Source organism: Paenibacillus sp. 19GGS1-52 (genome assembly GCF_022369515.1).
Taxonomy (GTDB): Bacteria; Bacillota; Bacilli; order Paenibacillales; family Paenibacillaceae; genus Paenibacillus_AQ.
Map to the genome: position 1 here is coordinate 5,766,797 of NZ_CP059724.1, position 57,671 is coordinate 5,824,467.

Annotated in this window: 54 protein-coding genes and 2 pseudogenes (2 of these 56 running past the window's edge); 32 read left to right on the forward strand and 24 right to left on the reverse strand. The window is 47.2% G+C overall.

From position 1 onward, the window contains the following. The 9 genes from H1230_RS26740 to H1230_RS26780 all read right to left on the reverse strand — a co-directional run. Window positions 1–864 carry the 5' portion of an SPFH domain-containing protein gene (locus H1230_RS26740; RefSeq protein WP_239712846.1) on the reverse strand. It extends 189 nt beyond the left edge of the window, so 864 of the gene's 1,053 nt are visible here — the first part of the coding sequence; the start codon lies at window positions 862–864; the stop codon falls past the left edge of the window. A gap of 188 nt (window positions 865–1,052) precedes the next feature. Then, window positions 1,053–4,412: an Ig-like domain-containing protein gene (locus tag H1230_RS26745; protein WP_239712847.1), complete on the reverse strand. Its 3,360-nt coding sequence runs from the start codon at window positions 4,410–4,412 to the stop codon at window positions 1,053–1,055. A 226-nt stretch (window positions 4,413–4,638) separates the two neighbouring features. After that, complete coding sequence (gene pgmB, locus H1230_RS26750; protein ID WP_239712848.1) at window positions 4,639–5,322, reverse strand: beta-phosphoglucomutase; 684 nt, start codon at window positions 5,320–5,322, stop codon at window positions 4,639–4,641. Then, complete coding sequence (locus H1230_RS26755; RefSeq protein WP_239712849.1) at window positions 5,319–6,200, reverse strand: alpha/beta hydrolase; 882 nt, start codon at window positions 6,198–6,200, stop codon at window positions 5,319–5,321. Before H1230_RS26755 ends, pgmB begins: the two co-directional genes overlap by 4 nt. A 14-nt stretch (window positions 6,201–6,214) precedes the next feature. Continuing rightward, on the reverse strand, window positions 6,215–7,918 hold the full coding sequence (locus tag H1230_RS26760) for a glycoside hydrolase family 3 protein (protein ID WP_239712850.1): 1,704 nt from the start codon (window positions 7,916–7,918) through the stop codon (window positions 6,215–6,217). A gap of 40 nt (window positions 7,919–7,958) precedes the next feature. Beyond that, window positions 7,959–8,945, reverse strand: a complete 987-nt coding sequence (locus H1230_RS26765) for an ABC transporter permease (protein WP_239712851.1) — start codon at window positions 8,943–8,945, stop codon at window positions 7,959–7,961. 48 nt (window positions 8,946–8,993) lie between these two features. Next, window positions 8,994–10,121 carry a sugar ABC transporter substrate-binding protein gene (locus tag H1230_RS26770; RefSeq protein WP_239712852.1) on the reverse strand — a complete coding sequence of 376 codons (1,128 nt, stop codon included), beginning with the start codon at window positions 10,119–10,121 and terminating at the stop codon, window positions 8,994–8,996. 32 nt (window positions 10,122–10,153) lie between these two features. Beyond that, a complete protein-coding gene (locus tag H1230_RS26775) occupies window positions 10,154–11,167 on the reverse strand; it encodes an ABC transporter permease (protein WP_239712853.1) in 1,014 nt (337 codons plus the stop codon). Between the two features lie 19 nt (window positions 11,168–11,186). After that, window positions 11,187–12,710 (reverse strand): sugar ABC transporter ATP-binding protein, encoded by a 1,524-nt coding sequence (locus H1230_RS26780; protein ID WP_239712854.1) that lies wholly within the window; start codon window positions 12,708–12,710, stop codon window positions 11,187–11,189. A 225-nt stretch (window positions 12,711–12,935) separates the two neighbouring features. Here H1230_RS26780 and H1230_RS26785 point away from each other — a divergent pair, with 225 nt between their 5' ends. Beyond that, entirely contained in the window at window positions 12,936–15,437 is a 2,502-nt protein-coding gene (locus H1230_RS26785; RefSeq protein ID WP_239712855.1) for a GH39 family glycosyl hydrolase, read from the forward strand. A gap of 102 nt (window positions 15,438–15,539) precedes the next feature. Further along, a complete protein-coding gene (locus tag H1230_RS26790; protein ID WP_239712856.1) occupies window positions 15,540–15,815 on the forward strand; it encodes a hypothetical protein in 276 nt (91 codons plus the stop codon). On the opposite strand, the gene H1230_RS26795 is transcribed toward H1230_RS26790, so the two are convergent. The 7 genes and pseudogenes from H1230_RS26795 to H1230_RS26820 all read right to left on the reverse strand — a co-directional run bounded on the left by H1230_RS26795 (window position 15,801) and on the right by H1230_RS26820 (window position 19,487). Beyond that, window positions 15,801–16,496 carry a copper homeostasis protein CutC gene (locus H1230_RS26795; protein WP_239712857.1) on the reverse strand — a complete coding sequence of 232 codons (696 nt, stop codon included), beginning with the start codon at window positions 16,494–16,496 and terminating at the stop codon, window positions 15,801–15,803. The two genes, H1230_RS26790 and H1230_RS26795, sit on opposite strands and share 15 nt — an antisense overlap. A gap of 122 nt (window positions 16,497–16,618) precedes the next feature. Then, window positions 16,619–16,696 (reverse strand): annotated as a pseudogene (locus tag H1230_RS31780) (glycosyl hydrolase family 8); the annotation flags it as partial. Window positions 16,697–16,797: 101 nt separating this feature from the next. Next, window positions 16,798–17,012: pseudogene (locus tag H1230_RS26800) on the reverse strand (carbohydrate ABC transporter permease); the annotation flags it as partial. A gap of 211 nt (window positions 17,013–17,223) precedes the next feature. Further along, complete coding sequence (locus tag H1230_RS26805) at window positions 17,224–17,676, reverse strand: NanQ anomerase/TabA/YiaL family protein (protein WP_239712858.1); 453 nt, start codon at window positions 17,674–17,676, stop codon at window positions 17,224–17,226. 211 nt (window positions 17,677–17,887) lie between these two features. Continuing rightward, a complete protein-coding gene (locus tag H1230_RS26810; protein ID WP_239712859.1) occupies window positions 17,888–18,340 on the reverse strand; it encodes an NUDIX hydrolase in 453 nt (150 codons plus the stop codon). Window positions 18,341–18,591: 251 nt separating this feature from the next. Further along, on the reverse strand, window positions 18,592–18,945 hold the full coding sequence (locus H1230_RS26815; protein ID WP_239712860.1) for a cupin: 354 nt from the start codon (window positions 18,943–18,945) through the stop codon (window positions 18,592–18,594). 44 nt (window positions 18,946–18,989) lie between these two features. Beyond that, complete coding sequence (locus H1230_RS26820) at window positions 18,990–19,487, reverse strand: NUDIX domain-containing protein (protein ID WP_239712861.1); 498 nt, start codon at window positions 19,485–19,487, stop codon at window positions 18,990–18,992. 176 nt (window positions 19,488–19,663) lie between these two features. On the opposite strand from H1230_RS26820, the gene H1230_RS26825 reads away from it, so the two are divergent. Continuing rightward, window positions 19,664–20,800 (forward strand): copper amine oxidase N-terminal domain-containing protein, encoded by a 1,137-nt coding sequence (locus H1230_RS26825; protein WP_239712862.1) that lies wholly within the window; start codon window positions 19,664–19,666, stop codon window positions 20,798–20,800. Window positions 20,801–20,909: 109 nt separating this feature from the next. Here the strand turns inward: H1230_RS26825 and H1230_RS26830 are convergent, their stop codons facing one another. From H1230_RS26830 to H1230_RS26845, 4 genes are read right to left on the reverse strand one after another with little or no spacing between them, the layout of a single operon-like run. After that, window positions 20,910–21,698: a VOC family protein gene (locus tag H1230_RS26830; RefSeq protein ID WP_239712863.1), complete on the reverse strand. Its 789-nt coding sequence runs from the start codon at window positions 21,696–21,698 to the stop codon at window positions 20,910–20,912. Next, window positions 21,695–22,510 (reverse strand): pyrroline-5-carboxylate reductase family protein, encoded by an 816-nt coding sequence (locus H1230_RS26835; protein ID WP_239712864.1) that lies wholly within the window; start codon window positions 22,508–22,510, stop codon window positions 21,695–21,697. Before H1230_RS26835 ends, H1230_RS26830 begins: the two co-directional genes overlap by 4 nt. A gap of 42 nt (window positions 22,511–22,552) precedes the next feature. Continuing rightward, window positions 22,553–23,383 (reverse strand): MetQ/NlpA family ABC transporter substrate-binding protein, encoded by an 831-nt coding sequence (locus H1230_RS26840; protein WP_345773378.1) that lies wholly within the window; start codon window positions 23,381–23,383, stop codon window positions 22,553–22,555. Next, complete coding sequence (locus H1230_RS26845; protein ID WP_239712865.1) at window positions 23,383–24,414, reverse strand: uroporphyrinogen decarboxylase family protein; 1,032 nt, start codon at window positions 24,412–24,414, stop codon at window positions 23,383–23,385. The genes H1230_RS26840 and H1230_RS26845 overlap by 1 nt, the downstream gene beginning before the upstream one ends. A 259-nt stretch (window positions 24,415–24,673) precedes the next feature. Between H1230_RS26845 and H1230_RS26850 the strand changes: the two genes are divergently transcribed. The 9 genes from H1230_RS26850 to H1230_RS26890 all read left to right on the forward strand — a co-directional run bounded on the left by H1230_RS26850 (window position 24,674) and on the right by H1230_RS26890 (window position 34,315). After that, complete coding sequence (locus H1230_RS26850; protein WP_275590988.1) at window positions 24,674–25,852, forward strand: amidohydrolase; 1,179 nt, start codon at window positions 24,674–24,676, stop codon at window positions 25,850–25,852. Window positions 25,853–25,924: 72 nt separating this feature from the next. Beyond that, entirely contained in the window at window positions 25,925–26,770 is an 846-nt protein-coding gene (locus H1230_RS26855) for an STM4015 family protein (protein ID WP_239712866.1), read from the forward strand. Then, the gene (locus H1230_RS26860; protein WP_239712867.1) at window positions 26,733–28,046 is read left to right on the forward strand and encodes an STM4014 family protein; all 1,314 of its coding nucleotides are present in this window, start codon (window positions 26,733–26,735) and stop codon (window positions 28,044–28,046) included. Before H1230_RS26855 ends, H1230_RS26860 begins: the two co-directional genes overlap by 38 nt. Further along, window positions 28,043–28,828 (forward strand): STM4013/SEN3800 family hydrolase, encoded by a 786-nt coding sequence (locus tag H1230_RS26865; RefSeq protein WP_239712868.1) that lies wholly within the window; start codon window positions 28,043–28,045, stop codon window positions 28,826–28,828. Before H1230_RS26860 ends, H1230_RS26865 begins: the two co-directional genes overlap by 4 nt. 17 nt (window positions 28,829–28,845) lie before the next feature. Next, the gene (locus H1230_RS26870; RefSeq protein ID WP_239712869.1) at window positions 28,846–30,231 is read left to right on the forward strand and encodes an STM4012 family radical SAM protein; all 1,386 of its coding nucleotides are present in this window, start codon (window positions 28,846–28,848) and stop codon (window positions 30,229–30,231) included. Then, window positions 30,228–31,097, forward strand: a complete 870-nt coding sequence (locus tag H1230_RS26875; RefSeq protein WP_239712870.1) for an STM4011 family radical SAM protein — start codon at window positions 30,228–30,230, stop codon at window positions 31,095–31,097. Before H1230_RS26870 ends, H1230_RS26875 begins: the two co-directional genes overlap by 4 nt. Continuing rightward, complete coding sequence (gene cysC, locus H1230_RS26880) at window positions 31,094–31,618, forward strand: adenylyl-sulfate kinase (protein ID WP_239712871.1); 525 nt, start codon at window positions 31,094–31,096, stop codon at window positions 31,616–31,618. Before H1230_RS26875 ends, cysC begins: the two co-directional genes overlap by 4 nt. 752 nt (window positions 31,619–32,370) lie before the next feature. Then, window positions 32,371–33,108, forward strand: a complete 738-nt coding sequence (locus H1230_RS26885) for a glycerophosphodiester phosphodiesterase (protein WP_239712872.1) — start codon at window positions 32,371–32,373, stop codon at window positions 33,106–33,108. A 4-nt stretch (window positions 33,109–33,112) separates the two neighbouring features. Further along, window positions 33,113–34,315: an SLC45 family MFS transporter gene (locus H1230_RS26890; protein ID WP_239712873.1), complete on the forward strand. Its 1,203-nt coding sequence runs from the start codon at window positions 33,113–33,115 to the stop codon at window positions 34,313–34,315. Window positions 34,316–34,336: 21 nt separating this feature from the next. On the opposite strand, the gene H1230_RS26895 is transcribed toward H1230_RS26890, so the two are convergent. Then, a complete protein-coding gene (locus tag H1230_RS26895; RefSeq protein ID WP_239712874.1) occupies window positions 34,337–35,188 on the reverse strand; it encodes a GGDEF domain-containing protein in 852 nt (283 codons plus the stop codon). Between the two features lie 181 nt (window positions 35,189–35,369). Between H1230_RS26895 and H1230_RS26900 the strand changes: the two genes are divergently transcribed. The 6 genes from H1230_RS26900 to H1230_RS26925 all read left to right on the forward strand — a co-directional run bounded on the left by H1230_RS26900 (window position 35,370) and on the right by H1230_RS26925 (window position 39,008). Further along, the gene (locus H1230_RS26900; protein ID WP_239712875.1) at window positions 35,370–35,897 is read left to right on the forward strand and encodes an SMI1/KNR4 family protein; all 528 of its coding nucleotides are present in this window, start codon (window positions 35,370–35,372) and stop codon (window positions 35,895–35,897) included. A 199-nt stretch (window positions 35,898–36,096) separates the two neighbouring features. After that, the gene (locus H1230_RS26905) at window positions 36,097–36,633 is read left to right on the forward strand and encodes an RDD family protein (RefSeq protein ID WP_239712876.1); all 537 of its coding nucleotides are present in this window, start codon (window positions 36,097–36,099) and stop codon (window positions 36,631–36,633) included. A gap of 33 nt (window positions 36,634–36,666) precedes the next feature. Further along, complete coding sequence (locus H1230_RS26910) at window positions 36,667–37,362, forward strand: hypothetical protein (protein ID WP_239712877.1); 696 nt, start codon at window positions 36,667–36,669, stop codon at window positions 37,360–37,362. 52 nt (window positions 37,363–37,414) lie between these two features. Then, a complete protein-coding gene (locus H1230_RS26915) occupies window positions 37,415–37,924 on the forward strand; it encodes a hypothetical protein (protein WP_239712878.1) in 510 nt (169 codons plus the stop codon). 31 nt (window positions 37,925–37,955) lie between these two features. Next, the gene (locus H1230_RS26920; protein WP_239712879.1) at window positions 37,956–38,489 is read left to right on the forward strand and encodes a histidine phosphatase family protein; all 534 of its coding nucleotides are present in this window, start codon (window positions 37,956–37,958) and stop codon (window positions 38,487–38,489) included. Window positions 38,490–38,540: 51 nt separating this feature from the next. Continuing rightward, window positions 38,541–39,008, forward strand: coding sequence for a DinB family protein (locus H1230_RS26925; protein ID WP_239712880.1), 468 nt, complete (start codon window positions 38,541–38,543; stop codon window positions 39,006–39,008). 384 nt (window positions 39,009–39,392) lie between these two features. On the opposite strand, the gene H1230_RS26930 is transcribed toward H1230_RS26925, so the two are convergent. The 3 genes from H1230_RS26930 to H1230_RS26940 are packed head-to-tail and all read right to left on the reverse strand — an operon-like array spanning window position 39,393 to window position 42,603. Continuing rightward, window positions 39,393–40,142: a response regulator gene (locus H1230_RS26930; protein WP_239712881.1), complete on the reverse strand. Its 750-nt coding sequence runs from the start codon at window positions 40,140–40,142 to the stop codon at window positions 39,393–39,395. Window positions 40,143–40,158: 16 nt separating this feature from the next. Further along, entirely contained in the window at window positions 40,159–42,003 is a 1,845-nt protein-coding gene (locus H1230_RS26935; protein ID WP_239712882.1) for a sensor histidine kinase, read from the reverse strand. 21 nt (window positions 42,004–42,024) lie between these two features. Further along, on the reverse strand, window positions 42,025–42,603 hold the full coding sequence (locus H1230_RS26940) for a histidine phosphatase family protein (protein WP_239712883.1): 579 nt from the start codon (window positions 42,601–42,603) through the stop codon (window positions 42,025–42,027). A 149-nt stretch (window positions 42,604–42,752) separates the two neighbouring features. Between H1230_RS26940 and H1230_RS26945 the strand changes: the two genes are divergently transcribed. The 14 genes from H1230_RS26945 to H1230_RS27010 all read left to right on the forward strand — a co-directional run. After that, window positions 42,753–43,898 (forward strand): phosphodiester glycosidase family protein, encoded by a 1,146-nt coding sequence (locus tag H1230_RS26945; protein ID WP_239712884.1) that lies wholly within the window; start codon window positions 42,753–42,755, stop codon window positions 43,896–43,898. A 4-nt stretch (window positions 43,899–43,902) separates the two neighbouring features. After that, window positions 43,903–44,601 carry a response regulator transcription factor gene (locus tag H1230_RS26950; RefSeq protein WP_239712885.1) on the forward strand — a complete coding sequence of 233 codons (699 nt, stop codon included), beginning with the start codon at window positions 43,903–43,905 and terminating at the stop codon, window positions 44,599–44,601. Then, window positions 44,598–45,626 (forward strand): sensor histidine kinase, encoded by a 1,029-nt coding sequence (locus H1230_RS26955; protein ID WP_239712886.1) that lies wholly within the window; start codon window positions 44,598–44,600, stop codon window positions 45,624–45,626. Before H1230_RS26950 ends, H1230_RS26955 begins: the two co-directional genes overlap by 4 nt. Window positions 45,627–45,771: 145 nt before the next feature. Beyond that, complete coding sequence (locus tag H1230_RS26960; RefSeq protein WP_239712887.1) at window positions 45,772–47,376, forward strand: spore germination protein; 1,605 nt, start codon at window positions 45,772–45,774, stop codon at window positions 47,374–47,376. Continuing rightward, on the forward strand, window positions 47,373–48,476 hold the full coding sequence (locus H1230_RS26965; protein ID WP_239712888.1) for a GerAB/ArcD/ProY family transporter: 1,104 nt from the start codon (window positions 47,373–47,375) through the stop codon (window positions 48,474–48,476). Before H1230_RS26960 ends, H1230_RS26965 begins: the two co-directional genes overlap by 4 nt. Further along, a complete protein-coding gene (locus H1230_RS26970; RefSeq protein ID WP_239712889.1) occupies window positions 48,473–49,714 on the forward strand; it encodes a Ger(x)C family spore germination protein in 1,242 nt (413 codons plus the stop codon). Before H1230_RS26965 ends, H1230_RS26970 begins: the two co-directional genes overlap by 4 nt. 254 nt (window positions 49,715–49,968) lie before the next feature. Beyond that, a complete protein-coding gene (locus tag H1230_RS26975) occupies window positions 49,969–51,078 on the forward strand; it encodes a GerAB/ArcD/ProY family transporter (protein WP_239712890.1) in 1,110 nt (369 codons plus the stop codon). A 217-nt stretch (window positions 51,079–51,295) separates the two neighbouring features. Next, window positions 51,296–52,066, forward strand: coding sequence for an ABC transporter ATP-binding protein (locus tag H1230_RS26980; protein ID WP_239712891.1), 771 nt, complete (start codon window positions 51,296–51,298; stop codon window positions 52,064–52,066). Continuing rightward, window positions 52,041–53,993 carry an ABC transporter permease gene (locus H1230_RS26985; protein WP_239712892.1) on the forward strand — a complete coding sequence of 651 codons (1,953 nt, stop codon included), beginning with the start codon at window positions 52,041–52,043 and terminating at the stop codon, window positions 53,991–53,993. Before H1230_RS26980 ends, H1230_RS26985 begins: the two co-directional genes overlap by 26 nt. Window positions 53,994–54,081: 88 nt before the next feature. Continuing rightward, the gene (locus H1230_RS26990; RefSeq protein WP_239712893.1) at window positions 54,082–55,038 is read left to right on the forward strand and encodes a helix-turn-helix transcriptional regulator; all 957 of its coding nucleotides are present in this window, start codon (window positions 54,082–54,084) and stop codon (window positions 55,036–55,038) included. 102 nt (window positions 55,039–55,140) lie between these two features. Continuing rightward, the gene (locus H1230_RS26995) at window positions 55,141–55,599 is read left to right on the forward strand and encodes an SRPBCC domain-containing protein (RefSeq protein ID WP_239712894.1); all 459 of its coding nucleotides are present in this window, start codon (window positions 55,141–55,143) and stop codon (window positions 55,597–55,599) included. A 269-nt stretch (window positions 55,600–55,868) separates the two neighbouring features. Beyond that, window positions 55,869–56,129 (forward strand): FeoA family protein, encoded by a 261-nt coding sequence (locus H1230_RS27000; protein ID WP_154116418.1) that lies wholly within the window; start codon window positions 55,869–55,871, stop codon window positions 56,127–56,129. Beyond that, window positions 56,126–56,863 carry a FeoB small GTPase domain-containing protein gene (locus H1230_RS27005; RefSeq protein WP_239712895.1) on the forward strand — a complete coding sequence of 246 codons (738 nt, stop codon included), beginning with the start codon at window positions 56,126–56,128 and terminating at the stop codon, window positions 56,861–56,863. Before H1230_RS27000 ends, H1230_RS27005 begins: the two co-directional genes overlap by 4 nt. Beyond that, window positions 56,841–57,671, forward strand: partial view of a nucleoside recognition domain-containing protein gene (locus tag H1230_RS27010; protein ID WP_239712896.1) — the 5' portion only. It continues 579 nt past the right edge of the window; 831 of the gene's 1,410 nt are visible here — the first part of the coding sequence; the start codon lies at window positions 56,841–56,843; its stop codon lies beyond the right edge, outside the window. Before H1230_RS27005 ends, H1230_RS27010 begins: the two co-directional genes overlap by 23 nt.

Here is a 57,671-nt window from a genome sequence, read left to right on the forward strand (position 1 = left end):
CGATACTCCCTGCAGCGAATTCATGACGGCCAGCAGCTCATAAGCCTTGGCATCTGCTTCGGCTCTTTTATTGGCAACTGTCAGCTCGATCAGCTCCTGCTTCTTCTCTTCCAGTGCGGTGTCGAAGCTCAGTTGCTCTTCCTTCATTTCATTCTGCTTCTGCTTCACCGAACGTTCAGCATCCAGCTGTGTTTCACGGATTTGCTTCTTCTTCGTTTCCACCGCAATTTCGGTGTTCAGTTCATTCTCCTTCACACGTCTTTCCTGCTGAATCGATGCATTGCGGCGTTCATATAGCGCATCATCAGCACTGCGGAGAATTTCTTCTCTGGCCTGCGCCTCCAGCGCCCGGAGTGTTTCCTTATTCGGCACAATTGCCAGAATGGACAAGCCCATCAGCTCAATTCCCAGCTTCTCGATCTCAGTACTTTTGCCAATTTCCAACGTGATGCTCTGTGCCAAACGTTCGCTCGATTGAATAGCTTCCCGCAGGGGCAATTGCTCCAGCTGCCGCTTGGTCAGCACCTTGGCGATATTGATGACCCGTTGGGCCAGCTTGCCGGGATCGTCAGAGAGATAGGTGTTCTTTTTTAGATTGTAAGTATAATTCAGAATTTGGGTTGTTTTGCGGTAATCCACAATTCGATAGGTCAGCTGTCCCTGCACTGTAACCGTCTGGTAATCAAACGTGATTTCTTCAAACATAAAGGGAACATCAATCGAAGATACCGGTACAACGACCACGGAAGTGGTTGGGGCATAATAATTAAAAGAAAGCCCCACACCTTCACGGACAACTTTGCCATTCTTCACCTTCAGCACATAATCACTGGGTTGAAACTTCACAAATTTGAATCCGAACATGGACAAAACCTCCTTGGATGAATGGTTGACATCTGATTGATATTAACGTTTTGTTATTAACAACATGTTAACATGTATTGATGATATTATCAAGTTGTTAATAACAAACTATAAAAAAACCGCCACATCTCCTTAAGGGGAAATGTAGCGGTTACGAATGACCATCAAGTTCATCATCCAACTTTCGGTTATTTAACTGTGACTTTAACTTTGACGGTTTTGCCGCCGTATTTGACCGAGATATAGGCTGAGCCTTGTCCGTTCGCCTTAATGAGTCCATTTTTGCCTGTGGCTACTAATTCTTTGGTTGAAGACCAAAGTGCAGCTTTGGACACATCCGCCTCACTGTCGTCTTCAAAGGTAGCCGTAGCCTTAAGCTGCAGCGACTGGCCCACGGCCAGCTCCACATTGAGTTGACTGACCTCCAAATATTTGAGCACATCCACCGTCACCGGAATCTTCACGGTCTTGCCACCATACTTCGCTGTCACGTAAGACTTGCCATAAGCTACAGCCTTAACTGTACCCGCGGTGACGGTGACGATTTTATAGCTTCCGCTTTTCCATTCTGCTTTGTCCGTTACATCCTTCGTTTTGCCATCACTATATGTAATGGTTACTTTGGCTGAAGAGACATCACCGGATTTAAGTGACATGTTGGTAACAGAAGCCTCTATTTCGGATACCTGATCCACTTCAATGTCGATAGTAGTCTTTTGTCCACCATAGGATGCGGTAAGTGTGGCCTTACCTTTGAGATTCGCTGTAACGAGACCCTTCTTTACAGAAGCTATTGTTGCTTTGGAAGTGGTCCAATCGGCATCGTCCGTCACATCCGTATCTACGCCATCCGCATCGGTAGCCGTCAAAGTAATTTGCGCTTTGTCCGAGAGTGACATCGTTATCAGATGCACATCCGCATCCAGTTCGTCCACTAATCCAACATTCACTGTAATCGTCGTCTTTATTTCGCCGGATTTGGCCGTAATAATCGCCGTTCCCGTATCTACTCCGGTAATAAGCCCGTTATCAACTACGGCAACTTTCTCGTCACTGGAGCTCCACTCTACTTCATCAGTAATTGCAAGATCACTGCCATCGCTATATTGACCTGTAGCTACCGCTTGATACGTTTCATCTTCTTTGAGATCAACGCTTTTGACCTGAAGCGTCAGCTTGCTAGGTGTGCCTGACGTCACTTTGACCGTCGCTTTTTTGCCACCATAGGAAGCGGTGATTACTGCGCTGCCTGTAGCATAGGCTGTGATTTTCCCCTCAGTTGCCGCAGCGATGTCTTCATTATCCGAGCTCCACGTCGCTGTATCGGTAACATTCTGCGATGTTCCGTCGGCATAGCTCGCTATAGCTGTAATTTCCTTGCTCTGATTAATCCCGAGATTCAGCTTGCTGATCGTGAGATTCAGATGTGATGCTTTCTCAACATCTACAGTAATGGTAACTGTTTTGCCGCCGTAAACTGCGGTAACCGTAACCGAGCCTGTTTTATATCCCGTAATCAAGCCTTTGGTAACAGTAGCGATATTCTCATCGCTGGAGGTCCAGACTGCACTAGCGGTAACATTGCTGGATGCACCTTCAGTGTCTAGTGCAGTGAGCACCAGTTGCTGAGTACCGTTAATTCGCACAAATACACTATCATCGTCGACGCTCAATTTATTGCTTTTGCCTACCGAAAGATTCGAACTCACTGTCTTAGCCCCGTAGCTGGCGCTTATCGTTACATTGCCTTCTGCGTAGCTCGTAATCGATCCTTTAGTTACAAAAGCTACAGCTTCGTCACTGGAGGTCCAGGTTGCTTGAGCCGTTACATTGGAAGTAGTTCCATCTGCAAACGTTGCTGTAAGCGTCAGCGCTTTGGAAGCATTAACAGCCATATTGAGGGTTGTTTCGCTTAAGGCGAGATGTCTCGCCGTTCCTACATCCACCGTAATAGTGACAGTTGATCCATTATAGGTACCTGTAATCGTAGCCGTCCCAACGGAATAACCTGTAATCAACCCCTTGGAGACAAGCGCAATCGCCTTATCGCTAGAAGTCCAAGTTGCTAGACTTGTTACATCTGATGAGGAGCCGTTCCCTGCCACCGCAGTCAGCTTCAATTGCTGGTTACCGCCTACTTGCAGGAATACATTCTCCTGGTCAGCGATTAATTTATTCACTGCGCCGACTTCAACTTCCATCGTTGTTTCGAGCGTACCGTAGGAAGCGCTGATGGTAGCCGTGCCCGACGTTTTATAGGTCGTAACAGCTCCTTTTTTGACAAAAGCAACGATTTCATTACTAGAGGTCCAAACCGCTTGAGAAGTCACGTCCTCCGTGCTGCCATCCGCATAGGTTGCCTTCAATGTCAGGCTACTGCTGGAATTCGTGTTCAGGCTTAAGGATTCCTCACTCAGATCGAGATATCTTGCCACTGCGACATCAACTTCGACCGCTACCGATTTATCGCCGTATGTGCCTGTAATCGTAGCCGTGCCAGCGGTATAGCCGTATATTTTTCCTTTATAGACATAGGCAATACCGGAATCACTAGAGCTCCAGATGGCCGTACTTGTCACATCCTTTGTAGTGCCATCGGGATAAACCGCCTTAAGCGTAATCTGCTGCTCTTCCTCTGGCTTCAGAAACACACTTTGATCATCGACCGTCAGTTTACTAGTCTGATCAACCGTCACTTGAATCGTAGTTGTTTTGGTTCCGTATTTAGCCGTAATAACAGCAGTGCCCTGCTTGTACCCGGTAATTACTCCGCCCAGTACGTCAGCCACATTCTCATCGCTGGAAGACCATGTAGCCATACTGGTTACATTCTCCTGCGTACCATCTTGGAAAGTGGCTGTTAACACGACCTTCGAACTGTCATTCAATAGGAGAGAAACATCTATCTTGTCGGGTGTAATCCGCTTCGCCACTTCTACATTGACAGTAACTGTTACGGTTTTTTTACCATATACGCCTGTAATAGTCGCTGTGCCGGAAGAAATCCCCTTCACCTTGCCATTCACAACGGTAGCGATCGAAGCATCACTTGTGCTCCAAACCGCCTTGTCCGCCACTGTCGCATCCGTTGTATTATCCGAATAGGTTGCCGTCAGAATAACAGAATCAGTCGCTCCCTTGCGCAAGTCAAGGCTCTGCGTGTTCTGGGTTAAGGCTTTAACCTTCTTGGAGACAGTAACTGTTGCCGCTTGAGAGAATTTCGTGCCGTCTGTATATGTATACACTGCAACAATCGTTGCCGTCCCTTCTGCCTTTGCGGTTACAACTCCGTTATATACAGAGGCGACCGCCGATTTATCGCTTGACCAGTCCGCATTCACGGTAATATCACTGGAAGATGCGTCGGAAAAGACAGCTGTAGCTGTCAAAACTGCAGTGTCTTCGATAGCCAGCGCAAGCTCATTTGCGCTCAGCACAATTTTATTCACAGTAACCGTACTGCTCGCCAACGCCAAACCGCCGTTCCCAAAAATAAGAAGAATGGATAATGTCATCGTCATAAAACTTATGAAAGTGTTCCTTTTCAATCTACTACCTCCTAAATATTGATAAAAGCATGCAGCTTTCGACATCGTAGCAAGGAAACCTGAATTAATTCTGAACGGAATGCGTAGTATTGCATTGCCACCACCCCAAACAAAGAAAACAGCAGTGATCTAAGACTTCGAAAATAAAGTCTTAGACTACTGCTGTTTTATTCTGGTCCTAACTCTTTAAATTATGAGTGTAGTCATTAGCCTTGTTCCAATTACGTTAAGCTTCGGAATTCCATTGACTGAATTTGGCCAAAATTGTGATCATATCAAGATAATTCGTGGTGGGCACAAGATAGTCAGCCTGCCGGAGAGATTCTTTCGAACCGATGCCGACCGCGAACATACCCGCTCGCTTAATTGCCTCGATGCCTGCAGCTGAATCCTCAATCCCAATGCAAGCCTCATACGGGACATTAAGATAATCAGCTGCATGTATGAAGGTTTCTGGGTCCGGTTTGCCATACTTTATGTTGGCCGCATCGACAACATAGTCAAATGCGCCAGTCAACTCTAGGCGCTCCAACACGAACTGGGCGTTCCTACTCGCTGAACCAACCGCCAGCTTAATGCCCCCTATACGTAACTCCTTAATCAATGTGTCGATGCCGGGCAGAATATCGTCAGGGGAGACGGACTGGATTAACTGGGTATAATGTACATTTTTCTTAGCGGCCAACCGCTGCAGCTCTTCGGTCGGCAGCACCCGTTGTTCAGGAGCTGCTGCAATGATCCGCTCCAACGACTGCAGTCGGCTGACTCCCTTCAGTTGCTCATTCAGTTCCCTGTCAACTTCAATTCCAAGTTCTTCACCGAGCTGTTTCCAGGCCAAGAAGTGAAATTCCGCCGTATCTGTAATAACCCCATCCAAATCAAATATTACAGCTTTGGGAAAAGTACTCAATGCGAACCTACTCCTTGCCGCAGCCATTTCACACTCAGATTAAACCACTCGGAGAGATGTAAATGCTGTATCGTCTCCGGCGATTTGACCGTTTCATCACTGAGCGACATGCCGTGAGACCCTTTTTCGAACATATGCAGCTCACAAGGTACCTCATTGCAGAACAACGCCTCAGCAAGATGGAATAAGTCTGTTGGCAGGATCACCGAATCTTCATAAGTCCCCCAGATGAATGTACGAGGAAGCTCCCCATGTATATGGTGCAGCAGATTCAAAGAATCCTTCTCTACATCTGACAAATTTTCTTTGCCTTTGAGGATTTCACGGATGCTTGGCCCTCTCATATCGGGCATCAAGCCTTTCTCCATCAGTTCAATAACAAAATCAGGGGTCTTTTCCGAACGCGGCTTCAATGTAACCGCTGGATAGCCAAGTAGCAACTGATTGGGTTTGATCTGGGCAGGACTTAATCCTGTACCTCCGGTAAGAAGAGGTTGATTATAATAAACGCCCAGACTAAGTGCAAGATTTCCTCCCGCAGAGAAGCCGATAACTGAAATATTGTCCTTGTCTACAAGCCATTCCTCCGCATGTTCCCGAATGGTCGCCATCGCATGTGCCAGTTCAAACAGAGCGGTGGGAAATGGATTATCGATTTTAACCGAATAAGTAAGAACAAAAGCATGGTATCCCATTCTGGCATAAGCCAGAGCTACAGGTTCTCCTTCATTTTGGGATATGACCGTATAGCCGCCGCCAGGACAGATTACAACAGCCGGGCGCACCAATTTCTTTCGGTCAAATTCTCCATCATCCAGGATATAGGTGGTCAATGTTGCTGCTGAGTTGTCCATTAGCCGAATCGTTTGATGAATCACTGTTAATCCCCTTCCTATAATCTTGTATCCCATTTGCCGCAAAACGGATCTATAGGGCTCTTGCCTTTGAACTCCGATACTCCCATCAGCTTCTCAAGCAGCAATGGCAAGGTATAATCGTTAACTCCATAAGTATTAATATAGGTTTTGACGCGTGGAACATCGAGTAAATGGTAAGGGTTCTCTGTAGAAATAAATACTGTCGGAATGGAATTGATATAATTCGGAACATTAATACCCATTGGATTAAGCCACTCAATTCGGACAGCCGTCTGATTGGATTTGGTCGCCAGATTGCACAGATAGACAATAATATCATAGCTTTCTTTCATTTCTGTAAAAGAACTCTGCAATCCCTCGTAGACACCCGTGGGCTCAAAACGGGTTACACTAAATCCCTCGTTCTCCAGTAGAGGAATAAATGAAGCCGCCAGTCCGCTAGTCTTGCTGTAACCCAGCGCGTTGGCCTCACTTTCTATGTCGTAGAGCAAGACACGCGGAAAGCGTTCAGCTGTAATAGGAAGTACTCCGGATTCTTCCTTAACAAGGGTTATCGACTGATCCGTGATCGCTCTGGCAGTTTCCCGATGTCTTTCATGTCCCAGTACCTCCACAGCTTTATCAAGCACTGGAACATTATCCCGCTCCTGTAGCTTGAGTGAAGCCTTTAGCCCCAGAATGCGGAGAACAGCTTCATCTAGTCTGCTGGCAGAGAGCATGCCTGTCTCCAGGCCTTCCCGCATGAACTTCACATCTTCTTCCAGATTTTTGGTGAACAGGAACATATCGCAGCCGTTCTCAATCGCCCGGGGCACCAGCTCATTTCTCGGCATAGGAATATTCATCCCCGCCATCGTTGTCGCATCGGTGATAATCAGCCCATTGAAGCCGAGCCGTTCCCGAAGAAGTTCGCCGAGCAGTTCACTTGCCAACGATGCCGGCAGAATCTCCTCGTCACGAAGAGACGCATTCAGAAGCTTGGAATATTCAGGAAGGGAAATATGCCCGACCATCACTGTCTTGGCTCCTTCATCGATCAAATGGCGGTACACACTCCCAAAGCTACGATCCCATGCTTCGGGCGTCAGGGTATTCACGGAAGTCACGAGATGCTGATCTCTTTCATCCACACCGTCACCGGGAAAATGCTTGACCGATGCAGCCATTCCCTGCTCCTGGCAGCCTTTCACATAAGCGGCCCCCATCTCCATAACCGCTTGCGGATCGTTTCCGAAGGTTCGGGTATTGGTGATGGGATTACGGAAGGTATAGTCAATATCGACGACGGGAGCAAATGCATAATTTGCACCTACGCTTTGCCCTTCAACGGCGCATATTTTCCCTAACTGGTAAGCCAGTTCATTGTTTCCGGTTGCGGCAATAGCCATATTCGAACCGATTTTGGTGCCGTCCTTAGTAATCCCTTGACCGCCCGCCTCCAGATTGGCAGCAATCAGCAGCGGAATCCGCGCCGATCTCTGCAAGGTCGCTACAGTAGAGATTACATCTTCCTTAGCCATAGAACGGCACATCAAACCTCCGATACCAATCTCTTGGGCAATATGTTTCAGAAAATGCTCATCCTGCTTATAACCGACCATAAAGAACAATTGTCCGATCTTTTCCTGCACAGTCATTTGCCCTAATGTCGATTCCACCCATCTCAAATCTTCTTCGTCCAGGTAAAACGGCTTCTCTTTCAATCGGTTAATATTCACTTCTCTCACTCCAATCCTTACTGCGGTTGCGCCTCAAGATTTAGTTATGAGTACGAGTTCTAAATTCCTTAAAAAATTCACGTATTTTCTCCTGATTAGAGGTATATCCCATGAAAGCCACGATAAACACACCAAGATTTACGGTCTGCATCGAGCTATCGATGCCCAGGATGACCATGCCATAGGATAGAGCATTCATTCCCAGAGCACCGGCAAAAATACCGAGCGGAATATTCGAGAAACGCGCTAAATAAAGTCCTACTAGTACCGGTCCCATTGAAGAGAACATCAGCATGGTGGAGCTCAGATTATTGGCCGGAGACACCAATACCGTGGAGGCATTGATGACAGCGGCCACTCCAAGCAATACACCAACTACCAAATAAGTCATCATAATATTCTTTTTCTCTTTAACTCCCCTATTGACCGCCTGACGAGGATTTGCGGCAAGCGAACGCGTATCATAGCCGAATTTAGTCCGGCCCAGCAGGAGATAGAATAGTACCATAATGACTGCCAGCACGATATAGATCCACGGTGCCCGGGCAAATACCGTCAGTTGGGAATGCATGTACAGCTGTGTCCCAGATCCGCCGTAAACGACACCAGAAAGTGCTTCATACACCATCACCACACCGAGTGAAAGAATAATGGTCGGAACCCTTATCGCCAGATACAGAACACCCTCCAGCAGGCTAAGAACAATTGCAATTCCCACCGTCAGCAGCAGCAGCGTCAGCGGTCCCGCGTCCATATTAATGGCCAGATTGCAGCCGATGATGCCTGACAGAATAATGATAATCCCTGGAGCGAAATCCCAACGTGCTCCCGACAAGGGCAGTGCGATGGCATAGGCAATAATCGTGGACAGTACACTGCTTCTGATGATTCTGTCAAATGCACCTGATGTAGCATAGCCCGACCGATCCATCAAGAAGCTTACCAGCAGAATAATTACATATACCATTACAGGGAACGAAAAAGTTTTCAACAAACCCCAGGCTTTCTTGACAATTAGGTTCTTCATGTGTTCACTCCGTTACATTGGGTAGGCATAGCTCATACCCTGTTTCAATTAATTTCTAGCCGCTTCAATTTCAGATAATGTACGGGTGGTTAACTTCTGCAATGATTCCCAAGTAGCAGATTCGTTGTAAGTCATCATCACTTCTTTCAGTTCGTCTGCAGTAACCGAACCTTCAGACTTGACATTCGGAATGACATATTTATTAAAACTATTGGCTTCTTCCACTGATTTCAGTGTTACATAATTGACCCTTCCATTAAGCTGCCAGTCAGGATAAACTTTTCCTTTGATCCGGTCGTACAGCTGTGCAAAGGCATTAGCCACAATTTGCGTGTAATTGTTCGTTCCGGCCATCAAGATATTGCCGTACTCGAGACCCGCAGTTGTAGAGTTGTTATATCCCAGAGCGAGCAGACGGATTCCGGGAGTGGAACTATTTAGAATAGCTGGGTAGACAAAATCCATTCCCGAACCCAAGCCAAAGATCGTATCGACCTCCGGATGCTCGGAGATGATTTTGGTTACTGCATCGCTTGCATTCTCTGGTGCAAAGGAGTGATATTCCGTTGGATAAATAGTGACTTCATCATTCACGTCCAGCTCCTTCATTTTCTCAGTCATTCCCGAAATGATTGCCGGAGCGTCCCGGAAGGCAAACTCAGGAAATGAGGTAACTCCGATATTTCTGGCACCAGCGCTATAAGCCTTCTCGGCATATAAGGCACCCAGGTCCGCTGGATTGTCACCAAATTGCTTGATTCCCCCAACAAAGTAGTCGCTGGCTACACTTCCATCCACATCACCCAGCACGACCGCATAATACACACCGGCTTCTTCCGCCAGGCTCACGCTTTGTTCGAGCGCGGTATCATAACCACTGATGACGCCATCTACCCCTGAGGCAAGCAGATTCTCCAGGCCTTTAATATGGTCTTCCTCACTTGAGCCCACTGTTGCATAATTAAACTTCACATCGAAATTGTTTTCTAAATAGGAGCAATACGATTTTATTTCCTGACCCTGAATATCCGTATAATTGTACAGCATAACTCCAATGTTGATCTTTTCCTTCTCTTTTCCACTTGCATTATTGGCTTTATCTCCGCAGCCGGTGAGAACGATTCCAATCAGCAGCATAAGCACGCTTAGAAAAGCAATAACTTTATTTTTCTTCATAATCGATCCCTCTTTTTTTGAATTTTCATGACTTAACGAGGCATAACTTCAGAGGAAGGACGCTTAAGCAGCAGGAACACCACCAGCAAAAACACAATCCCCTTCACTAAAGAGACCACTTCCGTAGCCACCCCCACCATTACCAACCCGTTATTGAGCAAAATATAAGTAATGCTGCCTACAATCGCCGAGCTCATCTTCGCCTTACTGCCGCCATTCAGGGACAGGCCGCCCAAAATAAGGGCCACAATGACGTCCATCTCCATGCCTGATCCCGTGTTCTCGCTGATAACCGTCGAACGCGCCAAAGATAATATAGAAGCGAAGCCCACCAACACACCCGCCAAAGCATAGCCGATGACTTTTGTCTTTTTCACCTGTACCCCACTTTGCATAGCGGCCAGGGGATTATCACCAATAGCCCTGTTATACTTGCCAATCTTCGTGTAATGAAACAGTACGATTCCGATCAAGCCTACTAATACAAGGAAGATCAGAATAAACGGGATATTTCTACCCAGCAGCTTGAGTTGCTCCGAATTCATTACTCCAATCTTCTTGGAAGCAGTGGATACGTTATAGGTCACAAGCCCTCTTGCAATAAACATGATAGAAAGGGAGGAAATTACGGACATCAACCCAAACTGTATGGCGATGAATACATTAAGCAGATAACAAATAACGGATACGGCAACGGCTGCTAGAATGCCGATTGCGAGCGGCGCACCAGAATTCAGCGTATAAACCGCTATCATGGAGCTTAGCGCCATAACCGCGCCTACCGATATGTCCATGCTGCCATGGGAAAAGATAAAGACCATACCCACCGAAATCGTGAACAGCACCGCAAGCTGCTTGAGAATCGTCCGCAGGTTAAAGCTTGATAGCAAGTCCCCACCCGTTAGTATGGCAAAGACCACAATGACCAGTGCCAAACCTGCATACTGAATGATGGTATTCTTATTTTTTTTCAGAAAGTCGAGAATGCTCGATAAATCCCATATACTGTCGCGGCTCCCTTTTGTAGATGCATTACCCTGTTCCATTGAGCCCCCCGCCTTCACTCTAAATCATGTGTTCAATCAGCATAGCCTCACTGAGATTCTCCGACCGGGAGAACTCCTTGCGGATTCTTCCGTCCTTCATCATTAGAATCCGGTCGCTCATGCCGATCAACTCTGTCAGTTCCTCCGAAATCATCAGTATGGAATAACCCTCCTGCTTCAACGTGTAGAGCAACTGATACATGGTGGTTTTCACACCTACATCCACACCCCGGGTAGGGCTGTCCAATATTAGTATTTTCGAGTGGTTTCCAATCCATTTCCCGAAGGAAACCTTTTGTTTGTTACCTCCAGACAATTCCCCCACATTCTGGTTCATGCTGCTGGCTTTAATCTTCAGGTCTTCCATTTGTCTCGCGGCAAATTGCTTCTCTTGGCCGGGTAGAATCAAGCCAAAGTGTGAAAGCTGATCCAGCGCGGACAAAACCAAATTGTCCTTGATAGACGCTTCCATAATTAACGTTTCTTTATCTCTGTCCTTGGATACATAGCCGATTCCGCTGGCCAATGCTGTCTTGATACTGTTCAATTTATGGGGAATAGCTGGAGCGCCGCCCTCTTGCAGTTCATAGACTATGACCTCTCCCTGATCTGGATTTAGCCCTCCATACATTAATTTGCCCAGCTCATGCATTCCACTGCCTGATAGTCCGCCTATCCCCAGAATCTCACCTTTGTGCAGTTCCAGCTGAATGGTGTTCAGAACGGGGGTGCTGACATTTTTGACCTCGACCATGACCTGATTGTCATGAGTACCATCGTAATCAACACGGTAATAATTCCCTTCAATGACCCTACCAACCATAGATTGTTTAATGTAATTCTCATCAAAATTCTGCTTCTCAATCGTAGTTACAAGGTTTCCATCCCGCATTACCGTCAGCACATCACAGACATCCATCAATTCGCTAAGATCGTGGGAAATAAACAATACAGCTTTATTCTGGTCTCTGCGTTTGCGCATAATTTGGTGGATCAGCACTCTGCCTTCATGTGATAAGGCGGTTGTTGTCTCATCGACAATGAATAACGTAGGATCATAGTATAGGGCTCTCGCGATTTCGATCAGCTTCCTCTGTTCAAACGTCAGCGTATACATAGATCTGGTTACATCGAGTTCGCGGAGCTCAATCAGTTCCAACGCCCGCTCCGCCTCCCGATTCATCCGTTTATGGTCAACGAATCCACGCTTAACAAACTGCTTTTCCTCGCCAAGAAACATATTCTCTGCAATCGACAGTTCGGGAATAGTCCCTGTCTCCTGCACAATCATTGAAATTTTATGTTCTCTCGCATCAAGTGTGTTCTTGGGACGGTAGGGCGTCTCAGCAATCCGCATTTCACCGCTCGTGACGGGAAGCAAGCCGCTGATCATAGCCGAAATAGTTGACTTTCCAGAGCCATTCTCTCCGATGAGGCCCCGAATCTCACCGAGCCTAATATTCATACTGATCTGATTAACAGCGGTTACATCATTAAATTTTTTGCTTATATTCCTGGTCTCCAAAAAAATTTTCTTTTCCATATCCAACATCCCTTTTGCCATATGATATCGCTTACCTCCACGGATATATCGTAACATTTACCACAGCCAATATTAACTAATCCTGTTAACTAGATTAGAGCAAAAATTTAACCTATAATAAGATTGTAACCGTTATCTATTTCGGATTTTGAAATTAAGATTAAATATATGCACATCATACTGTCATTTAAGGTTAATATAACAACTATATCTAGGAGTGTTTATATGGAATTTCGTCATGAAGTTATCAGTTTCCCCAAACAGTTACCCATCAAATTCTTCCTTCACCGCATCGGACATGTTAACCGCCACTGGCATCAATCGTTGGAGCTCATTATTAATATCAAGGGTAAGGTGCAGATTACGGTCAACAACTTGACTCATGAGCTTGAAGCCGGTGATATCATTCTGATTAATTCTAACGAGGTTCATGAGCTGCATGCAGACAATACGACAATGTTGGCACTGCAAATAAAGCTCGAATTACTTAAAGAAGCAACTATGGATATTCAGAAAATATATTATGATTGCAATTCAGCTATTTCCGGCCACCCAGAAAGATTCAAAAATTTAAAACGGATCGTCGCCCAAATTCTGAAATACAATATAAACTCCAACGAATATATCGATCTCAAGAATATCTCACTTGTATATGAGCTAATCTATGAACTTTGCTCCAATTTCAGCAGTGACGAAAAGGATGTTCACAACTACTCCCTTGAGAATCTAGACCGGCTTAGCCGGATACTTGATTACATCAATAGCAAGTATAGCGATCCGATCTCTCTACAAAATATGGCCAAAGCAGAATATTTGTCCGTCCCCTATTTATCGAAGTATTTCAAACGAAGTATGGGAATGTCATTTAGTGACTACTTAAAGGATATCCGCTTACATCATGCTGTAAATGATCTCCTGAATGAGTCGCTGACTATTGACAAGGTAGCGGTACAGAATGGATTTCCCAATGTCCGTTCCTTTGTCGTTGCTTTTACCGAAAAGTATGGGGAACTCCCCAGTGTCTGGAGGAAGAAACATGCGAGTGAAATTCTAGGGAGCATTGAAGCTACCAAGGAAAAATCCGTGAATTATTATCAGGACGAGCCCCTTTCTTATTATGAGGATATTTCAGCTTTCATAGAGAGCAATCTGGATTCAGTCCCCGTTGACCTGCCCCAGCGGGTGGGCAACAGTAAAACTTCATTGATTGAAATTCAAGTTTCGAAATCCCGCATGTTACTTGACCATAATTTCAAGAACTTTATTGGAGTAAGTCGGGCTAAAGAGGTTCTCCTCGCCAATGTTCAGATGGCACTGCGCATCGCACAGGAGGAGATTGGTTTCAAATATATAAAGATGCATAGCCTTCTAGATGATGACATGATGGTTTACAGCGAGGATGCAGAGGGAAGAGCCATCTATAATTTTCAGTTTATTGATATGGTATTTGATTTTATACTCTCCATCCGGTTGAAGCCGCTGGTGCAGTTCTCCTTCATGCCGAAGCTGCTCGCCAGCAGTTTGGAGAAAACCGTCTTTTACAACCAAATCAACACCAGCCCTCCGAAGAGCATCGATAAATGGAATCAACTCATTCGAGCGCTAACGCTGCATCTGATCCAACGGTATGGCCTGGAGGAAGTAAAGACGTGGCTGTTCTGTGTATGGAATGAGCCCAGTTCTTCCAATTTATTGTTTGGCTTTAGCCATGACGACATTTTCAATAACTTATACCAGAACACCTATGAAACCGTGAAACAGATTGATCCCTCTATTCCATTCGGGGGACCCGCTGCTTTCTCCACCTATAACAAGAATGAAGATTGGCTGTTTCAGTTTCTGACTTTTAGCAGGGATCAGGGCTGTACGCCTGACTTCATCACGATCCATTACTACGATATCGATTTATGGGATTACAACGGTCAAGATACCCAGTTGAATCTGAGTCCGTCGACACACTCCTTCACTGAATTTATTGATCGGCTGAAGCAGCGTCTGCAGGAATCCGAGTTCGACTCGCTTCCCGTATATCTGACGGAGTGGAATTCGACCGTCTCCCATAAAGACCTGATGAGCGACACCTGCTTCAAATCAGCATATATCATTAAGAATCTCACCGAGAACTATGACCGTCTGGATGCTTTCGGGTATTGGCTGTTAACAGATCTACATGAAGAAAATCTGCTTCCACAGCAACTGTTCCATGGAGGACTCGGACTATTCACCTATAACAATATAAAAAAACCGTCGTATCACGCCTTTTCCTTCCTAAACAAACTGGGTGATGAGCTGATTGCGAGCGGCGATGGATATTTCGTTACTAAATCACGAACTGGATTTCAGATTTTGCTACACAATTATCATCATTATGATGAGGTCTACGCCAAAGGTATTTCCATAAGTATTTCCTATCACGAACGTTATTCCCATTTCCCGGTAAAATTACGTAAGGAATTTAATATTGAATTATCACCTGTTAATGGCAAGTATGACCTTGTGCAGCACATAGTTAATCAGCAGTTCGGAAGCGCATTTGACAACGAAAACCAATTCGTAGCGGAAAATGGGCATTCTATTGAAGAAATTAATTATCTGCGCAGCATATCCGTACCTAAACTCAGCAAAAAGTGTGTTCAAGCCTCAGGTAAACTCCCGATACAAGTCATCCTAGAGCCATTCGAAATTCGACTTATTGAACTCACAGAACGATTTGAAAATAATTACTGAACAAAACACAAGCGATTTTCCTCATTTCAGCATAACCTAAGGAATGAATAAGTCCTACTTGAAATTCCATATAGCTTCGATTGTAGTAAGGAGGCTAACTACTTGGATAAAAAGAAACAAAGAACTGTTTATGAGGGCAAAATACCTACTAATTATCCAGAAAACTATGCCGCGAAGCTTGCTATTATTGCTGGAGTTATTACGACATTAGGCGATGTTATAGCTACGATTGCAGCCACACTTGCCTTGGAAGAAATCACCAACGCCGAGAATAATCAGGATCAACAAGGTCAAAGAGACCAAGAGAAAAAAATGTTGAGTATGCAAAAACAAATCGATAGTTTAACCGTTCAATTAAAAAAGTTAAAAAATAAATGAATTCAAAAGCGTACGAACTGCCTTCAGCCGTACAGGGTCAATAGGCTTCAGCGGATTTCCCTCTTCTCTGACAGCTGAACCGAAATGTACCCGTCTCACTCCCGTGTCGCTAATAAATTCGCTAAGTCCCTTTATAGATAAGCCACTGCCCGCTAAAATAGATATGGACTGCTCTGAGGTCCGATGTTCCAGGGCCGCAATCCGCTCTCTCCCCTCTGGAGCAGTAGGACGTGCACCGGATGTTAGAATATCCGTAATTTGCGGATATCGCGCCAATAATTTAAGGGCCTCGAATTGATCTTGTACCTCATCGAATGCCCGATGGAAAGTAACCTCCATACCGTCTGCTGTCTCCAGCAGTTGGCCTAACAAATCCTCAGCTACCGTACGGTCGTGGCGAAGGATTCCCAACACAAGAGACAAGCCTCCCACGGAACGGATATGGCGGATATCACGTTGCATCGTTTCCATATCAGCTGCATCATATACGAATGACCGTGCATGGGGTCTGATCATAACCCTAACTGGAATGGAGACTTTCTCCCGCACCTCTTCAATGAGGCCTAGACTGGGCGTCAAACCACCTTCACTAATCCCTGTAATCAGTTCAATCCGATCAGCGCCATAACGCTCGGCTATAATCGCATCACTCACTGTAGTAGCAATAACCTCTAATAACATCCTTTATTCCTCCTTAACTATAGATCCGCTCTAGCATCCAACTTCGTAGTCTTGGCAAGAGCTACGTCCCTATTCTCTCACATAATGATCGGTTGGACACCAGATGCGGTAATTGCCGGACAGCGCCACAGCCGGTCAAATACATCTTGTCGGTCATACTGAACAGCCATCATTATCCCATATGACATTCCTTCACTACGGAATCAGGATAGAAGCCAGGGAGAAGCGGGTTAGCATAAACAATTGAGGATAGGATCATTTAACAGACAACCTTCCCATTCCGTAATAAGTAGTAGCGTGATTACTCCTTAACAATCCCTACATTCTGGCCGACTACAAAATACTTTTGCCTAAACGGATAGACTACCAATCTAGGTATCGAGGCAACGATGGTAACCGCAGCCCGGATCGATAGGGAGTCACCATCGCTTGTGAGGAATTCTGATTCATCCCTACTCCTGCTGCCACATTCGGGTTGCTGTTCGCATCGAACCAAGAGTTCCATGCTCCTTGGGCTCACTCCTTTTACATCGTGTTGGTATAAATCCATCTTCATGAATCCGCTTCCAATAAGATATGACCCATGCTTTCATATTTGCATAGATGTGTGAATCACTACCAAAAAATGGTTGTCCACTAACGCAAAGAAACCTCTCCATGAATAAGTGGAGCTACCCACCACTACCCATAGAGAGGTTTCTTTCGGTAATTATAATTCAATCACGCCTTAGATCTTGATCTTCAAGACTACCTTACGCACAGCTTCCTTCTGCTTCGCTTCAATGCCCGTCATATGCCCATCCTGCGGATAACAGATCACAAGATCGCCCGGGCTTGCAGCCACTGCCGATTCCACCTCTCCAGTGAAGAACACTGCATCCTTCTCAGTGCTGTACTCATCCCTTACATGAAGACGCTCAATAGCAGAGTAGCCGATCCGCTCAGTTCCTTCAAGGATATAATGCAGATCCAGGTTCACTCGATGCGCTTCCCAGAAGCAATCCGTAGCCTCCTTGGTCTCATATTCGTTAATGAAGTAGAACATCTCTTCATCTACAGCATGACGTCCAGCGGCCTGTCCGGTGAAATCCGTGTTCTTCAGAAATTGCAGCCCTCGTTGAATCTTATCTCCATAAGCACTCTCATTCTCCAACAAGTGATCTAAAGTATCTACGATCATGTTAAGTATCCCCCTAAAAGTTTTGTTAGCATTAACTTCTTGATATTCTTCGCAAAACTGGCTTCGAAAGCAGACACTTAGTTTTGTTAGCATTAACTTCTTGATATTTCTTCGCAAAACTGGCTTCGAAAGCATTCGGGCAAATCATAGCCCATACTTAAGAGCTCGGTCTATACATTAGTTCACGTTAAGAAATCCGAATGTATGTATCTCACCATTGAATGCATCCTGACTTGGACAGGATCATATAGGAAGCCTGATTCATATTGTCTATTGGTTGAGCCAACGAGAAGAACTTCAGCTCCAGCCCTTCATCGTCATTCAGGAACGGCTCTCCCTCTACTCCTATCGCCTCATACAGCATTATCGCATTATATACCTCGTCTCCGTTGGGATAACGGTAATACATATCTTTACCCGACAATACAGCTTTGAGAATCACTTCCTTGCAGATGAGTCCACTCTCTTCATGCAGTTCCCGGTGGGCCGTCTCTTCAAAAGATTCACCAAGCTCCATGCCTCCGCCAATCGTGCCCCAGTCACCCGAATCGGCACGTCGCTGCAGCAGCAGCTCCCGTTTGTCGTTGAACACTAATACCGCTACCCCGGACATAATTATCGGTCTTGTCCCGACCATCTTCCGCAGTTCGCTGATGTAACCCATATCTGTTCCCTCCTCGAATTCATACCACAAATAATTCAATTCACCAAGAAGAAACGACCTCCTAAAGTCATATCACTCCTAATAGTGTATTTCGTGTAATCAAACGAAGGAGAAACTCCCCATTTCAAAAAATCTGTCGTATTCTACTGTAAGAAATACAATAGAATCCTTGTTCAGGACCAATAAGAACGTTTCTACTGCACTTTTTGCAATGAAACGGAAATGCCTTCTTCTTGGCTAGTGCCTTAAGTTCAGCTACGTAGTATTGCTGTAATGTCCAAATGCTGGCTTTCGATGATAATCGCTATTAATCCTTGATCTGTACGGGTCTCATGCCACTCTCCCTGGGTCCAGTAAGCTGCATAACCCACGCTGATTGGAACCTCTGCTGTTTGGCCTGCTCTTACCCAGCCTTCCCCATTTACGACCAGAAACAGCTGCGCGACAGGAGCCTGATGCCATCCAATGACCCCTTTTTCACCTAGGTGCATACACCCTACATGCGCAGAATACGATTCTGACAGTATTCGCGACATGATAAGCTGTTGGCTGCCAAATGCTTCAATCGACTTCCCGGCTTCTTTGGTGAAATCATAGATTTTCATCCCTTTAGAACAGCTCCTTCCGTCCTGACTGTGGTGCTTCACTATCAACTCTCAGGAGTCAGCTTCTCAATAATCGCCAGCAGGAAGGTTTCCGCCAGGCTGCTTTTTTTGATCGCTTCTGCCGCTTCAGCAAAAGTAAACCATGTCGCATGATCCACTTCAGCGCTGATCTGACTCAAATCCTCCGAATCCACAATACTAATAAAATTTAACATCAGCGTATTGGAAGGCTCAAAATAAAGGCTCCGCATATATTCATAGGCTATAACGTTAAGCCCTACCTCTTCCTTCACCTCGCGAATGAGCGTAGCTTCAGCATCTTCACCTTTATTCACGTAACCTGCGAGCAGTATGTAGTCTTGCCGGTTGTACTGTTGAATTAATAGAATCTTATTCTTGTCCTTATTCAATACCGCTGTACTCATTGCCGTACTAAAGATTGGGAACCTGAACATTCCGCAGGATTTACAAAACGGGATCTGTCCTTCCCCCTCGCACTCTTTCATAATCAGCTCTGTTCCGCATTCCAGACAATATTTCAAAATAATCGCTTCCTTCTGCCTTCATATAGTGGGATCATAATGATTTCTATGATAGGCTCTGAGCGAAACGAAGTCTAGTTGAATCCAGTACAACCCATATTTTTTTGCAACTTTTCCCATAAAATGCAGTCTAGATACAAGTGAAGGAAAAAAGCCTACCAAGGAGAGATACGCAAATGAAAAAATGGACACTCGTGCTAGGTCTGCTCGCTGCGACATTCACTTTAAGTGTAGGTACAGTATCTGCTGCACAGGATAGCCGTATTTTATTGAATTATAATGATACCGGTCTAAGCAGCAGCAAAGTAATTGTGGAGGGAACAACAATGGTTCCCCTGAAGTCACTGGCAGCAGCAATGGGGTACACGTTATCCTGGGACCAGGCTTCCAAAACAGCGAAGCTGATTTCTCCAGAGCGCGAGATCGGCTTCATAACCGGTTCCAAGTCGTTAAAGGTGAACGGAGCGGCGTCAGCGCTAGCGAAGCCCACACGTATTATCAAGGGAGGTATGTATATTCCCCTCGTATCCGGGGTAGTCGCGCTAGGTGGCACAATCGTATACGACAAAAGCAGCAGTACTCTGAATATTGTGGATGAGCCGAGATATGTTACAGCCTCTGCCCAGGGTCGGACCTATTGGGTCTCGCAAAAAAACGGTGATCTCTACTATCGGGCATCCGTTACGGGAAAGCCGCAGCGAATGGGCAGCCTGCCACTGAAACCTTCGGCGTATTCTTATGGGCTTGTTATTACGGACGCCGGTAAGGGAACAGATCTGCTGCTGCTCAGTGAAAAGCATTATGCCATGTTTAACGATTTCAGCAACGGGTATCAGGCGCTGATCCATAGCGGGACTATCCTGAAGCAGATGGATTATCACTTCAGCAACTCTTCCTATCAGCATGCTCCCCAACTGGCCACCACACAATTGTTCATGACTGATGGTTTAAATGTACAGTATATTAATGGGGATGGCAGTCTTGGCAAGCTGTATGAGCTGGAGAAAATCACTGGACTGAAAGATGAATTTACAGTGGAATATGCCGCAGCTGATGTGGTGCTGATACGTTCGCTTACCACCGCGCATCTATACGCAATTAATACGAAGACGGGTGTAGGCACAAATCTTAGCGCAAAGCTGATTAGCAGCGAGGATTGGAAAGAATGGAAAACGGCAGACGGCAGTGATCCTTATGTCCTCCCCAAAATGCTGGTTCTAACCAAACGAGTTGGAGATGTGCTGACATTCACTTATACTCCACTGACTACGGAGAAAGCTAAAAAGGTAGCCTATAATCTGGCCTTCCAATAACCCTGAACTCCAAGTATTGGTAGACACAAGAAGAAACGGCTTTACCATCCTCTGAAAGAGGCGGCCTCCGTTTCTTCGAGAAATATAAGGATAAGTTATCGTGTGAACATTAGGTAAACACATATTCGCCTTCACCAATAATGATCGTCCGCCCCTGTAAGCTCGGGCTTTCACTACTGAGAACCAGCTGTGTCAGTTGCTGCTTATCTCCTTGCTGAAATACAAAATTCTTGTCGCCAATGGCAAGTGCCACAGAGCCTTGCCCATCAGATGGAGATGGAGATGAAGCAGCAATCGCAGATAAGCCGAAGACCTGCCCCCAATGAGCCGCAGTGGCGGCGGGGTCAGATACAGAGAAGATCGCCTGTTGGACTGTAATCTCTCCGGCAGGATGGGGTGTAATTATTCCCGTTTCCTTTAGCTCTGCCAGCCGCTCATCATCGCTTCCCTTCCATTGGATAAAGAATGGATAGATCAGCCCTTGAAAATTTCCGCCAACGGTCAGCATCCGCCATTCAATCCACTGCCCCTGTACATTCAAGCGTTTGCCGTACATAATAGGTGACAATTTCAGTCCCTGCTGTTTCAAGGAAGCAGCGGTCTCTTCAATATTATCTGTGCGGATTGCAACTCTACTGAAGGCCTCAACCTCAGGCAACAGATTCACGGCATCCTTAACCACGAGGTTTGCCGTATCCGAAGACTCAGCCAGCTCCCGATCCTCAATCGCCAGAAACTCAATATAATTCAATCCGAAATAACTGAGAGCGTTGTGGGTACCCCACAGCTTATGCGATCCTCCGGGGAATGCAGTGAGGCCATTATTCTTGAATGCCGTTATGGCCTGCTCAAGATCGTTGACATAATGCACGGTATGATCCCATTGAAGTATACTCATGAGCGAACCTGCCCCAGTTCCGTGGTGCGCTTCACGGCAGCCTTCACGCTGCGCTGCAGTCCTGCCGCAAAGTCACTATTATTCAGCTCATAGAATGCATGAATACCCACCCCGCCCGGTGAATTGTTAATATCCAGCAGCTGGCGTGGATGTAATCCGCTATGCCGCAGCATCGCGACCGCACCTGCAACATTCTCCAGGGCAACCTGCCAAGCCTGCTCCCGCGGCAGCCCCGCCAGCACTCCAGCATCCGCCAATGATTCTATAAAATAATAGACATAATTGGGTCCCGCGACTCCGTAACCCGTAAATATATCAATCAACGATTCTTCCAGATACTGCACCTTTCCAAAGCCATTTAGGAAATCATCTACATGCTCCTTTCGCGCATAGACATTCAAAGCCGCCCCGCTATAGCCAAGACCAGTATCTGTTAATGTATTCGGAATGACCCTAATAATAGGCCGCTCTTGCCCGCCGACATATCCGCCAAGCGTCTGAATGGTTACCCCGGCCACGACAGACAGCACGGCAGTGCCGCTGCCCGCATATTGGGAAATGGCTTCACCTACGCCAGCCAGATCATCCTGTGGTCGAATCGCAAGGATAATCAGATCAGCTGTGGCAAGTGCCTCTTCTTGCGAAAAAGCAGCCTCAATCCCATAAGTTTCACTCAAAAAGGTGATCCGTTCCTCGTTAATATCCGCCACGCTAAACTGTGCGGCCTCATTTATACCCTTGCTGATATTGGCACGGATGATCGCTTCCGCCATCTGACCGCCACCGATGAAATGAATTTTTTTTGCCGCCATATAGATTAGTGCCTCCTTAGCTCTTAGAGTCTTGACATGTATTTAGTTATTAGCCCAGGCATCTGGCAGAATGAATCCATCGTATTTCTCTGTGGCATGAATATAATCTTCAAATTCTTTAGATTCATAGGCAGCCTTCAAATCCTTGGCCCACTGGGTATTAAGGTCCGCTTTGTTGATCGTTACCGTGACACGGTGCTGCTCCGGCGTATTCTCAATCTTGAGCGCTTCAGTAATCTTCCGCTTGGCATTCGCGATGTAATTGCCGTTCACGATCCCATAATCGACGTCAGCTAGTGACACCAGAATTTGAGCCGAATCCAGAACCTCCAGCTTCAGATTATACTTATCCGGCTCCACACTGCTCAGGTTGAAGTCTGTCGTTCCAGCGTCCGCTTTTACCTTCACCCAACCTAAATCTTCGAGGATACGCACTGCACGCTCCTGATTAACAGGATCATTCGGAAGAGCAATGACAGATCCATCTTTTACTTCATTAAGCGACTTATGTTTCTCAGAATAAAGACCCTGCGGCGCACTTGGCACAAAATTCAGCACGGTCATATCTGTATTCAGCTCTTTATTGATCCCTTCCATATACGCCGTACTTTGGAATATGCTGGCGTCAATGGAGCCCTCCTTCATGGCAGGATTGACCTGCATGTTCTGGGAGAAGGTTTTGATATCGATTTTATAACCTTCTTTCTCCAGAATCGGCAGAATACCCTGGCGGAACTGTTCCTCATAGGTACCTACGCCAAAGCCTACTACGATATCCTTCTTATCTGCCCCGGCCGTCTCTTTGTCGCCGCAAGCGCCTAGCACCACAGACATTCCTATTAATACGACTGCCGCTAATTTCTTGATTTTCATTAGTTAAGCCCCTTTTCATAGATGGAATCATGTAATGCATGTAAAGACTGATCTTGTACGGTGACTGGAATTGCGCAATTAGGTGATAATATAAATGGCTCGTCTGCCATAATCCGCAAGGCAAATTCAGCTTGTGAACGAATACGTCCGAACTCATTGCCTGCAAATAACGCGTGATCCACACCGCCAACCTTAGTTGGCTTAAGCTCAGCATTCAGCCCCGGATTTCCTGAGGCCCCCATGTCCCAACTGATGCCCTCGATCGGATAATCATTGAACCGTTCCGGATGGGACTTAGCTCCGCAGGTGTGCAGAATCCTTTTTCCGTAATCCGCAGCCTCCAGCACAATAGCATCATAGGGCCGTGAGAATTCATTAAAGGCTGTTTCCGTAAACATATCCGGGTGAGCCGTGCCTGTTACCGCGTAAAAAATGCCATCCATCCCCCGCTTCCCAAGCTCCTGTACATAATTAGCCAAGGTTAAGGCAATCGCGTGCAGCGCATGATGAACTCCCGCCCTTTGCTCCGTCAATAACGTCCGAATCGGCACGGGCTGATTACTGCCATAGATGGTATCTGTTACATAAGCCGATTGACCCGCCAGAAACAGCAACACAGTCAATGGTGAAAAAATCGTCTGGACCAGCGGTGTATCCGGCAATCCCTGACGAATCAGACTTACGGCCTCTAGCTGTTCGGCGAGTGGGGCAGCATTTGCAGCTTGCTGCACTTGAATGTCCCAAACATCCTGCGGTTTCTCAATGACCGCTCGGGTCTGCTTGGGAAATACGGATTGATAATCCTCACAATCATAGGTATTGCCCCAGGCTTCCGCATAATAAGTAGCGCGGGGGTTAATCTTGACCCAATCCAACTGAAATTGCTTCGTATAAGCTACGGTGATATCTGCCAAGTCCTTGGCATTCCCCTCTTTATCCAAAAAATGACGCCAACCGCTGACAATGGGCCGATCTGCACGTTCACCCGACAATAAAGCCGCAAAACGTTCTTGCTTAGACCAGTCTCCCATCCGCTTCACCCCTTTTCCAATCTAATACACACTTTATTCATCGGAATAGTTAAATAAATGAATTGAGTCGTATAATAGCATGTTTAAAAATGAAACGTCAATGATATTTATGCTTTTTTGCTGAAATTCCTCACATTCATTTTCATAGTTAACTAGCGCATTGACAGATGGTCCAACATACAGGTAGCATGAAACCGTATAATCTAATCGGAATACTGTTATATTTATATAAAAGTACAGAAAGCGAGGAAGGACCATCATGCCACAGACGCCATTAACTTCATTAATTGATAATGAACAATACCTCACGGAGCGATTGGTTCAGGTCCGCCGTGAGCTTCACCAAGAGCCCGAGCTATCGAATGAGGAATTCCGGACGACAGCGAAATTACGGAGTTGGTTAACTGCTGCCAATATCAGAATTCTTGACTTGCCACTGGCGACAGGCCTGATTGCCGAGATTGGCAACGGCCGCGGCTCCATCGTTGCAATCCGTGCGGATATTGATGCCCTGCCGATTGAAGAAGAGACGGGGCTGCCCTTTGCTTCCGTCATTCCCGGCAAGATGCATGCTTGCGGTCATGACTTCCATACCGCAAGCATGCTTGGAGCGGCCTATTTGCTAAAAGCCCGCGAAGCAGAACTCCCCGGTACGGTGCGCGTGCTGTTCCAGCCCGCTGAAGAAACAGGCCATGGAGCCAAAGCCCTATTAGAATCTGGGGGACTCAGTGGAGTCTCCGCTATATTCGGCATCCACAACAATCCCGATTTATCTGTTTGTTCCTTTGGTACACGGAGCGGCGCACTCACCGCCGGAGTGGACCGGTTCATCATTACCATACGCGGCAAGGGAGCGCATGCGGCACAGCCTGAACGTGGGCAGGATACGATTGTGACCGCTGCACAGATTATCACCTCCCTGCAGACCATCGCCAGCCGCCTCACCCGTGCATCCGAATCCTTGGTGGTTAGCGTGACTAGAATCAATGGTGGCAACACCTGGAATGTGTTGCCTGGGTTTGTAGAATTGGAAGGAACGGTACGGACGCATAACGAAACTATCCGTGCTGTTGTTCCGCAGCAAATCACCCAAATTATCGAAGGTATTGCAGCAGCAGCAGGAGTACAAGCAGAGCTGAACTGGATTCCCGGCCCTCCTGCTACAGTAAATGATGAATACTGGGCAGAGTTCGCCACAGAAACAGCAGCCAAGCTTGGGCTTGAAACTCAGAATTTGGAGCCCCAAATGGGCGGTGAGGATTTCGCATTTTATTTACAGCAGATTCGGGGAGCGTTCGTAAATATCGGAACAGGAGGTGCATTCGGACACCATCACCCGCAGTTTGATGTGGATGAGGCTGCGCTGCTGCCGACTGCACAATATTTTGCCAAGCTGGCGGTTTCGGCACTGGAATCTTTAAATAGCCCCTCCTTCTAATTCTAATTTGACTACCCTACTTCCAAATGATAGGGTATCTTCAAAGTCAAAATATTCCGGGAGGGAAGATCCATGACTGAAGTGAAGCTTGGGATTGGCTATGACGAATTCGAAGATGGTCAAAGGATTGGCACAGAGATTGAGAAGTTAAGCAGCAGCCCTGAAAGTACTTCCGTAAGCAGCCTGATCATTGGCGACTGGGGACAAGCCTACGAGAATAGTTCAGAAGAAGTTGTGGATGCGTTGGTTAAATACAGTGCAAGCTTCCCGGCTCTGCGCAAGCTGTTCATCGGTGAGATGAGCTTTGAGGAATGTGAAATTTCGTGGATTACACAAAGCGATCTGTCTGCGCTCTTCCCCGCTTTCCCCGAACTTCAATCGCTCACCATTCAGGGCGGGAATGAGCTGAGTCTCAACCAGCTGCACCATGATAAGCTTGAAGAGTTGATTATCATTAGCGGCGGACTCGGCAAAGGTGTTCTGGGTAATATTGCTACAGGGCGTTTGCCCAATCTGCGCAAGCTGGAGCTGTATCTTGGTGTCGATAATTACGGTTTCGATGGAAGCGTAGATGATATTTTCCCCATCATTCAGCCTGGGAAGTTCCCTAAACTCACCTATCTAGGATTAAAAAATAGTGAAATACAAGATGAAATTGCTGCAGCGTTAGCGGATGCCCCTGTTCTGAACCAGCTGGAGACACTGGATTTGTCTCTGGGCACTTTGAGCGACAAAGGCGCCGAGGCGCTGCTGGCAAGTGCTAGAATTAAAGGACTGAAGGCGCTGAACCTGAGCCACCATTACATGTCTGATGAGATGATTGAACGCTGGCGGAAAAGTGGATTGCCTGTCGATGTCAGCGACAAGCAGGAAAGCGAGGATGGGGATGACTGGCGCTATCCGTCCATCACAGAGTGATGCCCCCTTGCGGACGCTAATCGTTATAGGCAATCCCGGGGACAAGCGGACTGGCGGTATTCAGGAGGCTAGACGCAATCTTGGGCTACCGCCAGCCATTATTATTCCGTATGCCGGATTGCTGGCGGGACAATCACTAGCGGAGCTATCTCTTTCCTTGCCTGATGATGCCCGTGTTGACCTCCGCACCGCTCCCCCGCTGCTGCGGCTGGAATCTCCTGGCGGCAGCTTCGAGATCGAGCGCGCCTTGATCATGTTAGGCGCACCGGATGCCGAAGATATGGACGATTCGCTGCATCCATACGGAAATCATCCTGATCCCCATCCCCTGAGCGTCAAGGCAGCAGGGAAACTAAAGGATTTGCAAGGTGTGCTGCATCATCCATCCCAGTGGTTCCGCGGCTACTGCCGCATGCTGGCAAGGCTGAAACAGGAAGCGACCGAAGCATACCCGGGCTCTTTGTGGTTAAACCACCCCACAGATATTGCGAACATGACGGATAAACGCCGGACACAGCAGATTCTGGCAGAGGCGGGCATCCCCATCCCCCGACCTTTGGGGGAGAAGAAGAAACCCACAGATTATGCTTCTCTGCGTGAGAGTATGCTGAGCGAGCGAATGCATCGCATATTTATTAAGCTGGCCTGCGGTTCAGCAGCTTCCGGTCTTATTGCCTACCAGATCAATCCCGTAACAGGTGCTGAAGTCGCCTTAACTACGGTTGGAGTAGAGCATTACATCACACGTCCTCCCATTTACTATAACTCGGGCAAGCTGCGGCGGTATACCGATACAACAACCATCTCGGGCATTATTGATTGGCTCTATCGTCATGGAGCCTATGCGGAGCAATGGATACCCAAATCGGGGCATGGTGGACGGTCGTTCGATATCCGCCAGCTTGTCGTATACGGAGAGGCCTGCCACTCCATCGCCCGGGTAAGCAGCACTCCGATTACGAATCTGCATTTGCGCAGCCAGCGGATGTCTCCAGCAGAAGCCGGACTGTCGGAGCAGATTCAGGAGCAGGTGCGGGATACAGCCGTGCAGGCATTAGCCGCTTTCCCGAGCTCAGGTATTGCCGGTATAGATGTGCTTGTATCCGGGAGTTCACAGCGTTGCTTCGTAGTTGATGTCAACCCGTTTGGCGACTTGCTGTACGAGGTTAAATACCACGGCTGCAGCACATACGAATGGGAAATGAAGGTGTTGTTCGCCAGAGACTATATCGCCAAACCTCCTACACCACCGGTCGCAAAGGAAGGTTCAGCATGACAGATATGAACTGCATTGTTGGCACCCATGACATTCTGATGATCACACTGGATACCTTGCGGTATGATGTGGCTGTGCTGGAGGAGGCGAATTGTCCCAACCTGTGTGGTGGCGGACCTTGGGAGAAACGCCATACCCCAGGCAGCTTCACCTATGCCGCGCACCATGCCTTCTTCGGCGGTTTCCTGCCGACTCCGGCAACAACGGACAAGTCGGAGCATGTCCGGCTCTTTCATTCAAGGAACACTGGAATGAAGACTCATCCCCACACCTGGCTGTTCGATACGCCGGATTTGGTGTCCGGGCTTGCTGGCGCGGGCTATCGTACGGTTTGTATCGGTGGCGTTATTTTTTTCAGCAAAAAAGTACCGCTCGCCCGTGTGCTGCCCAGCTATTTCCAACACAGCTACTGGCGGATGACGTTTGGCGTCACTAATCCGCGCTCCACGGAGCATCAGGTGAATCATGATTTGAAGCTGCTCAAGGACACGTCGCACGAGCAAAGGTTATTCATGTTCCTCAATGTTTCGGCCATGCACGGACCAAACCATTATTTTCTGCCGGGGGCCCGCAAGGATTCCGTGGACAGCCAGCGCGCCGCACTCCGTTATGTCGACGGCGAGCTGGGACGATTATTCGCAGCCTTCCGAGAGCGGGGGAATCCGGTTTTTTGTCTCGCTTTTTCCGATCATGGAACGGCTTACGGCGAAGATGGCTATCAGGGGCATCGGCTCGCACACGAGACGGTGTGGAACGTTCCTTACCGTGAATTCACATTGTAACAGGAAGGAGAACAGCTATGACTTTACCACTCGATCACCTACTCCTCCACAACGATGGGAAGCACTCCCTCTCTGCCGAGGAGCTTTTGCAATGGAAGGAGAATATTGCCGCTTACCCTTACCGCTCTTATCTATATTCCTATCCCCATAAAACAGCCTACCGCGACCTGCAGCCTCCAGTCCCCTTGAAGGAGCTATGGGCGGACGAGCCTGCGGAAGCTTTTTTCCTATATATGCATATTCCTTTCTGCGGCGCACGCTGCGGCTTCTGCAATCTGTTCACGCTGCCCGACAAACGCGCCGATGTCCACACTCGTTATGTGGATGCGCTGGAGCGGCAGGCGAAGCAATGGGCAACGTTCACCAGGCATAAGCCTTATGCCCGCTTCGCTATCGGCGGCGGCACGCCCACTCTGCTGGCCGAAGAACAGCTGCGCCGCTTGTTCACCATAGCTGTGGATATTATGGGACTGGATACGAGCGTTGCTTCGATTTCGGTCGAAGCCTCTCCCGAGACCCTGACGGATGGAAAGCTGATGATTCTTAAAGAAGCCTCAGTGGACAGGGTCAGTATGGGTATTCAGAGCTTTGTAGCCGCAGAAGCTGCAGCCATATACCGCCCACAGAATCCGGACGAGGTCTATCGCGCGCTGGAGCTGTTGGGGAAATACGATTTCCCGATCCTCAATCTGGATCTGATCTACGGGCTCCCTGGACAAAGGGTGGACTCCTGGCTCTATTCACTGAATCAGGCTCTTTCCTATGAACCGGAGGAAATTTTTATTTATCCGCTCTACACTCGCGAGCATACAATTGTTAAGCCCGGAGATATGCATCGCCAGGATGATATTCGCCTTCATTGCTACACAGCAGCCCGAGAACTGCTCATCGGACGCGGCTACCGCCAATACTCCATGCGCCGCTTCGCGAAAGAAGCGGCAGGATCAGACAAATCCATTCTCAATTACAGCTGCCAGGAAGAAGGCATGGTCGGGCTAGGCTGTGGAGCCAGATCCTATACACGCAGCGTCCATTATGCTTCCCGTTACGGGGTCAGCCGCAAAGCAACGGAGAGCATTATCGCCGATTATGTAGCGGCAGAACGTTATGATACGGCAGACTACGGGATTGTACTGAGCCTTAAAGAGCAGCAGCGCCGCTTTATTCTGAAGGCTATTTTGCATAGCGAGGGGCTGCAGCTTTCCAGTTACAGTGAGCGCTTCGGATGCTCACTGTGGAGCGATTATCCTGAGTTGTCCCTACTGCTGCAAGCTGAGCTTGGCAAGGAGGAAGACGGCGTGCTAACCCTAACCGCTGAGGGCATGGGCTACTCTGACTCTATCGGCGACTGGTTTATTTCGGGTGAGATTCGGGAGCAAATGGAAAGGTTCGTCTTGCCATGAAGGCGGTTCTCTATTACCGCGGCTCTCTCACCTCCTGCAATTATGATTGCCCCTATTGCCCCTTCGGCAAAACAAGGGACAGTGCAGCCACCCTCGCCAAGGACCGTGTTGGATTGGAAACCTTCGTAGAGTGGATCGGAGCACAGGGGGCGGCGGGCCATCGGCTGTCTATTTTCTTCAACCCCTATGGTGAAGGGCTTATTCACCGTTGGTACAAAGATGCCCTGATCGCACTCTCTAACATGGAACATGTGGATAAGGTGGCGATCCAGACTAATCTATCGGCGGACTTAAATTTCACCGAAGCGCTGGACCGCGACAAGGTGGCCTTTTGGGCTACCTATCATCCAGGACAAATACAAGAAGATAAATTCTTAGCCCAATGTATGACTTTGTACGCGAGGGGTATTCCGTTTAGCGTGGGCAGCGTGGGCCTGCGCAGTGCTTTTGCGGCTATAGCCTCACTGCGCACATCCCTGCCGGAAGACGTCTATTTATGGGTGAATGCTTATAAGGATAAGCCAGATTACTATACGTCAGATGAGCTTTCCTATCTAAGCAGCATCGATCCGCACTTTGCTATTAATGCTATGGACTATGAGAGCCTGGGCAAAATATGTAATGCGGGCCGTAATGTATTCTATGTACAAGGCTCTGGACTCGTTAAACGCTGCTACAAGGATAGAGGCGTCATCGGCAACCTCTATCGCGATGGATTGGAGGGCCTCTCCGCTGAGCGCAGCTGCCGGATGCAGCTATGCGACTGTTATATTGGTTATATTCATATGCCGCAACTGGGGCTGCAGGACATTTACGGCTCTGGCTTGCTGGAGCGAATCCCCCCTATGGGAGACTCTAAACGATGATAAATAACCCAAATTCAGGATTCACCCTATGGCTGACCGGATTATCCGGCGCAGGCAAATCAACGATTGCGGCCCTGCTGGCAGACAGGCTCCGCGAACAGGGAAGGGCCGTGGAATGGCTCGACGGCGATGAGCTGCGGCGTAACCTCGGGCGGGGGCTCGGCTTCAGCCGCGAGGACCGGTTCGAGAACATCCGCCGGGCAGTCTACATTGCCGGATTGCTGAACCGGCAGGATGTGATTACGATTGTATCGGTCATCAGCCCCTACCGGGATATGCGGCTGTATGCCCGCCAAGAGCTACCGCAGTTCGTGGAGGTTTATGTAGATTGCCCATTGCAGATCTGCGAGGAGCGTGATGTCAAAGGGCTGTATGCCAAGGCCCGCCGCGGGGAGATTCCCTCCTTCACCGGAATTTCTGATCCTTACGAGATCCCGGAAGGTCCAGAGCTTACGCTACGTACGGCAGAGCAATCGCCGGAGCAAAGTGTTGCTGTATTGCTGGAATGGCTCAAACAGTGATTCATTCAATAGAACTAAGAAGCTGAAGCTAGCGCCAGGAATAGATTATTCATTAGACTATTCATAGACCATCCTTAGACCATTCATAGACTATCCTTAGACCATTCATGGACTGTCCTTAGACTATCCATAGACTATCCATGGACTATCCTTAGACCATTCATGGACTATCCTTAGACCATTCATGGACTGTCCATAACAAGCCGCTACTTTAGCGCCAGGTACTGGATCACTCGCACAGCCATTTAGCGGGAATTTCTCCCTTTATTTAAGCTGAAATCAGGCGAAAATTAGATTTAACGGGATTTTCTCCCGCTAATTCTCTCGATCTCCTCTTTTTTCAGTCATATCTCTGTATTTAGAGGGATTATTTCCCTCTATTTAAGTAATATAGGCTTGTAGGGATAAATTAGAGGGAGTTTTTCCCGCTATTTCACCCCTGATTCTTCTTCTATAAGCTCACCCCTTGCCTCCTACTGAATAGTGGTGGTGGGCGCGGTGGGCGGGTGGCAATAGTTGGTGGCGTTAGTGGACGCGGGTGGTGGTGGGAAGCGGCGACTGGCTCAGTGGAACAATATCCCAGAGATATTACTCCTTTATGTATGTCTCCTGTTAACGCTAGGTTAAATTTTCAAAAGTAGTACCCTTACAGTATTTCCGAACAGGGTTTCTTGGCTCTATGTGGAATATGGATAAGGTAGCCCGCACCTGCAGGGCATATGTAAATCATAAGGCGGAGGGATTGTAAGCTAATGAATAACATCATTAATTTTGCGCATCGCGGCGCGTCGGCGGTATGTCCAGAGAATACGATGGCGGCATTCCGCAAGAGTCTTACGCTTGGAGCAACTGGCATTGAGACCGATGTGCAAATGACCAAGGATGGCGGACTCGTGCTTATTCACGATGAAGAGCTTAACCGCACTACGGACGGAACCGGATATATAAAGGATAAGACCCTTCAAGAAGTGCTGGCGGTAGATGCGGGATCTTGGTTCGGAGCTGAATTCAATGGTGAAAAAATCCCGACTCTGGAGGACTTGCTTGATCTGCTCCAGGGACGTGACACTATACTGAATATTGAACTTAAGAACGGTCTCTTCCTGTACCCCGGCATGGAGGAAAAGGTCATCGCGACTGTGCGGGACTTCCACATGAGTGAACGGGTCATCCTGTCGAGCTTCAATCATTATTCCCTGGCTTACTGTAAATCTATTGCTCCGGATATTCTAACCGGAATTTTATATGGTGAAGGTTTGTATCGTCCATGGGATTATGCAGCTTCACTAAAAGCAGATGCGCTGCACGCTACGCATTATGCCGTGCTGCCGGAATTCGTCGCCGAAGCCACTAAGCATGGTATTGACTATCATCCCTTTACCGTAAATGAACCCGAGCGAATGAAATACTTAATAGCTGCAGGCGTGGCCGGCATTATTACCGATTATCCGGACCTGCTGGCCGAACTGCTGGCTGCCCAAGGAGGCTAATGGGGTGAAAAAGGTCTGGCTGCTCGGCTTTGGCTTTTTCAGCATCAGTATTACTTGGAGTCTGTATAACGCGTTTGTGCCCTTTTTCCTGGAAAAGTATGTGCATAGTGTGGCCCTGATCAGCTTCATGATGACCATTGATAATTACTTTGCCTTGTTCCTGCAGCCGTGGATCGGCAATCGCAGTGACCGCACAACCACACGTTTCGGGCGCAGAATACCTTATCTGATGATTGGAATGCCTTTGGCTGCTGTGCTGACCTTGTTAATCCCGTTTCACACTGGTCTGTTCACGCTGCTGCTATTCATGATGCTGATGAACTTGGCCATGAGTCTGTACCGCTCGCCGACAGTCGCCTTAATGCCGGATATCACCCCCGATGCTCAGCGTACGAAGGCTAACGGGTTGATTAATTTCATGGGTGGATTTGGCTCGATCCTCGCTTATGGCGTGGGTTCCATCCTCTATGATTCTAACCCGGCGCTGCCGTTTATCGTGGCGGGTCTGATTACTCTTTTATGCTTATTTATCGTCTCACACTTCATTAAAGAAGGCCGGGACGGCGTGAATCAGGAAGGTGTCGCAAGAACTGTCAAGCCTTCCCACATCTCCTTTAAGAAGCAGCTAGACCGAACAACGGTACTTCTCTTGGCAGCGATTTTTTTCTGGTTTGTTGCTTATCAAGGTGTGGAGACCCTCTTTACTCTCTACGGCAAACATCACCTCGGGCTAAGTGAAAAAGCGGCCTCTTTCTCCCTAACCTTCTTCTCGCTGGCTTTCGTACTGTTCGCTATTCCGAGCGGCTGGCTAGGTGGACGTTTCGGGAAGAAAAAAATCATAATCATCGGTGTATGCGGTCTTATGACTGTGTTCGCATTGGTAGGGTTTGCACAAAACTTGTTGTTCCTACGGGGCTTGCTGCTGATTGGCGGAATGTTCTGGGCCTGTATTAATATCAATTCCTACCCTTATATTGTGGCAACGGGTACTGAGGAGAGCATTGGCACACGAACAGGGATGTATTATCTGGTATCTTCACTTGCAGCAATCAGTTCGCCTCCCTTACTTGGCCTACTGATTGATCTGCATGGTTATTCTATTTTGTTCTACTGTGCAGCGGCCAGCATGCTAATTGCTTTACTCTGTCTGCTCCTGATGAATGGAGGCAAAAAAACAGTGAAGACGCTCCACTCCTCAGGCGCATAATACACCTGCATCTATTGTTCCTTATCTGGCCTTAAAGTTGTCAAACCATCTGGCATAACTGCCGCTAGTAGGTGGCTTATAAACGGTATAACGACCCGTTCCCAGCTGTTTGGCACTGTACATGGCTGTATCCGCTTCTTTAAGTAACCGGGAACGCTCAACCTTGCCATGACTCATAGTAATACCTATACTGGCCGAGACAAAGAGATTATGCTGCTCCAACTGGTATTGGGTAGTCGTTTTCTCCAGAATCCGCAAGGCAAGCTGCTCGGCTTCTTTTTGGCTGCAATGCTTGGCGACAATCACGAATTCATCACCGCCCACTCGGAAGATGTGCCGCTTCCCTTTGCTGGAGAATTGGCTCAGCTTGCCTCCGACTGCCTGCAGCAGCAAATCACCTACGTGGTGGCCCAGGCTGTCATTGATCGCCTTAAAGCGGTTTAGATCCAGGAATAGAACGGCCAGCTGTTCATTTTCCTTGCAATGGTCCCAAAAGTGATCCATGCCATTTTTATTCAACAAGCCCGTTAAAGCATCTTTATAAGCCAGCTCTTTCAGTTGATCTCGTTCCGCCTGTAATATCCGCAAGCGATAGAACAGGAACAACACAATCACCAAAGTCAAACCGTATACCAGCAAAGGAAACAATAGATTCCCTTCAGCCAGTCCATACCCTTGAAGTGACAGTATGCCTAGCAAATGCATCGACCAAACTCCTGCACAGACTACAATAATGACGAAGCTGGTGCGCATGGCTCTGGTTCTTGGAGATTTTGAGGAGATGTCGCTTAATAGCCAAAAAACTGAATAAACAGTTACTGCTGCGATGAGAATTGAGCATACCGTCAGTATATAATGTTGGACTTCTTCCATCTTTCATTCGCACTTCCTTTTTGCAGGAGAATATGTTCGTTAGATAGGAAAGTGCCCTTCTAATCCCTAATCTACTAATAGTATGTGACCCGTCTGAAAATGACAACTACCAAGTATTCTAAGCAACTGTATAATAGTCATACTCTCATTAATGCTGCTGTTAGAAGAAAGGATGAGCAAAATGGGCAATAGGCATTGGATAGGGTTTGATCTCTCCACCTTCTGGGAGGATTCGGATTATTTCACTAGTCCCGGCCCGGTTACGGCAGAAATCATCTTGAATGCGGAACAGCTGCTGGGCTATAGGCTTCCGTCCTCTTATATTGAACTAATCACTAATAAAAACGGGGGCAGCCCGCTTAATGACTGCTTTCCTACGCTCACCTCAACTTCCTGGTCTGAGGATCATATTGCGATCTCGGGAATTTGCGGCCTCGGCGGACAGTGGGGTATCGACTCGGATGATCTGGGTAGCCGCTTTATGATCGAAGAGTGGGGTTATCCCAACATTGGGATTGTGGTCTGTTCCTGCCCGTCTGCAGGGCATGATGCTGTAATGCTAGATTATCGGGAATGTGGTCCGGATGGAGAACCCTGCGTCATTCATGTTGACGTTGAGGTAGATGATGAACCAAGGATTACTTTTCTGGCGCAGGATTTCGAAGCCTTTATTAGAGGGCTGATTAATCAAGAGGAATATGATAACTAGGAAGAAACTAAGCTGCTGAAGCAGCCGGAACAGTAAACAGCCAAAACAAACGGCCTGTCACTCCTTAGAGTGGCGGGCCGTTATTTGTTGCATGTTCCAACCGCGAACATCCATATAAAAATGTGCATCAATTACCAATCCTTAGGTATAATGGAATAAATGCTTATCTGAATATGGAAAAAGAAACAGGAGGACACACATGGATAGTTCTAAAGTTGAACAACTTCTTGAGGATGACTTCGTAGGTTTTTGGCCAAGATTGCTGATTTCGCTAATTGACGGGGCTATACTTATAGGTCCGATCTATCTACTTAATCGATGGGCAACATCTCTAGTGAATACGTGGCATTCGGAAATACCTATTCTTATCCCTTGGCTAGTCTATATAGTCTATTATGTATATTTAGTTTCTAAATTTGGGGGAACCCCAGGCCGTTTACTGCTGAGAACAAGAATTATTGATGCAAACGGGAATTATCCAACGATAACTCAGGCGCTACTCAGATACGGGTTTTACATTATAAATTTTCTCTTTACCGTGATAACCACCTTTGCTTCCCACGGGGCAGACCAGATCACTGTGCTGAATTTCTTGATGACCTGTGTCTTCATCATAGATGGGCTATTTATTATTTTCATGGTCCGCAACCAAGCGCTCCACGACAAGATGGCCGGAACCTATGTTGTTTATAAGTCGGGGCTGGACTACGCGGAAGCCGTGCATGAGCGTTCATGAAAGCAATATACCCATACATTGAGGTGGCGGAGCATGCCAATACGAACCAAGAATAAACGAAAGGTATGGATGACTTCCGGAGTGATTTTGGCCTCTGCCCTTCTGTTCTACGCATTTATATTTGTGAATGATAAACCGGGTGGATTAGCAGATTGGCGGATGTCACGCTATATGGGACTAAACGGTATAATTCAAATCCCCTTAGGCAAGACCCCTGAAGACGCTGTTCAACAGTTTCGAAATTATCCATCGATGCAAGTCATTCACCGAGAACCTGTAGACGGGGGCATTCTTCTATTCATTAAGCGATTTTATCAAAAAGATGGAAAAGATCTTCAAGTAGAGTATGCTCGAAAAACATGGCTCGGCTGGAAGTGGGGTTGGGGTGGGGGATATGGCATCGGTGGATCTTTACAAACTAAGGCTGCGTTAAATTACATGAGCATACCTGAAGTAGAAGGGATCTTAACGCCTTTCCCGATAGTGTTCGGGGATGTGCTTAATCCATCGATTAACAAAGTAACCGTCGAGATCAAGGGCAAGGACACAGGTAACTATGAAGCAAAATTGACTGACCTAAACATTGAGAACAGGATCTGGTTCGTCTTGCTCCCCTCGGCAGATTACACTTCTTTTGAGATCAAAGGATTTAATGCAGAAGGGAAACTTATAGCTTATAAAACAGTAAGCGATCTGCGAGACAGTGGTTCGATAGATCTTAGTGATTAATCAGATCGGAAGATAGATTTTTGAACAAACAACTTCAAAGGAGTTTCCGGTAATGAAGAAAATCTCAATGATCCTCTTTTTCATCTGCTTTATTGTAACGGCTTGCAACTCAGATACAGTCGATACACCTCGCTACGAAGGCAAAAGCCTAGTAATTGGCCTTATAGGAGACGCTCCGAACGTAAGAGAAAAAAATGTGGACTTCAAACAAATAACATTTAAGCAACTAGAGGATCTTTCACCCGACTATGACGCCATTTTCATTATGAAGGAGTATCTAAGTGAGGCTGCAACTCAGAAATACGCAAAGGTATATAAAAATGCCGGGATTCCTTTTTTCTTCATAGAGACTACGAAATCATATCTCCCTTTTATAAACGAAGAACTGTCTTATGAAGACGCTCCAGATCTTTCATCAGATACCTATGCCACAGGCTACTATCAATCGGATAAGGAATTTCAATATTGGGGTTATGGGTTATACAACGATAAAGTGAATGAATCTAGTATTGCGGATGTCTACACACGAATTTTTACAACGATGGAGTCCTTGGAAAAGTAACAATTATTTCATAGAATGGGGAGGTTAAAGCATGCTTTACGTGGTTAGACACGGGCAAACCGATTTGAACAAAGAAGGAAGACTTCAAGGAAGACTCGGTTTGCCCTTAAATGAATATGGGATCCAGCAAGCGGAACGTTTAAGAGATCATCTAAAAAACATAAAATTCGATTATGTTTTTTCCTCTCCACAGGAAAGAGCTATTCAAACAGCGGAGATCGCCACGGGTGCAAGCGCAATAATTGATCGGAGATTGGATGTTTTTGATTTAGGTGAAGCTGACCGATTATTAAAAGGTGAAGTCAAAATGGTCGGAGTCGTTCCTGATTCTAGTGTGTATAAAGGCGTTGAAGAAATCCCTAACTTTATGAATAGAGTGTTTGCCTTTATGCACAACCTTGAACGTGAATATGGATCTACAAAAGTGAATATTCTCGTGTCTGGACACAGTTGTACAACGGGGTGTATTGGGGCTTATTTTGAAGGTATCCCTGAAGATCAGAATATTCTAAGATTCTCCTGCGATAATGGACAATATAAAAAATATATGTTCCAATCAACTTAGATTCACGAGATACTTGGTTAGACACACACTAATAAAAGAATGAGGGATACTATGAATGAGTTCGTGTTCAAACAACTGGAATTTATACGCCAACTAACAATCAAGGCTGTGGAGGGAATATCAGAAAGCACTCTAGATATTATTCCAGAAGGTTTTAATAACAACTTGAGATGGAATTTGGGACATATTTATTTGGTTCAAGAGAGGTTTGCCTTTCATTTTGCTGATGAGCCTATGCACTTACCTGAGAACTTTACTCGATTATTTGCTAATGGTACCAAACCCGCCGATTGGAACGAAGAAACTCCGACGCTTGAGGTATTACTTGCGATGCTAGCAGAGCAACCCAAACGTATTCAGGAATCCTTACATCATCGCTTAGAGGAACCAGTGAACAATCCATTTACAACAGGCAGTGGTTTAACTTTAAGTACGGTAGGAGAATTCTTAAGCTACACTCTCTATCATGAGGGGATGCATTTTAATACGATAAAACTATTAAAACGATTCGCAGGTTAATGCCATCCTTCCGTAGATTTGTCCCGCTTTCAACTATTTTGATTAGCGTGAATTTGTGCCTCTAATTCGGCCAATTTCACGCTTTTTTAGTATTTACATGAGAATAATGCTGTTAATTCTACCATTTTGGGCCGAATACACCCTTCCTCACTGATTTAGAGGCATAAATGTCAGTTAAATCACTTCCACAACTTTAATTTCCTTAATTAACAGCAAAAATGTATGCTAAATTCAAAACTCTGGTCTCGGCGCGACGAGGAATTCCGGTTCCGGTTCTGATTGCGGTTCCGATTGCGGTTAGGTTAGGTCGAGTTCAGGTTCCGATTCGGGGGTAGGGGCGGAGGTGGAGGTTCCGAGGTTCCGAGGTTCCGAGTTCCGCCCCCCTCATTTCCGATAATCCTTCGGCGTACAGCCGGTAACTTGCTTAAAGATACGACTGAAATAGAATTGATCTGGGTAGCCAACCCGTTCTCCCACTTCTTTGACCGATAGGCTGCGCTGGTGGGTTAGCAGGTACTGTGCCTCGCTGATCCGCAGTGCCAAGAGATGCTTCGAGGGCGGATCTCCCGTGTGTTTGATGAATATTTTGCTGAGGTAGGAGGCGTTGAAATTGAATTGTTTGGCGATTCTCTCCATGCTCAGCTCCTGATCAAAATGATCGCGAATATAACGCTGCACCCTCGCTACAATTTCTTCACCTGGCATGCCTGGCAGAAGGACATCCTCCAGATTAGGCTGCAGGCCCGATCGCTCCTGTTCGATTTCCTCATGAACGGATGACAGCACCCGTCTGAGTTCATGCTCCGAAATCGGCTTAAGCAAATAATCATTGACGTTATATTTCAGCGCCTGCTTGGCATATTCAAATTCCGCATAACCACTTGTGATGATAGTGCGGATACGCGGATATTTCAGGGAAATCGTCTTAATCAGCTCCATTCCATCCATGATCGGCATCCGAATATCCGTAATCAGCAGGTCCGGCTGCTCCTTACGGATGAATTCCAGCGCCTCCTTGCCATCCTGAGCGGCAGCAATTACTTTGATTGTACTGTCCAGGCTCTCTATCTTCCTGACCATATTGTTGCGGATGAGCTCCTCGTCTTCGGCTACAATGACCTTAATCTCCCTCATGTTGTCCACCTCTTCCCTAGATGCTTCCTCCAATAGTTACAGCTGCTCCACCCGTCGAAAGATTATGAATACTGAACTGCGCCCCGTCACCATAAGTAAGCTTCAGGCGGATGTAGATATTCAGCAGTCCCATACCGTCAAGCTGCAAGGCGGGAATATTATGGTTCTTATCCATTTCTGCAATTCTGGAATGAAGCCGCTGGAGACTGTCTGCTGAGAATCCAGGTCCATTATCGGACACCGTTACACTCCAGCTGTTACCTTGCAACTGGCCTGTAATTCGGATGTCCCAAGGCGGCTCAAACTGTGTGGCGAATTTAAGCGCATTCTCCACCAGTGGCTGGACGATTAGCTTAGGAATCTTAAGATCAAACATCTCTTCATCCACATCGAAGGAATACTGGAGCTTGCGGCCATGGCGGATACTGTTGATTTCCAGATATTTGTCGGTATGCGATAGCTCGGTCTGCAGATTAACAGAGGACTGGTCAGACGAGAAGTAGCGCAGGAAATCCGACATGTTCTCGGTCATGGCAATGATTTGCTGATTCATATTCTCCTCGGCCATGACATGAATGGTGGCAAGTGTGTTGTACAGAAAATGCGGATTCATCTGGGATTGCAGCGCAACGAGCTTCGCCTGCATTTCCTGAGATTGGGCGAGCAGCGACGTCTCCATGGATTCCTTCAGACGTTCGCTCATTCTTAAGAAAGACCAGTGCAGCTGATCCAACTCATTTAAGCCGCTGTTCAACTCCATGGACGGTGATCTTCCCGAGCCTAGATTATCCGGCCGAATGCTGCGGATCGTACGGTGAATTTTCAGGATAGGCTGAGTTATTTTTTTGGCCGCAACAAAAGAGAGCAGAATTGCAAACAACAGCAGAAAGATCGCCAGCAGCACTATTTTTTGTGTAAAGGAATTAAGTGGAATAAAAAGCTTGTCCTCGGTCACAATAATGACCGTATTCCAGCCTGTATAATCGGAATGCTGGAAGGAGAGCAGCGCTTTCTCGCTAGTTAGGGGATCAACATAAAAGGAATGACCTTCCCCCTTGGCCTGGAATTGCTTGGAAAGATTCATTTCATACTCATACTGCGTGGCGGCGGCATTCAGTGGGAAGATGATGCTGCCTGATTGATCGTACACTAGAATTCGTTCCTGATAAGTACTGCGCTGAGTGTAGTTAATAATGCTCTTCAGGATCAGATTATAATATTGCTTCACTTCGACAATGCCCATCGGTGAGTTATAGGTATCCAGAAACAGCCGGAACATCGAGATCGTATACTGGGGATCTTTTATCGAAATATATTTGGAAATCGATTTATCCAGTATCGGACCTTGTATATACTTACCTCCGTCCAGGGCCACAACCGGTTTATACCAGGGCTTCTCTCCAGGAACGTAAGCGCTCTCACTATTATCAAAACCATTGCCATATACTTTTCCGGTTAAGTCATAGAGATATAGCTGCTCCACCGGACGTGAGGGACCAATCGCAGCGGTGAGGATATCAGCTAGTTCCTTGGCATACTCCCGGGAAGTAGAAGGCACAGGCATTTCGGAGCTTTCCTGCACCTTCACTCCACCCTGATCAGATAAATATTTCTTGAACTGATCCTTGATCAGGCCAGAATAAATCACATTAAGCGATACATTGTTCATCTTCTGAATTTCCGAATCGGTCTGTTCCTGCAAGGACTTACCCATATTCACAATATAACTAGTAGCATTCGCACGCAGCAAATTCGACGACCAATGGTAGAACCACAGGACCAGCACAGTAAACACCACAATAATGATCAGAGAATAGGTCATAAACAGCACAGACTGTATATTCTTGAATTTATTCCGCATATGCTCCTCCAGCTAAGTAGACTAGATATTCAAATGCTCCACACTATTGTAAAGCTCGCAGTGCCAGACATCATCTGCTTGGGTAATTCGGGTAATTGAGGTATTCTTCAGAAACTCGCTTACATCTAATTCAGGAATTAAGCCCTTAAGGGTGCTGCGCAGAATTGCGCCATGACTAACCACCAGTATCTTCGCTCCAGGATGCTTCCCGGCGATTTCTTTAATCGCTTGGCTGCCTCTTAGCAGACCTGCTTCAAAGCTTTCCAATCCCAGCTCCAGACTCTTCCATTCACTCCCCCAACGCTCTACACGTTCAGTTTCCAAAGTACCTTCTATTAATCCACCGCTCATCTCCCGAATCCCCGGAACCAGGCCTGTTATTTCAATGCCCAGTCTTGTGGCAATCACCTCTGCCGTTTGTTTTGCTCGCAACAGATCGCTTGAATAGATGAAATCCCACTGTTCTCCGCTAAGTCTCTCAGCAATCGCCGCTGCCTGCTGCAGTCCTTCTTCATCCAAAGAATTATCGGTATGCCCCTGTATGCGGCCTTCTTTATTCCAATATGTGCTGCCGTGCCGAATGAGTCCAAATGTTGTCACTGTGCTAACCGCCTTTGTATGTTAATAGATTGACGCCTCTTTTCATTCAGTTATATGATAGAATCGCCTAAAGATGGAGTATATTGAAACATTATACATCCTAATTTTCAGCTACATGCTGCTGCAGGTCAAAGGAGATTACGTTACTTATGCGAAAAATGCTGATCCTGCTCTTCCTCACTGTTATCTTGAGTTTGTCTGGCCTATCTTCCGGCCAATCCGCTGCGGCGGCCCTTCCCAAAAATAACGTGTATATGGATAAAAGCAATCATTCCTACATACCGCTGCGTTTCCTGACTGGATTTGGCGGCATACAGACAGAGTGGAATGCGGCCACTAAAGAGATCAAGATCTCTTTAGCAGATGTTTCTGTCACTCTTACTGTAGGCCAGGCCACCGCATCCGTCAACGGCAAGCCTGTTACGATAAGCGAGCGGGCTTTTAGTGAGAATGGAACTACCTATGTTCCACTGTCCCTGATCTGCCATTCATTGGGTATCATGCTCACTTGGAATACGGATAGCTCATCGTTAACCTTAACAAAAGGTGAGGACAATTCCACACTGCCTGTACTTAGCGGTTCGCTTCTCAAAGCAGATTCCCCAGCAGTGGTCAGTGCTAATAGAACCTTTAAGATCGGCAGTCGCAGCTTCAATGTTCAGACCGTGACGATATCCCTTCTCCATCCCACAATCAGTCTGGATGTCGTACTGGCAGGCAATACCGTAGGAAAGGTAGAGACGCTAGGCAGTCTGGCCAAGCGCAGCAGCGCTATCGCCGCGATTAATGGCACGTTCTTTAATGCCTATACTCAAGAAGATTATAAGGCACCTTATGGTTATATTGTCAGTGGAGGTAAGCTACTGATGAACAGCTCCGGGGACCGCCGGACCATTTTTACGATTGATAATAACAATCTTGCTGAGCTTATCCCCGGTCTTGATTTCAATAACCGTTTCGCAACGGGTTCTATTAAGACTAGTCTTCAGGCTGGCCCCCGCTTGTTAGTGAATGGCAAGGTAGCGCTAAATGTCGCTGCTGAAGGCTTCAAAGATGCCAAGATTCTGACTGGAGGAGGTGCCCGCAGCGCCCTTGGTCTGACGCGTGACCATAAGCTGATTCTCCTGACCTCAGGTGGAGCCACCATCCCTCAGCTAGCTGAAATTATGAAGCAGGCGGGTGCCTACCAAGCTATGAATCTCGATGGCGGCGCATCGAGTGGACTCTACTATAACGGGAAGTATTTGACAGCTCCCGGACGCCTGATCAGCAATGCAATTGTCGTTAAGGAGTGATCACATGGAAACGATTCTAATCATTGAGGATGACGCCAAGCTTGCGGGCCTGCTCGGTGCTTATCTCTCTAAATATGACTTCAACACCATTCTGGTGCAGGATTTCAATTCCGTGCTGGAGACCTTTAAAGAGTGCTCTGCTGACCTGGTATTGCTGGATGTGAATCTGCCCCGATATGACGGCTTCTATTGGTGCCGCCAGATTCGCAAGACCTCAATCTGCCCGATTCTGTTTATTTCGGCTAGAGACAGCGGAATGGATCAGGTAATGGCCCTTGAGAACGGTGGTGACGATTATATCACCAAACCTTTTCACTACGAGGTCGTCCTGGCCAAAATCCGCAGCCATCTCCGCAGAGCCTACGGCTCTTACGCACAGACCCAAGAGGAACGCACTCTGCATTCAGGAGGCTTGACCCTTTATCCCGAACGGTATGTCATCCAAATCGCTGGGCAATCTGCCGATCTGACGCAGAAGGAAGCCATTCTGCTGGAGGCACTAATGCTGAAGGAAGGACGCGTCGTTACTCGTGAGCGGCTACTGGATCTCATGTGGGAGGATCAGCATTTTATTGATGACAATACCTTAAACGTCTATATTACCCGTGTTCGCAAGAAACTCAAAGATCTCGGCCTTGAAGACCTTGTGGAAACGGTAAGAGGCGCTGGCTACCGACTGAGTATTTCCAGCGAAGCGACATGAAGCTGTTCTGGAAGGACCAGGTTTCGCTGCTCCTCTTTTACCTACTCCAAATGCTGCTTGTTCCGGTGCTGTATTGGCTAGCTGGTGAACATAGACCAATCGCAATCGTGCTGTACGGAATGGCACTCAGCAGCGTAATTCTCTTGCTGTACCTTGGATTCAGATACGTTAAGCATTATAGATTGTTCGCCAGATTAAGTTCGCCCGTTCCTATGGTCGAATATCATTCCATTCCCCTTGGGGATGCCCCACTACCCGAAGCGGTATATGAACATCTGCAGATCATAGAGCGTAAATATCAAGAACAGCTGAATATGCATGTCAGCCGGATGGATCAGCATATTGTGTTCATCAACCGTTGGGTTCATCAGATGAAGACCCCCCTCTCTGTCATTCAGCTTACGCTTCCGGAGCTTGAGGAAGAGGTCGCCAGCAGTATTCAGGAGGAGCTGGAACGACTGCGCAAGGGACTGGAAATGGTCATTTATACATCCCGGCTTGATCGGTTTGAGGACGATTTCCAGGTCGAGGTCCTGCTTCTGCGCAAAGCGGTGAACGAAGCCGTCTCGGAGAATCGACGCTTGTTTATTCGCCGGGGCGTACAGGTAGATATACAGGTTGACGAAGAAATATTCGTATATAGTGATGCCAAATGGCTGAGGTTCATGCTGACCCAAATCCTGACCAATGCTGTGAATTATACCTCTGGCACTGGCAAAACAGTTACAGTCTCAAGCACGCAGATTGGCACCGATACCGTTCTGAACATTACGGATCAAGGTATTGGCATCTCTCCCGAGGATCTGCGACGGGTCTTCAATCCGTATTTCACCGGTGAACGCGGACGGCAATATCACGAATCAACCGGGATGGGACTGTATCTGGTTCGTGAGATCTGCAACCGACTCGGACATAAGGTGGAGCTGCACTCCCGACCTGGTGAAGGAACTACCCTTCGACTTACTTTTCGCGGTAATCTAGTGCAAGCATTAGGCCCGAACACAGATAGAAATAAGCAGACATGAGGTCAACCAGAGAGTACTGGTTGGCCTTTTTCTTATGTGTGAAGCTGCATGAAGGGGTTATTTCCCACGGCAGAATAAGGAAGCTTAACACTGGGGATAATACACCCACAGTTACCAAGAAAAAACAGCAGCAAGGAGGGTGAGCATGAATAAGAAACAACAGACTAACAATACCAAAAATCCAGATCCTGAAGAGAAATCCGTACCTGCACCACTTCAGCTTAATGCTTCATTAGAAGCCAATCTGCAGGAAATTAGCAAACGTATCGGCCAAAGTTCTGATGTTGTATTCAGACGATTCACTAATGAATCCTTAAGCTCTCTCTCCTTGGCCTTTATTTATATTGATGGCTTAGTCAATTCCGAAACTATAAACCGCACCCTTTTGCAGCCACTGATGGAGACCTTTACTTTAAAGAGCGACTCCATCACTACAGAAGCGGCTTTTAGCCTGATTAAGGATCAAATGCTGCCGGTCGGAGGGGTGAAGGAAGGATTGACTGTGGAAAGTCTGCTCGGCCTGTTGTTTGAGGGCTATACACTCATCCTGTTTGACGGAATTCAGAAAGCACTTGCTGCCGACACCGCTGGCTGGGAAAAGAGAAGCATTAACGAACCGACTTCGCAGGGTGTCATCCGCGGCCCCAAGGAAGCCTTTACCGAAAGCCTGCGGACTGGCACCTCCATGCTGCGTCGCAGACTGAAAACCTCCGATCTGCGGATCGAAGAATATAAGATTGGACAACGGACCCAGACCGGCGTAGCCCTCGTTTATCTGGATGGGCTGGCGAGTGAATCCGTGCTTGCGGAAATTCGCCGCAGGCTGAATTCCATCAACACCGATAGTATTCTGGAAAGTAATTATATTGAGGAATTTATTCAAGACGGCGGACTAACCCCCTTCCCTACTATGCAGAATACGGAGCGCCCGGATGCGATAGCAGGGGGCATTCTCGAAGGTCAGGTTGGTATTATTATTGACGGAACGCCTTTTGCCTTACTTGCCCCCTCTACCTTCTTTAACTTTTTTCAATCCAGCGAAGACTACTATCAGCGTTATGATATTTCTTCCTTTTTACGATTGATCCGTTATTCCGCTTTTTTCGTATCTATGCTGCTTCCTGCTTTATACATTGCTGTAACTACGTTTCATCAGGAAATGCTGCCGACAACCTTGCTGATTAGCTTGGCTGCCCAGCGCGAAGGCGTTCCTCTGCCCGCACTGGCGGAAGCCCTGCTGATGGAGTTAACCTTCGATGTGCTCCGTGAGGCTGGAGTACGAATGCCCCGGACCATTGGTCCGGCGATTTCCATCGTTGGGGCACTCGTGCTGGGACAAGCAGCCGTTCAGGCTGGACTTGTCTCTGCCGCAATGGTTATCGTTGTCTCTTTCACAGCCATATCCAACTTTGTCATTCCATCGCTGGCTATCGCCAATTCGATTCGTCTCATCCGCTTTGTCATGATGCTGATTGCCGCCACTCTCGGTTTATTTGGAATTATGTCCTTCCTGATCGTGCTGCTCATTCACATGGCAGGACTGCGCTCGTTTGGAGTGCCATACCTTTCCCCTGTGGCTCCTATGACTCCAAGATATCTCAAGGATATTTTCATTCGCGTCCCTCTTTGGGATATGACCACCCGGCCAATGACTAATCTAGGTAAGGAAACACGAAGACAAGCATCCAATCAGAAACCTCAACCAGCAGAAGATCAACAACAGAACCAACAGGGAGGTGACTCATCTTGAACAGAAAAATCGGCACTTCGCAGGCTGCCATGCTGGTAGTGACTACTATTCTGCCTACGGCAATCGTCGTTCTTCCCGAGATTATCGGCACTTATGCTGAACAGGATTCGCCGCTCGCCATTATAATGTCCACTCTGATCGGTTTTGGCATTGCTGCATTAATTGGGACAATCATCCGCTACAATAACGGTGCACCTTTTCTGGATTGGATTGGCGTGCGAAGCTCGCCCCTGCTGGCAACCTTGCTTGGCCTGCTGCTGCTGCAGTTTTATTTAGATACCTCAGCAACTATTTTGCGGGAATTTGTTAATTTCGTTAAGGAGACCGTGCTTCTGAATACTCCAATAACGGTAATAACTACTCTTATTCTCGTGATTACGATTTATATGGTTAGACAGGGTATCGAGTGCATCGCCCGAGTAAATAGTCTTATAATTCTCCTATTCCTGTTCTTTGTCCCCCTTTATCTGTTCGGATTAGCAGGGGAGATGAATGTACAGCATTTACTACCCCTATTTGACCATTCCCTTTCTACAATAACTCTGGCCAGTTTGACACCTACCTCGTGGATGTCAGAGGTTGCCATCCTGCTATTTCTTGCTCCTTATCTGAAATCCCCACAGAAAGCTCGCCTTATGGGATACATGGGTCTGCTATTCGTTTTTGTAATGATGATGTTCTCAATGATAACGACTATGATGGTTTTTGGACCTCAATATCTCAAATTAACTACCTATCCCGGATTCTCCACTGTAGGTATTATTCAGATCGGCAGATTTATTGAGAATCTGGATATCCTGTTTATTTCCTATTGGGTGCTGGCCATTTATCTCAAGTTCTCCATCTTTTTGTTTGCTACCGTAGAGTGCTTTAAGCAGACCTTCCGAGTGAAGAGCAGCAGACCTTTTATTGGGGCACTGGGGCTCGTAATCGCCCTGGAATGCCTGTTCACCTGGACAGACCCTGCCAAATTGAATATGTATAACAAGGAAGGACGTTTCCTGGTCTTTATACTCTTTAACGTATTGCTTCCATTGGCAGTCTTATTCCTAACTGGGCTCCGGCAAGCCAAATCCAAGAGAAAGGGATGCGAAACATGAAGGAACAAAAGCATTGTGTACATAAGCTGCTCTGCTTGCTCCTCCTCCCGCTGTTAAGCACTCTGTTAAGCGGCTGCTGGGATGATCGTGAGCTTAGTGAACTGGGGATTGCCTCCGGCTCTGCCTATGATTGGGAGGATAATCAATGGAAAGCTACCTACCAGATCATTAACCCTTCATCCGGTGCCAGTGGCATGGGTGGTGGTGCTGGCGGCAGCAGCAGCTCACCGCCCTTTCTGACGTATACAGTTAAGGGAAAAACAATTATGGAGGCTATCCAAAAAACCAATCTAACCAGTGTCCGTGAATTGTTCACTTCCCATTCAAGAATCAGCATCCTCGGTGAATCTGTAGCCCGCAGGGGAGTTAATCAAATCATCGATCTTTTTCTGCGGAAACAAGATGCCAGAGATACCGTTTACGTATTTATTGCCACAGGCAATGCGGGCAGAATTCTGGACCAGCTGATGCAGCTGACCAAGAATCAGGGTGCCGGTATCCAACTGATGATCGAACAAGAATCCAAGCAGCTCTCCTATTATCCGAGCGTGCGCATGTTTGAGTTGGCTATGGCCTTATCTTCTGAATCTGGAAGTGCAGTAATCCCGGAGATTCTACTGACTGGCAAGGAGATCATGGATGAGACGAGTGAAACCGGTCGTACCGATCTGCCATCCCGGCTGGCTCTCGGTAGACTTGCTGTGTTGAAAGGCGAGAAGATGGTAGGCTGGTTATCACAGAAGCAAGCTTTCGGTTTAACTTTTATAACCAGTAACATAAAGATGGCTAATATATCCTTTGCTACTCATCCCCAAACCAGCGATAAGATCGATGGCTCTTTTATACTACAGAAATCAGCAACTACCGTTCATCCTATATGGGCGAAGGATCATTACATCATGGATGTGAATATCAAAGGCAGTGGTGTAATCACAGAGATCGGAAGCGTTATGGATCTGAATGACCGGGCTTCGATATCACAGATGGAGAAATCCATCGAAAATTACGTATTGGAGCTCGTAGAAAACTCTTGGCAGGCCGTTAAGCAGCTTCATACTGACGTCACAGGCTTTGCGGTGAAGATCCATCGCAGTGACCGTAAACGGTGGAAGCAAATTAAGAAAGATAAAAGCTGGGATACTGTATTCCAGGAGATTGAAATTCGCCCCCACGTTTCTATCAAGATTGAACGAATGGGCCTCAGCAACAAATCCTTTAAGTCTATAGATCAGGACTAAAGGGGCCTATATATGAAAATAACGGTAATTCTTCTACTCTATGGCCTAGCTTTTTATTGGGGCTACCGAAAATTGGATGGGAAACATCGTAATCTACATCGACTATGGTACGGGTGTATTTTGGCTTGGTGTGCTTATGTGCATCTATCCGGAATTACAGGGACACACCATGTTAGCGTCTCTTCTTTCTATACAGCCTTCTTTCAACCCGCAACAGAAGTGATTATCCGATGGTTAGGAGGTTGATTTAGCTGATGAAAAAAATAGAGCAAGTATCCGGTCTGCAAATTGTGTTTATGATTATGCTCTTTGAGATCGGCAGCACTCCCTTGTTTCTACTTGGAGGCAAGGCCAAACAGGATTCGTGGCTGGCGATGAGCTTCGGCTCAGTTGCCGGCTTCGTGCTGCTCCTGCTGCTATTGTGGATTCAATCGCGCTCACCGAAACAAGACTTGATGGGCATGCTCACCTCCCATTTTGGACGTATCGCTGGGTCCCTTATCGGTGGGATCTATTGTTTATATTTTGCTTACCAATCGATGCGTAATGTGCGCGATTTGGGCGAACTGACATCATTGACCCTATTACCGCTGACGCCGATGTCTCTCACCATGTTGATCTTTGTATTAACTGCACTTTATGCCATATGGAAAGGTACTGAAGTCGTCTTCCGTCTACCCGAGGTCTTGCTGCCGCTCGTGATGTGCTTTTACTTCATCATTATTCTGCTCCTGGGTATCATGGGTTCTCTGGATTTCACCCATCTCATGCCTGTCTTCGAAAGTGATCTGTTGACGATCATCAAGACTGCTATTCCAGATATTGTTTCTTTTCCCTTTGGACAAATGATTGTGTTCCTGATGTTATGGACCTTATGGGAGAAGCCCGGTGTTCCGGTCAAAAATTCACTTGTTGCCTATATACTCATCAGTATATTTCTGATCTTTATGAATGCCCTGAATGTAGCTGTACTCGGTCCACAAGTAGCAGGAATAAGCCAGCTCCCTTTTTTGAAAGTTGTGCGCACCTTGTCCCATTTGAAATTTATCGAACGTCTCGACATTTTGGTCACCATTCAGCTCTTCATTGGGCTGCTGATCAAGATGATGGTCTTCTACTTTTGTGCTGTAAAAGGACTCACGAGCCTGACTAACAAACCGACAAAATGGTGGGTATTTCCGGTAGGAGCACTGATTTATGGCGCTTCCTTTATAGAGAGAGACTACACACAGCATATTGCGTTTGGTCTTGGGCCCAGCCTTAAGATTGACCCCATCTTCCAAGTAGCCCTTCCCCTGCTGTTGGCGCTGTCCATTCTGATACGCGGCCGTAAGAAATCCAACTCCACTACAAGCACAAGATAACTTTGAATCCACCCATGAATAGGCTCTATACAACAACGCCCCGGCTTCTTCATGCGGGGCGTTGTTGTATGATACGAACATAACCTTAAAGCCCTGTAAGGAAACGTTAAGGCAAATACATAGCAATTAGCACCACTTTTCTAGTAGATTATAAACAAGACATGTCCCTCTCACAGAAACAAGACGAAATAACTTTTTCATGGAAGGAAACCATACGATGAACATATTAGAGGTTAAAGCGCTTAATAAGGTTTACCCGGGCAAAATAATAACCCAAGCCCTCACCGATATTCATCTCAGCATCGAGGCCGGAGAATTTGTTGGCATTATGGGACCCTCTGGCAGCGGCAAAACTACGCTACTTAATATGGTATCCACCATCGATCAGCCCTCCTCAGGTGAGGTGAAGATTAATGGCAGTAATCCCTTTCTTCTGAGCAAGAAAGATTTAGCCTATTTTCGCCGCAGACAGCTTGGCTTTGTCTTTCAGGACTTTAATCTGCTGGAAACCTTAACTGTAGCTGAGAATATTGTTCTGCCTCTGACACTGGACAACCGCAAGCTAACTGAAATGGAGTCCTTGCTGCAAAAAGTCGCTGAGCGCCTCAATATTACGGATATTCTAGCGAAACGAACCTATGAAATCTCCGGTGGACAGCGGCAGCGTGCAGCCATTGCTCGGGCAATTATTTCCGCGCCCGCAATGATACTAGCCGATGAGCCAACCGGATCTCTCGATTCTAATTCCTCACGAATGGTGATGGAATCGCTGGAGGATATCAACCGCAAGGAGAGAACTACACTCCTGCTCGTCACACATGATCCACTGGCGGCGAGCTACTGCAACCGGATTGTCTTCATCAAGGATGGCAAGCTGGCGGCCGAGATCCACCGGGGAGACAATCGCCAAGCGTTCTTTCAGAAGATTATTGACACACTTTCGTTCTGGGGAGGGAATAGTCATGAGCTTTCCTCAATTCGCGTTTAATAATGTCCGCCGCAATGCGCGGGCTTATATTGCTTATTTTCTAAGCAGCTCCTTCATGGTGATGGTGTTCTTTGCTTATTCGGTATTCATCTATCATCCGGCAGTCGCAAATAACGATATGGGACCCCGATCAGCCACCAGCATGCAGGTAGCAGCCTACATTGTATATGTGTTTGCCTTTTTCTTCGTGCTCTATTCAATTAGTTCATTTCTGAAATCCCGCAATTTAGAATTTGGCATCCTATCTATTCTGGGGGCCCGTCCGGGCCAGATTAATAAGCTGGTATTCCTGGAGAATATGCTGATCGGCGTCTCCGCGATTGTTACGGGTATTACTGGTGGCATGCTGCTCTCCAAACTGTTTCTGTTGCTTAGCACGCGAACGATCGGGATTGAGGATTTGCCCTTCTACTGGCCCATAAAGGCTATGTTGGTTACCTCTATTTCATTTCTGGCCCTGTTTCTCGTGATCTCTATCTTCACTCTATTATTTATCCGTAAAAATAAGGTGCTTGAGCTGTTGCAAGGAAATGCCAAACCCAAAAAACAACCGCGGGCTTCCGTTCTTCTTTCTCTATTCGGTGCTGTACTACTGGCTGTCGGATACTTTGCTATGCGCAATGAGCTAACGTCCCAAAGTATTATTATTGCAGCTGTGACGGGTATCGCCGGAACGTATTTTTTCTACTCCCAGCTATCCGTCCTCTTCATCCGCCTGCTTCAGCGAAACCGGCGAACCACCTGGCGCGGCACCCGGTTGCTCTGGGTATCGGAGATGAGCTATAAAATGCGGGATAACTCGCGCATACTGTTTATGATTACTGTAGTTACTGCCTTGGCGAGTATGGGCGCAGGCGTTGTGTTGTCGATCAACCAGGCTGCGAGAGACATTTATACGAATAATCCTTTTGCGATTACTAATACCTATTATGATCCTTCTTCGGTAGAGCCTGACCGCAGCGTAATCTACCACGAGTTGGACGCAGCAGGAGTAGATTACACAGAGACGAGAATCGATACATTATCCGGTTCAGCGCTGGTTAGCGGAGATCAGAGCAACTATCTGCCGCTGATGAGCCTGCAGCAATATAACCAATTAGCCCCTCTTCTCGACCTTCCTGCCGGAAATACGCTGGGCTTAAATGAGGCTTTTCTTATCTTAACGAAGGCGAATAAGTCCTCTGATTATATTCAGAACCATATGATTACCTTAAAGGAACAACCCGCCGTGTCACTTGCTGTCAAGAAGACTATGACTGCAGACTCTTTAGGGTTCGAGTCGGCAACCGCACTGCTAATCGTTCCGGAACAGTGGATGGAAACGATTAGAGTAGCTAAATCAGCCCAATTAGGACGAGAGGTTAGGCCTTCAATTCAGTATCTGTACAATGTTCCGGCGTGGAATACCGGCTCGCTCCCTAGACCATCCAGCCCTGAATCGATCGTTGGAGCCAAACTGAGCAAATGGAATGATGATATGAGCGATAACAGCGGAGATGATTTCTATCTGGAATCGCGTGCTAACAATTATATAGTTCTCAAACAGAGTACAGCAATGCTCAGCTTTATCAGTATTTTTATTGCACTGATCTTCTCCTTCTCTTCAGCGAGTTTCCTATACTTCAAGCTGAACAGTGAGCTGGCTACGGATATTCGTATGTACCGTGCTCTATCCAAAATAGGACTCAGTACAAGTGAAATGTCAGCGGCAGCAACCAAACAGATTGCGATTCTGTTCTATATCCCCATTGTCGTATCCGCTATTCAGAGTCTTGTGGTCATCAGCCCTATTCTGACTGAAGCGGGTATCCAAAATGTTATTGAACCTGTTCTGATTACCTTTGCCGCTTATCTGATCCTGCAAAGCCTGTTCTTCCTCATCGCTAAATCACGTTATATCAGAAGTCTTAAGAAAATGATGGTATAGAAGATTTGTAGGACACCTATTGGCGATTAGGAGACTATCGCGGTAAACTGGCTATAGTTATTCAGCCTTTAGGGGAGGGTCAGGACTTATGTCCAAAGCTGATCATATGTTATCTATTCTCTGGATGCTGAAGCAGCGGCGAAGAACCGCTCGGGAACTGGCGGAGCAGCTTGAAATCAGCGTCCGCTCGATTTACCGTTACATTGATGCCTTATGCGCAAGTGGCGTGCCCATCATTGCCGATGCCGGAGCAGGCGGCGGTTACAGCCTGCCGGAGCATTTTACCGAATCCCCTCTATTCTTCGACTCTGAGGAGCAGCGGGCGCTTGTGCAAGCTTCCGCTTTCGCACGCGGGACCGGATATCCTTATGTCGAAGCCCTTGATCGGGCCATTGCCAAGCTGAAACGCTATAGTAACATCAGTCAGATAGAGCATATGGAGCGGCACGAGAACGGTATTGAAGCTCTGTATTCTCCTTCTGTCCCTCTGGAACATTTACTCGGAGAGTTGGAGCTAGCTGCTGCGAATGGATACATATTAGAAATGGAATACCGTAAAGGAAATGGGGAAACCGTGTCTTCACGATTCATTGATCCTTATGGACTTGTGCTATGGAAAGGACAATGGTACACCGTGGCTTATTGCCATCAGCGACAGGAGATCCGCAGCTTTCGGGTAGATCGAATGAATGGACTTCTGCGGACTGGAACCTCTTTTAACCGCCCCGTCGATTTCTCTGCGCGCGATTATCTGCTGGAGAGTCTTCTCCCCGGTCAGGATAAACAGGAGAACTTAGTTACGGTCGTCATAAAGTCCGGCGAAGAAGTCCTTAATGATCTGTGCAGCCATTGGTTATTTGGGCATACTTTAGTGCAGCGTTTGGAAGGGCAAGCCCATTTCAAGGTTGATGCAAGCTCTTTATACACCTATGCCCCCTATTTTTTGCTGCCTTATGGCAAGGTGCTGCACATTCTGGAGCCTCTGGCTTTGAAGCAGCGAATGGCGGCTATTGCCGCTGAATTGGCCACTCATTACCAAACTTAAATGTAGTTTTTGGATCACTGACCGTAGTTGTCAGTGATCCTTTTGTATAGTGGAGCTAGGACAAAGGCAAAATTGAAATAATTCCACAAGGAGGAACAAATAATGAAGGAACTAAAATATGAATTCTATATTGGCGGAACACCCGAACAGGTCTGGGCGGCTCTAGTCAACCCTGAGAGCACAAAGCAAGTTTATTACGGAAGCGTCATCCGTTCCAGTTATAAGGAAGGAGACCTATTGGAATATATTGGGCCCGGCACTGAGGGTGCAGAAACCGTTCATGTATACGGTACAGTGCTGGAATACACGCCGAACAAGGCTTTGCGTTTTACACATAAGGTCGGCCCCTCCTATCTGATGGGCGGACCGATCTTTGAATCGCGCATTTCCTGGTTACTGGAGCCGGTAGGCGGCTGCACGAAGCTAACGCTCATTCATGACGAATGGGATTCAGCGGACCCTTCCTATGCAGCTAGTGACAGCGCGTGGTGGCAAATCCTGAGCAATACGAAGACCTTGGTCGAGACCGGTCGAACACTAGATTTCGGCAACTGGGAGTAAAACTGCAACAGAATTCCAACCCTTCCCCCTGTCTGAGGACGCAGCATCGCTGCTGTTCTGGCAGGGCTATTTTTTTGCCGTTTTTGCTGGAATATCACTTCAGAACGCAGAAAATGTTTCCCTTGTGAAACATTTTTGTTGCAAGGACAAATTTATTCACATATACTAATATTGTGGTAGAGCACAAAAGTATATCCGAGATGCAACATATAAATGACAACTGACAAGTAACAAGCGATTACCCAAAAACTAGGAAAGAAGGAGATGTTATGACAGCAACAGTAATCCCCATTCCCTTGTCTGAAGCCTTAAACGGCAGCAGGCTGCGTATTAGTGGCATTGAAGTGCAAGGTGTGCTGAGAAGAAGATTGCTTGACCTTGGATTTGTGGTCGGCAATGCTGTAGAGGTACTGCGGCGCAGCCCCCTTGGAGACCCTACAGCCTTTCGGGTAAGCAACACTACTATTGCCTTACGAAGAGAAGAAAGCTCATTGATTTACGGGGAACTGATTGGAGGTGCAGAGACATGAGTCAATATACCGTCGCTTTTGCGGGCAATCCCAATACAGGTAAAAGCACTCTGTTCAACCTTCTGACCGGTATGCGCCAGCATACGGGAAACTGGGCTGGCAAGACAGTCATTAGCGCCGAGGGAGAGTTTACTCACAAAAACCATCAATACCTCGCAGTTGATCTCCCCGGTACGTACTCGCTATATTCGAACTCAGCTGATGAAGAGGCCGCCAGAGATTATATTATTTTTGAACAGCCGGATGTTACGCTCGTAGTGCTCGATGCTACTTCACTGGAGCGCAACCTTAACCTTGCCTTGCAGGTATTGGAGATTACCGGGCGGACCGTGATCTGCATCAACCTGATTGATGAGGCTCGTCGACTTGGCATCGATATCAACCTGCGTAAGATTTCGAAACGGCTTGGTGTCCCTGTAGTAGCTATATCCGCCCGCAATAAAATCGGTATCGAAGCGTTATTGGATCAGGTGGAACGTGTCGCGACAAGTGTCGTCGCTGCACCGCCGCTGCGGATCACTTACAACGATGACATTGAGCGGGGAATTGCAGAGCTTACACCCATGGTAGAGCAAACGATCGGCTCCATGTATCCAGCCCGCTGGATTGCACTGCGCCTGCTGGACGGTGATGACAGCCTGCTGACCTCACTCAAAGCAAATATGAACAGCAAGGGCAAAACTCTTTCTGGGACAAAGGAGGTTCTGGGCCATGGAGTCACCGCATGTCACTAAGGGGAAGGACACGCTTGATTCTCTGCTCGCTAGAGCCAAGAAACTAGCTGACGGAGGAGCCATACGCGATGACATTGTCGGGGGTATTTATGGCGTATCCTCGGGCATCTGTGCGGATGCCATCACCTACCAAGACAAGAAGCGGCTGAGAAGCACTTATAAGCTCGATAATATTGTCACCTCCAAAATATGGGGATTCCCCATTATGCTCGCCATCCTCGGTGTCGTATTCTGGATTACGATTGCCGGCGCCAATTATCCTTCGGGCTGGCTTGCTTCCTTCTTCGGCTTCATTGAAGGTTACCTGACTGCCGGCTTTCAAGCCGTCCATGCTCCAGATTGGCTGCACGGTGTCCTTGTTCTGGGATTGTACAGAGGCACTGCGTGGGTAATCAGCGTGATGCTGCCGCCGATGATGATCTTCTTCCCTGTATTCGCGCTGCTGGAGAATTTCGGTTATTTACCCCGTGTCGCCTTTAACATGGACCGGTTATTCAAGAAATCCGGCGGCCATGGCAAGCAGGCCTTAACCATGTCGATGGGCTTTGGCTGCAACGCCGCCGCCATCCTCTCGACACGTATTATCGAATCACCACGTGAGCGGATGCTCGCTATTCTAACCAATAATTTTGTGCCCTGCAACGGTCGTTGGCCGACGCTGATCCTGCTGGCCTCTCTATTTATGTCAGGAGCAGCCGCAACAGGGGCCATGCGTACGCTAACAACGGCCTCCGTGTTGATGGGCATGGTGCTGATCGGCATTATCGTAACCTTATCCGTATCTTGGGTGATGTCCAAGACCGCATTG

Excerpts from the sequence above, each read along its gene's own strand:
- H1230_RS26765 (WP_239712851.1), bottom strand. The coding sequence starts at position 8,945 with ATGAAGAACCTAATTGTCAAGAAAGCCTGGGGTTTGTTGAAAACTTTT.
- H1230_RS26770 (WP_239712852.1), bottom strand. The coding sequence starts at position 10,121 with ATGAAGAAAAATAAAGTTATTGCTTTTCTAAGCGTGCTTATGCTGCTG.
- H1230_RS26775 (WP_239712853.1), bottom strand. The coding sequence starts at position 11,167 with ATGGAACAGGGTAATGCATCTACAAAAGGGAGCCGCGACAGTATATGG.
- H1230_RS26780 (WP_239712854.1), bottom strand. The coding sequence starts at position 12,710 with ATGGAAAAGAAAATTTTTTTGGAGACCAGGAATATAAGCAAAAAATTT.
- H1230_RS26785 (WP_239712855.1), top strand. The coding sequence starts at position 12,936 with ATGGAATTTCGTCATGAAGTTATCAGTTTCCCCAAACAGTTACCCATC.
- H1230_RS26795 (WP_239712857.1), bottom strand. The coding sequence starts at position 16,496 with ATGTTATTAGAGGTTATTGCTACTACAGTGAGTGATGCGATTATAGCC.
- H1230_RS26805 (WP_239712858.1), bottom strand. The coding sequence starts at position 17,676 with ATGATCGTAGATACTTTAGATCACTTGTTGGAGAATGAGAGTGCTTAT.
- H1230_RS26810 (WP_239712859.1), bottom strand. The coding sequence starts at position 18,340 with ATGGGTTACATCAGCGAACTGCGGAAGATGGTCGGGACAAGACCGATA.
- H1230_RS26815 (WP_239712860.1), bottom strand. The coding sequence starts at position 18,945 with ATGAAAATCTATGATTTCACCAAAGAAGCCGGGAAGTCGATTGAAGCA.
- H1230_RS26825 (WP_239712862.1), top strand. The coding sequence starts at position 19,664 with ATGAAAAAATGGACACTCGTGCTAGGTCTGCTCGCTGCGACATTCACT.
- H1230_RS26830 (WP_239712863.1), bottom strand. The coding sequence starts at position 21,698 with ATGAGTATACTTCAATGGGATCATACCGTGCATTATGTCAACGATCTT.
- H1230_RS26835 (WP_239712864.1), bottom strand. The coding sequence starts at position 22,510 with ATGGCGGCAAAAAAAATTCATTTCATCGGTGGCGGTCAGATGGCGGAA.
- H1230_RS26840 (WP_345773378.1), bottom strand. The coding sequence starts at position 23,383 with ATGAAAATCAAGAAATTAGCGGCAGTCGTATTAATAGGAATGTCTGTG.
- H1230_RS26845 (WP_239712865.1), bottom strand. The coding sequence starts at position 24,414 with ATGGGAGACTGGTCTAAGCAAGAACGTTTTGCGGCTTTATTGTCGGGT.
- H1230_RS26850 (WP_275590988.1), top strand. The coding sequence starts at position 24,674 with ATGCCACAGACGCCATTAACTTCATTAATTGATAATGAACAATACCTC.
- H1230_RS26855 (WP_239712866.1), top strand. The coding sequence starts at position 25,925 with ATGACTGAAGTGAAGCTTGGGATTGGCTATGACGAATTCGAAGATGGT.
- H1230_RS26860 (WP_239712867.1), top strand. The coding sequence starts at position 26,733 with ATGGGGATGACTGGCGCTATCCGTCCATCACAGAGTGATGCCCCCTTG.
- H1230_RS26865 (WP_239712868.1), top strand. The coding sequence starts at position 28,043 with ATGACAGATATGAACTGCATTGTTGGCACCCATGACATTCTGATGATC.
- H1230_RS26870 (WP_239712869.1), top strand. The coding sequence starts at position 28,846 with ATGACTTTACCACTCGATCACCTACTCCTCCACAACGATGGGAAGCAC.
- H1230_RS26875 (WP_239712870.1), top strand. The coding sequence starts at position 30,228 with ATGAAGGCGGTTCTCTATTACCGCGGCTCTCTCACCTCCTGCAATTAT.
- cysC (WP_239712871.1), top strand. The coding sequence starts at position 31,094 with ATGATAAATAACCCAAATTCAGGATTCACCCTATGGCTGACCGGATTA.
- H1230_RS26885 (WP_239712872.1), top strand. The coding sequence starts at position 32,371 with ATGAATAACATCATTAATTTTGCGCATCGCGGCGCGTCGGCGGTATGT.
- H1230_RS26895 (WP_239712874.1), bottom strand. The coding sequence starts at position 35,188 with ATGGAAGAAGTCCAACATTATATACTGACGGTATGCTCAATTCTCATC.
- H1230_RS26900 (WP_239712875.1), top strand. The coding sequence starts at position 35,370 with ATGGGCAATAGGCATTGGATAGGGTTTGATCTCTCCACCTTCTGGGAG.
- H1230_RS26905 (WP_239712876.1), top strand. The coding sequence starts at position 36,097 with ATGGATAGTTCTAAAGTTGAACAACTTCTTGAGGATGACTTCGTAGGT.
- H1230_RS26910 (WP_239712877.1), top strand. The coding sequence starts at position 36,667 with ATGCCAATACGAACCAAGAATAAACGAAAGGTATGGATGACTTCCGGA.
- H1230_RS26915 (WP_239712878.1), top strand. The coding sequence starts at position 37,415 with ATGAAGAAAATCTCAATGATCCTCTTTTTCATCTGCTTTATTGTAACG.
- H1230_RS26920 (WP_239712879.1), top strand. The coding sequence starts at position 37,956 with ATGCTTTACGTGGTTAGACACGGGCAAACCGATTTGAACAAAGAAGGA.
- H1230_RS26925 (WP_239712880.1), top strand. The coding sequence starts at position 38,541 with ATGAATGAGTTCGTGTTCAAACAACTGGAATTTATACGCCAACTAACA.
- H1230_RS26930 (WP_239712881.1), bottom strand. The coding sequence starts at position 40,142 with ATGAGGGAGATTAAGGTCATTGTAGCCGAAGACGAGGAGCTCATCCGC.
- H1230_RS26935 (WP_239712882.1), bottom strand. The coding sequence starts at position 42,003 with ATGCGGAATAAATTCAAGAATATACAGTCTGTGCTGTTTATGACCTAT.
- H1230_RS26945 (WP_239712884.1), top strand. The coding sequence starts at position 42,753 with ATGCGAAAAATGCTGATCCTGCTCTTCCTCACTGTTATCTTGAGTTTG.
- H1230_RS26950 (WP_239712885.1), top strand. The coding sequence starts at position 43,903 with ATGGAAACGATTCTAATCATTGAGGATGACGCCAAGCTTGCGGGCCTG.
- H1230_RS26955 (WP_239712886.1), top strand. The coding sequence starts at position 44,598 with ATGAAGCTGTTCTGGAAGGACCAGGTTTCGCTGCTCCTCTTTTACCTA.
- H1230_RS26960 (WP_239712887.1), top strand. The coding sequence starts at position 45,772 with ATGAATAAGAAACAACAGACTAACAATACCAAAAATCCAGATCCTGAA.
- H1230_RS26970 (WP_239712889.1), top strand. The coding sequence starts at position 48,473 with ATGAAGGAACAAAAGCATTGTGTACATAAGCTGCTCTGCTTGCTCCTC.
- H1230_RS26975 (WP_239712890.1), top strand. The coding sequence starts at position 49,969 with ATGAAAAAAATAGAGCAAGTATCCGGTCTGCAAATTGTGTTTATGATT.
- H1230_RS26980 (WP_239712891.1), top strand. The coding sequence starts at position 51,296 with ATGAACATATTAGAGGTTAAAGCGCTTAATAAGGTTTACCCGGGCAAA.
- H1230_RS26985 (WP_239712892.1), top strand. The coding sequence starts at position 52,041 with ATGAGCTTTCCTCAATTCGCGTTTAATAATGTCCGCCGCAATGCGCGG.
- H1230_RS26990 (WP_239712893.1), top strand. The coding sequence starts at position 54,082 with ATGTCCAAAGCTGATCATATGTTATCTATTCTCTGGATGCTGAAGCAG.
- H1230_RS26995 (WP_239712894.1), top strand. The coding sequence starts at position 55,141 with ATGAAGGAACTAAAATATGAATTCTATATTGGCGGAACACCCGAACAG.
- H1230_RS27000 (WP_154116418.1), top strand. The coding sequence starts at position 55,869 with ATGACAGCAACAGTAATCCCCATTCCCTTGTCTGAAGCCTTAAACGGC.
- H1230_RS27005 (WP_239712895.1), top strand. The coding sequence starts at position 56,126 with ATGAGTCAATATACCGTCGCTTTTGCGGGCAATCCCAATACAGGTAAA.